This window comes from Streptomyces sp. NPDC051976, assembly GCF_040680795.1.
Classification (GTDB): domain Bacteria; phylum Actinomycetota; class Actinomycetes; order Streptomycetales; family Streptomycetaceae; genus Actinacidiphila.
Genome location: NZ_JBFAXL010000046.1, coordinates 1 through 57,671 on the forward strand (window position 1 = coordinate 1; position 57,671 = coordinate 57,671).

Here is a 57,671-nt window from a genome sequence, read left to right on the forward strand (position 1 = left end):
GACCGGCCGCCCCGACGACGAGGACGTGCTCTTCGGCCCGCTGAACAACGCCAACCAGCTCGCCCAGGTCACCGGCTTCATCGAGCGCCTGCCCGAGCACGCCAAGGTCGAGACCGGCGGCCACCGGGTCGGCGAGGAGGGCTACTTCTACGCCCCCACCGTCGTCTCCGGCCTGCGCCAGGACGACGAGATCATCCAGAACGAGGTCTTCGGCCCGGTCATCACCGTGCAGTCCTTCACCGACGAGGAGCAGGCGGTCACGTACGCCAACGGCGTCGACTACGCGCTGGCCTCCTCGGTGTGGACCAAGGACCACGGCCGCGCGATGCGGATGTCCAAGCGGCTCGACTTCGGCTGCGTGTGGATCAACACCCACATCCCGCTGGTCGCCGAGATGCCGCACGGCGGCTTCAAGCGCTCGGGCTACGGCAAGGACCTGTCGGGCTACGGCTTCGAGGACTACACGCGCATCAAGCACGTGATGACGTCCCTGGACGGCTGACGCTCCCGTACGCGCGAGGGCCCCGGACACGCCGCTGTGTCCGGGGCCCTCGCGCGGGTGCCGCATCGCGTGTGCGGTGCGCGCGGCTCAGCGGTCGATCAGCCGCCGCAGCACATCGAGCCGGTTGGTGGTCACCGAGTCGACGCCCAGGGCCAGCAGCCGGGACATCGAGCGCCGCCGGTCCGCGGTCCAGGCGGCCACCAGCAGGTCCTGCTCGCGGGCCCAGCGCACCAGCGCCGGGTCGATCAGGCCGAACCGCAGGTTGATCCAGCGCGGCCGGACGGCGGCCAGCAGCGCGGGGGCGGGCAGCGCCGAGGTCGTCCAGGTCAGCGCGATCTCGGCCGCCGGGTCCAGCGCCCGCACCGCGCGCATCGCGGTCGGCGCCCCGCAGTAGTACGCCCGCTCGCCGGTGCCGGCCGCGTGGACGGCGGCCACGGTCGCCGCCGCCTGCCCCGGCTCGGTCAGATCGAGCAGCAGCCGCCCGGCCCGGTGCGCGTCCAGCTCCTTCAGCGCGTCGGCCAGCGACGGCACCCCGCCGCGGGTCAGCGCCTCCAGCTCCGCCGCGGTCAGCTCGGCGACCGCCGCCTCATGACGCCACAGGCGCTCCAGCGTCGGGTCGTGCAGCAGCACCGGGACACCGTCCCGGGTCAGCCGCACGTCGACCTCGACGGCGTCCGCGCGCTTGTGCAGCGCGGAGCGCAGCGACGGCAGGGTGTTCTCCCGCTGCTCGTACGGGTCGCCGCGGTGGGCGACGGCCAGCGGGGCGCGGGCTACCGCCATGCGGCGGCGTACTGGTCGATCTCGGCGGCGAGCCGGGCCTTGCCCGGGGCGTCGAGGAAGGACGCCTCGACGGCGTTCTTCGCCAGCGCCGCGACCCCGGCGGTGTCCAGGCCGAGCAGCCGGGCGGCGACCGCGTACTCGGTGTTGAGGTCGGTGCCGAACATCGGCGGGTCATCGCTGTTGACGGTGACCAGCACGCCCGCGGCGACCATCTCCTTGATCGGGTGCTCGTCGAGTGTGGCGACCGCGCGGGTGGCGATGTTGGAGGTCGGGCAGACCTCCAGCGGGATGCGGTGCTCGGCCAGGTGCTCCAGCAGCCGCGGGTCCTGCACGGAGCTGGTGCCGTGGCCGATCCGCTCGGCGCCCAGGTCGTGCAGCGCGTCCCAGATGGTCTGCGGCCCGGTGGTCTCCCCGGCGTGCGGCACGCTGTGCAGCCCGGCGGCGCGGGCCCGGTCGAAGTACGGCTTGAACTGCGGCCGCGGCACACCGATCTCGGGACCGCCCAGGCCGAACGAGACCAGCCCGTCGGGCCGCAGGTCCAGCGCCAGGTGCGCGGTCTCCTCCGCGGAGGCCAGCCCCGCCTCGCCGGGGATGTCGAAGCACCAGCGCAGCGTCACGCCCAGCTCCGCCTCCGCCGCCTTGCGCGCGTCCTCGATGGCCTCCATGAACGCCTGCTCGTGGATACCGCGCCGGGTCGAGCTGTACGGGGTGACGGTCAGCTCGGCGTACCTGATGTTCTGCCGTGCCATGTCCCTGGCCACCTCGAAGGTGAGCAGCCGTACGTCCTCGTCGTCCCTGATCAGGTCGACCACCGACAGATAGACGTCGATGAAGTGCGCGAAGTCCCTGAAGGTGAAGAACTCGGCGAGCGCGGCAGGGTCGGCGGGCACCTTGGAGTCGGGGTGCCGGGCGGCCAGTTCCGCGACGATGCGCGGGGAGGCCGACCCCACGTGGTGGACATGCAGCTCGGCCTTCGGGAGACCGGCGATGAAGGTCTCAAGGCCGGAGCCGGGTGCGATGTCGGGCATGCGAGGGGTCCTCCCGGGACTGGACGGCGGCTGCCGACTCATCGTAGAACGGCGCCCCGCGCGGCCCTCAGCGGCGTACCGCCTCCAGGGCGAGCAGCGCCACGTGCAGCGACAGGCAGGACTCCACCTGGTCCAGGTCCACGCCGAGCACCCGCTCCACCCGGTGCAGCCGGTCGTAGAACGACGGCCGGGACAGATGGGCGGCGTCGGCCGCCGCGGACTTGTTGCGGCCGCTGGCGAGATAGACGCTGAGGATGCGCACCAGGTCGGTGCCGTGCTCGGCGTCGTGCGCGAGCAGCGGGCCCAGCTCCCGCTCCACGTACGTCTGCAGCCGCGCGTCGTCGCGCAGCAGGTGGAGCAGGCCGCGCAGCCGCACGTCGGGCAGTCGGTAGTAGCCCCGGCCGCGGGCGTGGCTCTCGCCGTGCAGCGCCGCGTCGGCGACCTGGGCGGCCTCCAGCAGGGTGCGGCGCGCGTCGCGCAGCGCCCCCACCGAGGAGCCCGCGGCCATCACGAACGCCGGGGCGTCCGCGGCCTGTTCCACCAGCCGCTCCAGGACCGCCGCGAAACCGTCGAGCGCGGACTGCTCCTCGTCGTGCGGGCCCAGCGAGACCAGCACGCCCACCGCGCCGTCGTCGAGGGTGCCGGTCAGCGCGGTCAGACCGCGTTCGCGTACGGCCAGGGCGGCGTGCTCGGTGAAGTCCCGCAGCCGGGCCTGGGCTTCGAGCGCGGCCGACGGCGGGCCGCCGCGCAGCCGCAGCATCACCCCGACCAGCCGCCGGCCCTCCAGTGGCACGCCCAGCGCCCGGGCGCGCAGCCCGACGTCGGAGACGGTGAGGGCGTGGGTGAGGATGCCGGACAGCAGGGTGCGGTGGGTCTGGCGTTCCAGCGACTCCCGGTCGCGCTCCAGCAGCCGGTTCAGGGCGAGGGTGGCGGCGCCGCGCTCCAGCAGCACGGTGTCCCGGTGCGGGGCGTCCGCCGGGGTGGCGGCGCCGGTCACCGAGCGCGGCGGCGGGCCGGGCTCGCCGACCAGCACCAGCCGCCCCCAGTCGCGGCCGCGCGCCCCCACCGCGGTCACCAGCCAGCCCGCCCTGCGGTCGTAGCCGGTGCGCCCGGGCGGCGAGACGTTGCGGGATCTGCGCTCCCAGCCGTCGAGCAGCGCCTCCGGCTCCCGGCCCGCCGCGTCGAACGCCAGCACCTGGTGGGAGAGGTTCTCCAGCACCACCGGCGCACTCGCCATCCGGGCCACCTCGCGGACCACGTCGTCGGCCTCCGCGCCCTCGACGGCCAGCTCGTTGAAGGTCTGGTGCACCGCCTCCGACGCCCGCAGCTCGGTGAGCTGGCCGTCCACCACGAGCGCGTGCACGGCCTCGGTGACGGCGACGAAGCGCACCTCGGTACGGAGCGCCACCAGCGGCAGATCACGCCGCTCGGCGGCCCGCACCAGCGGCTTGGGCAGGGCGTCGGCGTAACGCCGCCCCAGTTCGACGACCAGGCCGGCCGCCCCGACGTCGGCCAGCGCGTCGATGTAGCGGGCCAGCGCCTCGCGGTCCTCGGGCAGCATCACGCCGGTGGTGAGGACGAGTTCGCCGCCCTGGAGCATCCCGGCGATGTCGGTCAGCTCGCTGATGTGCACCCAGCGCACCCCGCGCCCCAGCTCCGCGGCGCCCGCCACCACCTCCGGCGCCGCTCTGCGCAGCACGTCCAGCTCCAGCACCTGGGTGATGGTCGGCAGCACGGGTGACCTCCGGTGGGAGTCGGTCCGGGGGTGCGGACCTGGGGCGGCGGCAGAGTGTAAAGCAGGAAGCGCCGGGGCTGGCGGTGTGGTGGTTGGCGCTCGCCGTGACGGTTCGGCATTGTGCGTCGGGACGCCGTGCCGCACAAGCGGCACTGCACAGATTTCGTCGCGTAATCAAAAGGCAACAACGGAATCCCTTGTTGAGGCAAGGCTACTCTGCCAGGATCAGCCACCAATCCAGACTTTGGCCACGCTGCCAAGCGGATGCGAGGAGAGCGTGATGGACCACGTCAAGGACAGGTTCGCCCGCGGCGCCCAGTACATCGCGGGAGAGTTTCGTCCCGGAACGTCCGGCGCCACGCATTCCGTCGTGGACCCCGCGACCGGGCGGGACGTATGGACCTACGAGACAGCGGGGGACGCGGACGTCGACGCCGCCGTCGGCGCCGCGAAGGCGGCTCTCCCGGGGTGGTCAGGGGCCACCCCGGGAGAGCGGTCCGGCGCGCTGCACCGGTTCGCCGAGGTGCTCGCCGAGCGGGCGGACGAGCTGGCCCGCGCCGAGTCCCTGCAGTGCGGCAAGCCGCTGCGGCTCAGCAGCGAGTTCGACGTGCCGGGCACCATCGACAACACCGCCTTCTTCGCGGGCGCCGCCCGCCATCTGCAGGGCTCGGCCGCGGGGGAGTACAGCGCCGACCACACCTCGTACGTACGGCGTGAACCGGTCGGCGTCATCGGGTCGATCGCTCCCTGGAACTACCCGCTGCAGATGGCCGCCTGGAAGATCCTCCCGGCGATCGCGGCGGGCAACACCATCGTGCTCAAGCCCGCCGAGCTGACCCCGCTCACCTCGCTGATGTTCGCCCAGGCCGCCACCGACGCGGGTGTCCCGGCCGGGGTGGTGAATGTCGTCAACGGCACCGGCAAGGGCGCGGGCGAGCGGCTGGTCGGCCACCCCGACGTGGCCATGACCTCCTTCACCGGCTCCACCGCCGTCGGCAAGCGGGTCGCCGAGATCGCCACCGGCACCGTCAAGCGGCTGCACCTCGAACTCGGCGGCAAGGCGCCCTTCGTGGTCTTCGACGACGCCGACCTGGCCGCCGCGGTGCGCGGCGCGGTGGCGGGCGCGCTGATCAACACCGGCCAGGACTGCACCGCCGCGACCCGCGCCTATGTGCAGCGCCCGCTGTACGACGCGTTCGTCTCCGGCGTCGCCGACCTGATGGCGGACGTCCGGCTCGGCGACCCCTTCGACCAGGACACCGACCTCGGCCCGCTGGTCTCCACCGCCCAGCGCGACCGGGTCGCCGCCATGGTCGACCGGGCCCGCGGCTACGCCACCGTCGTCACCGGCGGCGAGCGCGGCGCGGACAAGCTCGCGGCGGGCGCGTACTACCTGCCGACGCTGATCACCGGCGCCGCCCAGGACAGCGAGATCGTGCAGCACGAGATCTTCGGCCCGGTCCTGGTGGTGCTGCCCTTCGACAGCGACGACGAGGGCCTGGCCCTCGCCAACGACACCCCCTACGGCCTGGCCGCCTCCGCGTGGACCCGGGACGTCTTCCGGGCCGGCCGCGCCACCCGGGAGATCGCCGCGGGCTGCGTGTGGATCAACGACCACATCCCGATCATCAGCGAGATGCCGCACGGCGGCTACAAGTCCTCCGGCTACGGCAAGGACATGTCGAGCTACTCCTTCGAGGAGTACACGCAGGTCAAGCACGTGATGTACGACAACACCGCACGCGCCCGCAAGGACTGGCACCGTACCGTCCTCGGCGACCGCTGACCCCCGGGGAGCCCCCGCCCCGACCCTCACCCTCCCCCCCGACAACCTCCACCGGGCGTCCACCGGCCGGTCCCCTCGGAAGGGCACCACTCCATGGAGCAGTACGAGACCCTGTCACCGCATCAGCGCGCGGCGATACGCCGGAGCATGACCAGCGGCCGCGGCGCACTCGGCCGCCGGACGCTGCTGCGCGCCGCGGGGCTGGGCGCGGTCGCCACCGCGGGGCTGTCCGCGTGCGGCATCCCGGCCGCCGGACGCACGAACGACGACACCGCCTCCACCGACCACTCGGCGCAGGAGAAGGTCGTCAACTTCTCCAACTGGGACCAGTACATCGACGTCAGCTCGGACGGCAAGCACCGCCCGACGCTGGAAGCCTTCACCAAGAGCACCGGCATCAAGGTCAAGTACACCGAGGACATCAACGACAACGTCGAGTTCTTCGGCAAGGTCAAGCCGCAGCTCTCCGCGGGCCAGGACACCGGCCGCGACCTGATGGTGCTCACCGACTGGCTGGCCGGCCGGATGATCCGGCTCGGCTGGGTGCAGCGCCTCGACCCGGCCCATCTGCCGCACGCCTTCGCCAACCTGGAGCAGCGCTTCCGCAGCCCCGACTGGGACCCGGGACGCGCCTACTCGTACCCCTGGACCGGCATCCCGACCTGCATCGCGTACAACAAGAAGGTCACCAAGGGGCGCAAGATCACCTCGGTGTCGCAGCTGCTGGACGACCCCGCGCTCAAGGGCAAGGCGGCGATGCTCTCCGAGATGCGCGACACCGTCGGGATGACGCTGCTGGACATGGGCAAGAGGCCGGAGACCGTCACCGACGACGACTACGACGCGGCGCTCGCCCGGATCCAGGGCGCGGTGGATAAGGGCCAGATCCGCAAGTTCACCGGCGGCGAGTACACCGACGGCCTCAGCAAGGGCGACATCGCCGCCTGTGTCGCCTGGGCCGGGGACCTGGTGCAGCTGCGCCTGGACGACCCGAACATCGAGTACTACTTCCCCGAGGCCGGCTACATGACCTCGACCGACAACCTGCTCGTCCCGGCGAAGGCCCGCCACAAGACCAACGCCGAGCGGCTGATCGACTACTACTACCAGCCGCCGGTCGCCGCGCAGCTCGCCGCCTACATCACCTACGTGTCGCCCGTCATGGGCGTCCGCGAGGAACTGGCGAAGATCGACAAGACGCTGGCCGACAACCCGCTGATCATCCCGAACGCCGCGATGAACGCCACCTCCCACGCCTTCCGCTCCCTCAGCGAGGCCGAGGACGCGCGGTACGAGGAGAAGTTCTCCAAGCTCATCGGCGCCTGAGCGCGGGCCCCGCAACGCCCGTCAGCAGCCAGCCAAGTCCGCCCGCCCTCCCCGACGACACCGGGACACCCAGATGACGACCACAGAAGCATCCGGCGACGCCGTCCGCCTCACCGGGATCAGCAAGACCTACGGGTCCTTCACCGCCGTCCATCCGCTGGACCTGACCGTCCCCGCCGGCTCGTTCTTCGCGCTGCTCGGCGCGTCCGGCTGCGGCAAGACCACCACCCTGCGCATGATCGCCGGCCTGGAGGACCCCAGCGGTGGCTCGGTGCGGCTCGGCGGCCAGGACGTCACCGGCCTGCCGCCGTACAAGCGGCCGGTGAACACCGTCTTCCAGAGCTACGCGCTCTTCCCGCACCTCGACGTGTACGAGAACGTCGCCTTCGGGCTGCGCCGCCGGGGCATCAAGTCGGTGAAGTCGCAGGTCGGCGAGATGCTCGACCTCGTACAGCTCGGCCCGCTCGCCCGCCGCAAGCCGCAGCAGCTCTCCGGCGGCCAGCAGCAGCGCGTCGCCGTGGCCCGCGCCCTGATCAACCACCCGCAGGTGCTGCTGCTCGACGAGCCGCTGGGCGCGCTCGACCTCAAGCTGCGCCGCCAGATGCAGCTCGAACTCAAGCGCATCCAGACCGAGGTGGGCATCACCTTCATCCACGTCACCCACGACCAGGAGGAGGCCATGACCATGGCCGACACCGTCGCGGTGATGAACGCGGGGCGGGTGGAGCAGCTCGGCGCGCCCGCGGACCTCTACGAGAACCCCGCCTCCACCTTCGTCGCCAACTTCCTGGGCACGTCCAACCTGATCGAGGCCGAGGTCACCGCCGCTTCCGGCGGCGACCTCCAGCTCGTCGCCGCGGGCGTGAAGCTGACGCTGCCCGCCGCCAGGAGCAGCGCCGACGTCGCCACCGGCGGCAAGATCCTCGCCGGGGTCCGCCCGGAGAAGATCTCGCTGACCCACCGCGACGACGAGGCGGGCATACCCGCGGGCCGCAACCAGGTGCCGGGCCGGATCGTCGACTCCAGCTTCATCGGCGTCTCCACGCAGTACGTGGTCGACAGCCCGGTCTGCCCGGAGCTGGAGGTCTTCGTGCCCAACGTGGAGCGCGACGGCCGGCTGGTGCCGGGCGCCCCCGTGGTCCTGCACTGGAACCCGGCCCACACCTTCGGCCTCGGCGCCGACCAGGACATCGACGCGGGGATCGACGACATCGACGGCGAGAGCGCGGAGGCCGCCGCGTGAGCGCCGTGACCACGGCGGTCACCGACCCGCCGCCCACAGAACCGGACCCGGGCCCCACGGCCGTCCCGGCCACTCTGCGCAAGGCCGCCGCGCGCCGCCGCCGCGTGCCCTACCTGCTGCTGTTCGCGGGCGTCGCCTGGCTGCTGGTGTTCTTCGTGGCGCCGATGGTCTACCAGGCGTCCACGTCGGTGCAGACCGGCTCGCTGGACACCGGCTTCAAGGTGACCTGGCACTTCGCGACGTACTGGAACGCGCTCACCGAGTACTACCCGCAGTTCCTGCGCTCGCTGCTCTACTCGGGCATCGCCACCGTGCTGTGCCTGGGCATCGGCTACCCGCTGGCGTACATGATCGCCTTCCGGGCCGGGCGCTGGCGCAACGTGGTGCTGGTGCTGGTGATCGCGCCCTTCTTCACCAGCTTCCTGATCCGCACCCTGGCCTGGGAGACGATCCTCGCCGACCAGAGCCCGGTGGTGTCCTTCCTCAACCGCATCCACCTGCTGGACGTGACCTCCTGGATGGGCATCACCGAGGGCAACCGGGTGATGGCCACCCCGCTGGCGGTGGTCTGCGGCCTGACGTACAACTTCCTGCCGTTCATGATCCTGCCGCTCTACACCTCGCTGGAGCGCGTCGACGGCAGACTGCACGAGGCGGCCGGCGACCTGTACGCGACGCCCTTCACGACCTTCCGCAAGGTGACGTTCCCGCTGTCGCTGCCGGGCGTCGTCGCGGGCACCCTGCTGACCTTCATCCCGGCCTCCGGCGACTACATCAACGCCGAGTTGCTGGGGTCGACCAACCAGAAGATGATCGGCAACGTCATCCAGTCGCAGTTCCTGCGGGTCCTGGACTACCCGACGGCCGCCGCGCTGTCCTTCATCCTGATGGCGGTCATCCTCGCCATCGTCACCGTGTACATCCGCCGGGCCGGGACAGAGGAGCTGGTCTGATGCGACCCATACGCTGGCTGCGCAAGAACCTCGTGGTGGTGGCGGGGCTGCTCACGCTCGTCTACCTCATCCTGCCCAACATGGTGGTGCTGCTCTTCTCCTTCAACAAGCCGAAGGGCCGCTTCAACTACACCTGGAACCACTTCTCCACCGACGCCTGGCAGCACCCCTGCGGTGTCGCCGACATGTGCGGCTCGCTCACCCTGAGCCTCAAGCTCGCCGTGTACGCCACGATCGGCGCGACCGTGCTCGGCACGATGACCGCCTTCGCGCTGGCCCGCTACCGCTTCCGCGGCCGGGCCGCCACCAACATGCTGATCTTCCTGCCGATGGCGATGCCCGAGGTCGTGATGGGCGCCTCGCTGGGCACCCTGTTCCTCAACATGCGCATCCAGTTCGGCTTCTGGACCATCCTCATCGCGCACATCATGTTCTGCCTGAGCTTCGTGGTGGTCGCGGTCAAGGCCCGGATCATGAGCATGGACCCCCGGCTGGAACAGGCCGCCCAGGACCTCTACGCCTCTCCGGCGCAGACCTTCCTGCGGGTCACCCTGCCGCTGGCCGCTCCCGGTATCGCCGCGGGCGCGCTGCTGTCCTTCGCGCTCTCCTTCGACGACTACATCATCACCAGCTTCAACGCGGGTAGCACCGTCACCTTCCCGATGTTCGTCTGGGGCTCGGCGCAGCGCGGCACACCGGTGCAGGTCAACGTGATCGGTTCGGCGATGTTCGCCGTCGCGGTGATCCTGGTGCTCACCGGGCAACTGCTCGGCAATCGCAGGAGGACGCGGGCCTGACTCTGGCGTAACCGGGAAATGTACAGGTAAAGGCACGTCACGAAGGTGTGAGAACCCATGGACCCAGCCCGTTCGCTTGCCGATGTGCAGCCGACACCGTACTGGCTGGACGACCCCGGCAGGCCGCGGCCCGAGGCCGCGCTCGCCGGGGAGGAGAGCTGCGACCTGCTGGTGGTCGGCGGCGGATACAGCGGACTGTGGACCGCGCTGCTGGCCAAGGAGCGCGACCCCGGCCGGGACGTGGTGCTGCTGGAAGGAACGGAGACCGGCTGGGCCGCCTCCGGGCGCAACGGCGGCTTCTGCGCCGCCAGCCTCACCCACGGTGCCGCCAACGGCCTGGCCCGCTGGCCCGGTGAGTTCGACACCCTGCAGGAGCTGGGCGACCGCAACCTCGACGCGATCGAGGCGGCGGTCGACCGGTACGCGCTGGACTGCGAGTTCGAGCGCACCGGCGAGATCGACGTGGCCACCGCCGCCTACCAGTACGACGAACTGTGCGAGGCCGCCGAACAGGCCCGGGCGCACGGCCTCGACGTCGAACTCCTCGACCGCGACCGGATGCGCGCCGAGGTCGACTCGCCCACCTTCCACGGCGGCCTCCTCGACCGCCGCGGGGTGGCGCTGGTCAACCCGGCCAAGCTCGTCTGGGGCTTGAAGCGCGCCGCCACGGCCGCGGGCGTGCGGATCTACGAGCACACCCCGGCGACCGCGATGGTCAGGCACCGGGCCGCGATGGCGGTCCGCACCCCGTACGGCAGGGTCCTCGCCCACCAGGTGGCGCTGGGCACCAACGTCTTCCCGTCGCTGGTCCGCCGGGTGCGCCCGTACACCGTGCCGGTCTACGACTACGCGCTGACCACCGAGCCGCTCAGCGAGGCGCAGCTCGACGCCATCGGCTGGCGCGGGAGGCAGGGTCTCGGCGACAGCGCCAACCAGTTCCACTACTTCCGGCTCACCGCCGACAACCGCATCCTGTGGGGCGGTTACGACGCGATCTATCCGCGCGGCGGCCGGATGCGCGCCGAGTACGACCACCGGCCGGAGACGTATCTGAGGCTGGCCCGGCACTTCTTCACCTGCTTCCCGCAGCTGGAGGGCCTGCGCTTCAGCCATGCCTGGGGCGGGGCGATCGACACCTGCACGCGGTTCTCGGCGTTCTTCGGCACCGCGCACGGCGGGCGGGTGGCCTACGCGGCCGGGTACACCGGGCTGGGCGTCGGCGCGACCCGGTTCGGCGCCGAGGTGATGCTGGACCTGCTGCTGGGCGCGTCCACCGAGCGGACCGGGTTGGAGATGGTCCGCCGCAAGCCGCTGCCGTTCCCGCCCGAGCCGTTCACCACGGCCGGCATCGGCCTCACCAAGTGGTCGCTGGCCCGCGCCGACGAGTCCGAGGGCCGCCGCAATCTGTGGCTGCGCGCGATGGACCGCGCGGGACTCGGCTTCGACAGCTAGGGCCCGTCCGGCGGGCAGCGCGCGAACCCGACCCATGAGTACCGGAAACCCGCGTAATAGTTCGGTCCCCACCCGCTCTCCCCTCTGACAGCAATCGCGTCAGGCGGAAGAACGGAGGACCGGCATGGCGAGCGCCGGTGCGAAGAGCGCGGTCGAATGGCTGGTGTCGGTGGCGTCGGACCCCGAGGGCTGCCGCTGGGAGTGGGAGCGCAATCCGCTGGGGGTGGCCCTGCTGCCCGCCGGGCGGCTGTGGGACGTACTGATCCTGGGCGGGGAGCTGGGCTACCCCACGCTGGACGTGCTCACCCGGCTCGTCCCGCGGCCCGGCCCGGTGCTCGCGGACTTCGGTGACGCGCGGATGGGCTTCTTCGTGCCCCCCGGCACGTCGGCCCGCTGGCTCGCCACCGGAGTGCGCAGCGCCGGGCGCGGCACCTGGATCGTGGTGCCGTACCCGGGCCGGGCCACCGGCGGGGTGCGCTGGCTGGTGCCCCCCGACGGCAGCGGCAACCTCACCGACCCCGCCGTACTGGAGCTGGCCATGCACGAGGCGGCGGCCCAGCTCGCGGGCGGCGGCACCTGACGAGCTGTAAACCGGATCCGTCGTACGCCGACAGCGTGGTGCTTGTGAGCCGCCGCCCGCGCTGACGACACTGGAGTGAGACGACGACGGAAAGGTCTGCCCGTGACGACCAAGCACATCACCCACTGGATCGCCGGCCAGCAGTGGAACGGCACCGCCGAACGGCGCGGGGACGTGTACGACCCGGCCACCGGGGCGGTCACCGGTCAGGTGGACTTCGCCGCCAACCATGTGGTGGACCAGGCGGTCAGCGCGGCGCTCGAAGCGTTCCAGGAGTGGCGGCACGCGTCGGTGGCCAAGCGCACAGGCGTGCTCTTCGCCTTCCGGGAGCTGCTCAACAGCCGCCGCGAGGAACTCGCCGCGATCATCGTCTCCGAGCACGGCAAGGTGCACTCCGACGCCCTCGGCGAGATCGCCCGCGGCCTGGAGGTCGTGGAGTACGCCTGCGGCATCCCGCAGCTGAGCAAGGGCGGCTTCACCGAGCAGGCGTCCACCGGGATCGACGTCTACTCGATCCGCCAGCCGCTCGGCCCGGTCGCGATCATCTCGCCCTTCAACTTCCCGGCCATGGTGCCGATGTGGTTCTTCCCGCTGGCCATCGCCGCGGGCAACACCGTGGTGGTCAAGCCCTCCGAGAAGGACCCGTCCGCCGCGAACTTCCTGGCCGGGCTGTGGAAGGAGGCCGGACTGCCCGACGGCGTCTTCAACGTGGTGCACGGCGACAAGCCCACCGTCGACCGCCTGCTGGAGCACCCCGACATCAAGGCCGTCTCCTTCGTCGGCTCCACCCCCATCGCCCGGTACGTGTACGAGACGGGCACCCGCTACGGCAAGCGCGTCCAGGCCCTGGGCGGCGCGAAGAACCACATGCTGGTGCTGCCCGACGCCGACCTCGACCTCGCCGCGGACGCCGCCGTCAACGCCGGTTTCGGCGCCGCGGGCGAGCGCTGCATGGCGATCTCCGTCCTGGTCGCGGTCGACCCGGTCGGCGACGAGCTGGTGGAGCGGATCAAGGAGCGGATCGCCGGCCTCACCGTGGGCCCCGGCTGCGACCCCGGCTCCGCGATGGGTCCGCTGGTCACCGGCGTGCACCGCGACAAGGTCACCTCCTACCTGGACGCGGGCGTCGCCGACGGCGCCGAGCTGTCCGTCGACGGCCGCAAGCACCCCGTCACCGGTCCGGACAGCGAGGGCGGCTTCTGGCTCGGCCCGACCGTCTTCGACCACGTCAAGCCCGGGATGTCCGTCTACGACGACGAGATCTTCGGCCCCGTCCTGTCCGTGGTGCGCGTCACCTCCTACGACGAGGGCCTGGCGCTGATCAACGCCAACCCCTACGGCAACGGCACCGCGCTGTTCACCAACGACGGCGGCGCCGCCCGCCGCTTCCAGAACGAGGTCGAGGTCGGCATGGTCGGCATCAACGTGCCGATCCCGGTGCCCGTCGCCTACTACTCCTTCGGCGGCTGGAAGGCGTCGCTCTTCGGCGACACCCACGCCTACGGCGAGGACGGCGTGCGCTTCTTCACCCGCGGGAAGGCGGTCACCCAGCGGTGGCTCGACCCGAGCCACGGCGGCATCAACCTGGGCTTCCCGACGAACGACTGACGGGACCGACCGGAACGGGGCGGGACCCGCGCGGCCGCGGGTCCTGGCCCGAGAGCGCCTGCGCGACCGCCACCGCCGACAGCACGGTGGCGGTCAGGCACCAGCTCCCCAGGACGTCGAGCGGCCAGTGGTAGTCGCACCACACGAGTGCGGCGCCCACCGCCAGCAGCACGGCGCCCGTGACGGCGGCCAGCGACACGCGGGCCGCCGTCCGGCGTACCCAGGGCAGGACGATCAGCGTGGCCAGGCCGTAGGCGACCGCGGAGGTCGCGGTGTGGCCGGAGGGGAAGTAGCCGTAGCCGTCGGGGCCCGGGTGCAGCTTGCCGGGCGCGGGGCGCAGCACCGCCGCCTTCACCGCGCTGACCACCGCGGGGACCATGGCCATCGCCAGCGAGGCGGCCAGCGGCGGCAGCCACCAGCGCGGCAGCCGGGCCCGGCGGCCCAGGAAGCCGACGACTATCACGGCCGCCACCAGCACCGGCACCGCGACCTGGATGTTGCCGAGCTTGCAGAAGTAGTGCGCCGTGGTGTCACAGCGCGGATGCGCCGCGGCCGTCCGCTCGAACCAGTGCAGGACCGTGCGGTCGGGGCCCAGCAGTGGGCCGTTCGCCGCGACCTGCCAGGTGAGAAGACCGAAGAGGGCGGCTCCGAGGCCGCCGAACGCGTAGAGGAAAGTCAGCCGCCCCGGAACAGGGGGGGGAGTTCCGGGGCGGCCAGGGCGATCGCCGTGCCGCTCGTCCCGGGGGGTGTGGGACGAACGGCCAGCCGATCGGCGAGGAGTGCCGGAACCAGCGGTCCCGGCGGTGTCGTGCGCGAGGGCACTGCCGTTTCGGTGATGGGGATTCACCGATACGTTGTCACCTGTGGCTTCCTCCGGAGGAGCAGGCCACGGGCGGGGTGTTCTGAGAAGACCGTACGACACCGACAGGCCCCACGGGCGCCCGATCACCCGTCCGCCATGAGGCCCCCACAGCTTCTTCACGTCCCCCCATTTCTTACCCTCGGTCACACCCCCGCGAAGGCGTCCTCGATGATGTCGAGGCCCTCGTTGAGCAGATCCTCGCCGATGACCAGCGGCGGGAGGAAGCGCAACACGTTCCCGTACGTGCCACAGGTGAGCACCACCAGACCCGCGCTGTGGCAGGCGCGGGCGACTGCTCCGGTCAACGCGGCGTCGGGGTTCTTGGTTCCCGGCTCCACCAGCTCCACCGCGATCATCGCGCCGCGGCCGCGGACCTCGCCGATCACCGGGAACTTCTCCTGCAACGCGCGCAGCCGGGCGGTCATGATCTCGCCGATCCGCCGCGCCTTCGCGTTGAGGTCCAGCTCCTTCATGGTCTCGATGGCGCCGAGCGCCGCGGCGCACGCCACGGGGTTGCCGCCGTAGGTGCCGCCCAGGCCGCCCGCGTGCGCGGCGTCCATGATCTCCGCGCGCCCGGTGACGGCCGCCAGCGGCAGACCGCCCGCGATGCCCTTGGCCGTGGTGATCAGGTCCGGCACCACGCCCTCGTCCTCGCACGCGAACCACTGGCCGGTGCGGCAGAAGCCGGTCTGGATCTCGTCGGCGACGAAGACGATGCCGTTGTCCTTCGCGAACCGCGCGATCCGCGGCAGGAAGCCCTTGGCGGGCTCGATGAAGCCGCCCTCGCCCGCGATCGGCTCGATCACGATCGCGGCCACGTGCTCGGCGCCGATCTGCTTGGTGATCATGTCGATCGCCTGGTCGGCGGCCTCCTGCGCGGCGTTGTCCGCGCCGGTCAGCCAGCGGTAGCCGTACGCCAGCGGCACCCGGTAGACCTCGGGCGCGAACGGCCCGAAGCCCTCCTTGTACGGCATGTTCTTCGCGGTCAGCGCCATCGTGAGGTTGGTGCGGCCGTGGTAGCCGTGGTCGAAGACCACCACGGCGGTGCGCTTGGTGTACGCGCGGGCGATCTTCACCGCGTTCTCGACCGCCTCGGCGCCCGAGTTGAACAGCGCGGACTTCTTGGCGTGGTCGCCCGGCGTCAGCTCGTTGAGCTGCTCGGCGACCTCCACATAGCCCTCGTAGGGCGTGACCATGAAGCAGGTGTGGGTGAAGTCGGCGAGCTGCGCCCCGGCGCGGCGGACCACGGCCTCGGCGCTGTTGCCGACCGAGGTCACGGCGATGCCGGAACCGAAGTCGATGAGGCTGTTGCCGTCGACGTCCTGCACCACGCCGCCACCGGCACGGGTGATGAACACCGGCAGCGTGACGCCGACACCGTTGGCGACGGCCGCGCTCTTACGGGCCAGCAGCTCCTGCGACTTGGGGCCGGGGATCGCGGTGACGAGCCGGCGCTCCTGGGTCAGTTCGGTCATGGCGGGCGGGCTCCTCTGAAACGTCGGCGGACTGTACGCGCTCTCTTCTCGCAGGCTAGGCCGGTACCGGGCAGGCCCGCATACGCCGATAGGTAGCACTGAATCAGCCGTCTGTGCCGGATCGGACAGTCACCGGTGCGGCGGCGTGCGGCCAAGATCCTTCTTTGCCCGTAGCGGCTCGACTACATTGAGCGCATCGTCGTCGACGAGGGGCGAGGGGCAGACGCGCCATGGACGCCATGGATTTCGAGGGCACGCCACGATCCGGGCAGGGTCACGGCCCCGGCCACGCCGCGCACAAGGCACCCCCCGCGGGCGCTCCCGTGCCGCGGCCGTCCGCCCCGCCGCCGATGCCCGCCAAGGCGCCGCCCGCGTCCGCGCTGGAGACCTGGCTGCGCACCCCGCGCGCCCAGGACGCACCCGGCATCTACGCCTTCGGCCACACCCCGCGCCCGGCCCCCGACCCCGACCGGCTGCCCGGCCGGCGGCTGCTCGGCGGCGCGATCCTCGCCCTGCTCTCCGGGCTGCTGGTCTGGTCACTGTGCTGGAACGGCTATCTGCCCTTCTGGATCTGGCCGTTGATCTGGCTCACCCCCGACGACTGGCGCAGCGGCACCGGCGACGCGCACGCCTTCGCCATCGCCTCCGACACGTACTACGTGCTGTTCGCCGCGCTGCTCGCCTTTATCTTCGGCCGCCTCGGCAACTGGGGCGAGCTGTGGCGCCGCTACGCCAGGCCCGCCCTGGTCTCGCTCTGGGACCAGCCCGCCGAGCCCGGCCCCACCGAGGGGCAGCCGGACCTCGTCGCATGGCCGGAACTGCGCGCCGCCGGGCAGTTCGCCGCCGCCGACCGGCTGACCGCGGAGGTCCGCACCGGGCGGATGAACGACGTCGACTACACCCGCATCCGGCGCGCCTGGGCCGGTGTGGTGGCCGACCCGGCACGGCTCGACGCCTTCACCGACGCCGTCCTGCGTCAGGGCGCCGAGGCGTGCACCCACCCGTCGGGCGCCCGGGACCTCGCCTACCGCGGCGCGCGGCACGACCTGCTCGGCGGCCAGGTGCGGATCGGCCGCGGCCTGGACGACGAGCGCAACCCGTACCAGCACCGCGGCTCGGCCATCGCCCTGGACCCGGGGCTGCTGGGCACCGGGCTGCTCGCCGTCGGCCCGCCCGGCTCCGGCAAGACCCGGCAGCTCGTGCGCCCCGTCGTCGAGTCGCTCTGCCTCCAGGCGCTGACCGGGCAGGCCGCCGTGGTCGCGATCGGCGCGGCGGGCGCGGACCTCGGCCCGGCCGACGCCTTCGACGTGGTGATCTCCATCGCCGACCCCTCCTCCCGCTACGACCTCGACCTGTACGGCGGCGGCACCGACGCGGACACCGCGGCGGGCACCCTCGCCGAGGCGCTGCTCGACGGCCACAGCGGCGAGGACGGCGACCTGCGCCGCGCCAGCACCGCGCTCAGCCAGCTCATCGGCCCGTTCTTCGCCGCCCACGGCCGCTTCCCCGCCGTCACCGAACTGCGCGAACTCCTCGACGGCATCCCGCACGCCTACGCCGCGCTGCGCCAGGCGCTGGACGAGGCCGGCGCGCTCGCCATGGCCAGGGAACTCGACGCCCGTGAGCGGCAGACGGGCCGCCCCGGCGACATCGGCCCGCGGCTCGCCGACCGGGTCGCCCTCCTCGACCGGCCCGCCTTCGCCGGGTTCTTCGACGTCACCGGCCGCTCCCGCCCCTTCTCCATGCACGCGCTCGAACACCCGCTGCGGGTCAGGATCGACCTGCCGGAGCGCGGCCACGCCGAAGCCTCCCGGATACTGACCCGGCTGGTCCTCGCCCAGTTCACCGCCGCCGTCACCGCCCGCCGCGACCGCTCGCTCTTCGCCTGTCTGGTGCTCGACGACGCGGCGCACACCGTCACCGCCGAGGCCGTACGCGGCCTGCAGCGGCTGCGCTCCGCCAACGCGGGTGTGCTGCTCACCCTGCGCACCCTCGACGACGTGCCGGAGACGCTGCGCAGCGCCCTGCTCGGCGCGGTCGGCTGCCGGATGGCCATGTCGGGCGTCACCACCTGGGACGGCAAGCGGTTCGCCGAGGCGTGGGGTACCACCTGGGTCGAGGCCCGCGACATCACCCGCACCCCCGACCAGTCGGGCGGCGTGATGCGGCGGCTGTCGCGCGGCGTACGGCGGGTGTTCACCGGAGAGGCGGTCACCACCGAGTCCGTCACGGTCCGCAGCGTGGAGCGCGAGCGCTGGTCCGCCTCCGACCTCGCGCACTCGGTGCCGGCGGGGCACGCGGTCCTCTCGCTGACCACGACCGGCGGCGACCTCGCGCCGCCGATACTGCTCGACCTGCGCGCGTGACCGCGGACCGGGCCGGCCGGGCACGGCCGTGCCGGTAGGCCGCCCGCTGTACGGTGCGGCACAATCGGGGATGGCGACCACTCCCGGTCGGCCAAAACCCGCCGCCCACGGCTACCAGGTCACGATGCCCCTCACGCTCGCGTCGCTCGCCCACCACTCGACGCTCAAGCTCACCGTCCTCGCCGGAGACGACCGGCTCGGGGCCGAGGTGCGCTGGGTGCACACCAGCGAACTCGACGACCCGGGTCCGTATCTGGAGGGCGGCGAACTGCTGCTCACCACCGGCCTCAAGCTCGACATAGAGGACGCCGACGCGATGCGCGCCTATGTGGGCAGGCTGGCCACCGCGGGCGTGGTCGGGCTCGGCTTCGGCGTCGGTGTGGGGCATGACGCGGTGCCCGAGGCACTGGTGGCCGCCGCCACCGAGATGCGGCTGCCGCTGTTCGAAGTCCCGCGCAAGACGCCCTTCATCGCGATCAGCAAGGCCGTCTCCGCGGCGGTCGCCGCCGACCAGTACAAGGCCGTGACGGCGGGCTTCGAGGCCCAGCGCGAACTCACCAGGGCCGCGCTCGCCCCCGACGGCACCGCCGCCCTGCTGGCCCGGCTCGCCCAGCACCTGGACGGCTGGGCCGCCCTCTACGACGCCTCGGGCGCGGTGCTGGCCGCCGCCCCCGACTGGGCGGGCCGCCGGGCCGCCCGGCTGGCGGGCGAGATCGACCGGCTGCGCGACATGCCCGCCCCGGCCTCGGCGGCGGTCGCGGGCCCCGCGGGCACCGAGGACCGGGTCGAACTGCAGTCGCTGGGCAGCGGCCGCCGCCCGCGCGGTTTCCTCGCCGTCGGCACCGAGGAGCGGCTCGACACCGCGGCCCGGTACGTCGTCCACGCCGCCGTCGCCCTGCTCACCCTCTCCCTCGAACAGTCCCGCACCCTCCAGGACGGCCAGCAGCGCCTCGCCGCCGCGCTGCTGCGGATGCTGCTCGCCGGGGAGACCGACCACGCCCGCACCGTGGCGGGCACCCTCTACGGCACGCTGCTCGACCACCCGGTGCGGGTGCTGATCGCCGAACCCGCCGCCCCCGGCACCCCGGGCACCGACGCCGTCACCCTGCTCGGCGAGCGCGCCGAGGCCGCCGCCACCCGCTCGGGCGAACCGCTGCTCGCCGTACGCGACGGCGCCCGGCTGATCGTGCTGGCCGCCGAGGACGCCCACGCGCTGTCCACCGCCGCCGACCTCGCCGAGGGCGAGGACGCGCTCGCCGCCGGGCTCTCCGCGCCGGTCCCGCCGACCGGCGTCCCCGAGGCCCACCACCAGGCGGAACGCGCCCTCGCCGTCGCCCTGCGCCGCGGCCGCAACCTCGTCGAACACGGCGAGGTCGGCGCGGGCTCCGTCCTCCCCCTGCTCGCCGACGACGCCGTCCGCGCCTTCGCCGAGGGCCTGCTCCGCCCGCTGCGCGAGCACGACGCCACCTCCCGCGGCGACCTCGTCGCCTCCCTCCAGGCATGGCTCTCCCACCACGGCCAGTGGGACGCCGCCGCCGCCGACCTCGGCGTCCACCGCCACACCCTCCGCTACCGCATGCGCCGCGTCGAGGAGATCCTGGGCCGCTCCCTGGACGACCCGGATGTGCGGATGGAGCTGTGGCTGGCGCTGAAGACGGGGCAGTAGGGAGCCGCGGCCGTCACGGATTGCCCCGGATCGGGGTCAGGAGCGATGCGGCCATCGCGTCCGCCTCCCGCAGCGCTGCGTTGCGCTCCCTGCGGCCGTCCGTGACCTGCGAACGGGCGAGCAGCAGGGTGACCCGGTCCGGGTGGGACGTAGGGGTGAGGTGGGCCTCCGCCTCGGCCAGACACTCGGCCACGACGGTGGTTCTCGCCGTCGCGGGCGACTGGTTCTGCTGGTAGGCGAAGGCCTTCAGTAGTTGGAGCCGGGGGAGCAGAGGGCAATCCGGGCCGTAGAGATCCGCGAGGTACGTCTCGGCGGCGCGCACCGCGGCGACTCCCTGCGCGAAGCGCGCGTCCGCGATCAGCGCGCGGGCCTCCACGGCCTTGAACCGCGCGTACGCCTGCGGGCGGCTGCTGTGCAGCGGTTCCCGGTACGGCCGCAGCTCTTCCAGGAGCATCCTCGCCCGTGCGGGTGTGCTGCGCTGCGCCCCGGGCGGCCTCCCCCACAGCGCCCCGGCCTCCTCCAGGACGAGGGCCTCCACCAAGAGTTCGGTGAGCGACACATACAGCTCGAACCGCTCGTGGGACGCTGTTCTGGCCAAGTCCGCCAGTCGGCCGGAGTCATTGCCGAGGGTCAGTCGCTGACGGGCCGCGTGCAGGACGGTCAGGGTCACGGACGTGGCCGGAGGCTCGCTCAGCTTGCGTGCCGCATTCAACTCGTCGCGGACCAGGCCGAGTCCGGCGATCATCGAGGCGTGCCGGAGGCTCACCATCAGCTCCGCCGCGGTCTCGGCCACGCCGATTGGGCGGCTCGCGGTCAACTGGTCGATCGCGACGCTCTCCTGTCGCAGTGCCCGCTCCGCGCCCGGCAGGTCGCCGCGCAGCAGGCCGAGGCGGGTGCTCAGATACCGCGTCGCGCGACGCTCGATGTCGCCGTGACCGCTGATCTCCTCGGCGTTGTCCAGCGCGGACTTCGCGGCGACGAAGTCTCCCTCGCACATGGTGAGTTCGGCCCGGGTCAGAAGTGCCGCCAGACGCGTGGGAGTGTCGGTCTCCTCGGCCAGGAGGTGGCGGGCACGGGCGTGAGCCTCATGGACCTGCCCCCTGGCCATCCGGGCCCGCATCGAGACCACGGCCAGTCGGTCCCGCTCCCGCGGCGGCCTGGGGAACCACGGATGGCGGCTGCCGGTGCCCTGCGCCCATTCCTCGCCCAGGAGGGCCAGCCGCTCCGCCTCTTCGGCGTCGCCGCGGAGCAGGTGGTACTCCGCCCAGCGGGAGATGTGCTCCATGACGAGGCGACTGTCGGCCGGATCCCCGCCGTACAGCGCCGAGGGGGAGGCGAGACCGTTCTCCAGGCCCCGTAGGACACCCCCCAGGGCGGTGTACGGGCGCCAGGTGTCCGGGGACTCCGTCGGTTGCGGGCAGGCACCGTCCAGGATCTTCAGCAGCCGCGACTCGCACGCGCGCCGGACTGGCGTGGTGACCGTCAGCAGTTCGGTCTGCCACTCGGGTGCGACCACCAGTTGGCCGGGGCCTTCCTGGACAAGCAGCCCGTGCTCCAGCATGCGGGTGATCGCCGGGGCGAGGTCGGCGGGCAGCAGCAGGTCGAGCGCGTCGCGGAAGCGGGGATGGGCGCCCAGCTCCGCCACCAGCCAGGCGGCGAAGAAGAGGCCGGGGAACTCGGCGTGCAAGAGCGTCACCGGGCTCCCCGAACGGTCCGGAGCCGGGAGCAGCGCGTCGATGTCCCACACCTGGGCGGTTCCGTCGGCTGCCGCCGTCGCGAGGAGCGCGGCGCCGTCGGGTCCTTCGAAGGCGGTGACCGCCACCAGGCGACCGGAGGCGCCGGTGTCCAGTGTGTGGGCGAGTTCGCCGGTCGCGGTGTCCCACAACTCGACCACGCGGTCACGGCCGATGGCGGCCACGAGGTCGTATCGGGTCCGCAGCCGGACGGTGGCCAGTGACGCGGCGGACTCCAGCCGCCAGGTCAGCGGATGCTCCACGTCCGCGCCGGTGGAGGCGTCCCTGACGTGGACCGACCGGTCGTCGTCGACGACCACGGCGAGCTGACGGCCGCGCACCCCGGCGTCGGCATGCGGGTCGACGAAGAAGGCCAGTGCCCGCACCCGGCCCGCCTGGGCGGTGAAGCCCCGTTCGAGGCGGTCCCCGGTGACCGGATCCCAGAATCTCACCTCGCCGTTCACCGTCACCAGGACGCGCCGTCCGTCCTCCTCCACGAAGCTCGTCATGGCGCTCAGATGGGCGTTCTCGCTGACCACGAGCGACAGTTGCCGCATCCGAGTCGTCAGGTCCCACAGACCGACCGCACCGCCGACCCCCGCGACGGCGGCTCTCGGCATACCGTCCTGGCCGGGGAGGACGGCCAGGGTCCTGGCCGGGATGGGTCCTCCGGGCAGCGGTGCGCCCTCGGCGGGCCCCCCGACGGAGTCCCACAGCCGCACGGGCTGCCCGTATCCGGCCGCCGCCAGCCACACCCTGCCGTCGGACACATAACCGGCGAGGCCGCGGTCGCCCTTGGCCTGCCTCCAGGTGAACAGCGGCGAGGGCCGCGTTTCGGGCGACTGCGCCGTGGGCGGCTCTTCCGGTGCGTCCCGGGGGATGAGCGCGGCGATGTCGTTGGTGGCGACGACATGTGCCAACTCGGCCGGGGTGGCGGGCAGTTGGTCCGCGACCAGGGCGAGCTGGTCGTCCGTCGCCGACAGGTCCGGCAGGACCGCCCGCAGATGGGCCACGACCTCGTCGCGGCGTAGCGCGTGGAGGCGGACGATCACGGCGTCGGCGTCCACCTCGCGGTCGTCCCTGATCCGGTCGGTGAGCACGATGACGCTGCCCCAGCCGTCGCTCGCCCAGGGCAGGTAGGGCGCGGCGAGCGGGGACGTCTCGTAGGTGGGCACGTCGGCGCAGACGACCAGCCAGCCGCTGTGCCTGCTCAGCATCCCCCAGGGGTGGAGCGAGGGGGGATCCTCCTCGCGCGCGAGGGCGGCGCGCAGCGCCTCCAGGCCCAGGCGGTACGACTCCGAGGTGCCGCAGTCGATCCGGTGGACGAAGGTGTGGCGGTCGCCGTTCTGGCGCAGGTACTCCTGGAGGAGCCGGTTGCGTCCCATGCCAGGGATGGCCTGGACGATGACGACGGACGGCTTGGCATGGGGGGCGCGCGGCGGGCGCAACGCCTCCTCCAGCAGGTCGAGTTCCCACGTGCGGCCGATCATGCGCTCGGGGTCGGGCGGGCTGGTCACCGGGCGGACCGGGAAGAGCAGGTCCAGGCGGGGCGGGGACGGCCGGGGCGCCGCCGGGGCGGCGGGCTTGGTGTCCGGGCGCCACACGCGGCCCTCGGCGGCGGCCGCCAGCCGCCGGGCAAGCGACCGGTGCTGGCCGCCCGCGCCGCTCAGCACGGCCACCGCGACCTCCGCGAACGGCAGGCTCGCCGCGGGCAGCAGCCGTCCGGGCGTGCCGTCCTCGGTGGGCAGCGCCTCGGCCGCGTCCGCGAGCGCGGCCAGGGCGCGGAAGTCCAGCGTGCCCCCGAAAGTGGCCGCCACCCGCCCGGAGACCTTCGCGAGGACGTCGTCCAGGATGTGCAGCGACTCGGTACGGGTCAGCTCGTCGAGGAGGTGCTCGCGCACGCCGGGAACGAAGTCGTACACGACGTCGTCGGGGTCGACCGAGGGGCCGGGGCCCGGCGCGGAACCGGGTTCGGGCGGCAGCGAGCCGCGGCGCTCGATGACGCCGGACAGGAAGAGTTCGGCCAGGTCGGTCTGGCCCGACCAGGGCATCGTGGCCTGCTGCACCAGCCGCATGACCGGCAGGCTGAGCGGCGCCGCCGCGAGGTGGCAGGCCAGCCGGAAGGCGTCGGGGGAGACGCCGGAGCGCAGCCGGGCGACCCGCCCGACCGCGTCCGGCGGCTCGGTCCGCCCGGCGCTGCCCGCAGCGCTCCGGCGTGGTCTCGGCACGCCGCGTACCGGCGTGGCCAGCATCGGCGACCAGCCCGGCACCCGCCCCGCGACCAGCCCGGCCCACGGCGCCAGCCACGCGCCCTCGACCTCCATCACCGGCAGCCAGCGCACCCCCGCGGGCCGCTCACCGCGCGGCTGACCCGGCACCGCCGCCTGCGTGCGCACCTCGGCGACCGGCCGCGCCGGGTCCGGCACCCGCAGCTCCACCGGGGCGGTCCGCAGGGCGGTGCGGTGCCACATCCGGCGGGGCAGCACCTGGAGTACAGCGGCGGGCCGCTCCCCGGCGACCCGGCCCAGGAAGTCGGGCAGCGACGTGCCGTACCAGGCGGGACCGACCCCGTCGGTCAGGACCAGCAGCACCGCCCGCCCGGTCGGGTCCTCCAACGGCCTCGACCAGCGCGTGCCCCGGGCTCGTACCGGCCGCTGCGCGCCGCCGTGCCTGCGGCGGAAGGGCGCCAGCAGTGGCACCTCGCCGTCGGTGCCGAGCGACCAGCAGCGGACGTCGGCGAAGGCGCCGTGCCGTTCGAGTACGGTGCACAGCTCGGCCGCCAGCCGGTGCCAGACCGCCATCGTGGCGCCGGTGTCCACCAGCAGGTCGACGGAGAAGCGGCGTTCACTCGCCGGGCGCCAGACCGGGATCAGCCGTCCGGCCTCGCCGGTGGTCTGGGCGGTGGCCTCCTCGTCCAGCAGCGCGGGGCCCGGCGAGTCCACGGACTGCCGTAGCGGCCGCAGCGCGCGGGCCAGCGCGAGGGCGCCCGCCAGCGCAGCGGGCTGCGTCACCTGGACGACGTGCGCCGCCGCGCCGGACGGGCCGCTCGCGCCGAACGGATGCAGGGTGGCTCGCGCCGCGGTCGGGTCCGGCGCGTCGCCCTGCGCCGGGCCGGCCGCCGCGGGCGCGGGCCCCGGGCCGTCGTCCGGCGGCACCGGCTCCTCGGCGCCCTCCCGCGTGGGCCGTTCCCGGGCATCGGCCGCAGCCCGCGGCGGCGGTACCCCCCGCTCCTCCGCCCGCCCGTCCCGCGCCGGCTCCCCGTCCTCGCCGACCCCGCCCCCCAGCCCGGCCAGCCCCGCCACCCACAGCACATCGGCGACATCGTCGGCCGACGGGCCGCCCGTTCCCGCGTCCTTCCCGCCTCCGAGCAATCCGCCCAGCGCCTCCCGCAGCACCCCCTCCCACCCGGCGCCGACCCTCTCCGGGCCGTCACCGACCCGGGGCTCGGCGATACGCCCCGGACCGCCGTCCGGTCCCGGGGTGCCCCCCGCGGGGGAGTGGTTGTCGGCCATCCGGGTGCGCCTCAGGACTCGTTGAGGGGGCGCAGGAGGACGTTCTCGATGATTTCCCGGTCCTCCGGGCGGGACCAGAGGCCGCGGGTGGCCATCAGGAGGGCGTTCAGGAGCTGGTCGTTGGCGAGTTCGGCGTTGTCCTCGCGCTGGCGGCGCAGGAACTCGGCGATGAGGGCGGTGCGGGTGGCGGCGGTGGCGGGGTCGCCACCGAGGTGGGCGGAGACCATCGCGGCGAGGCGGTCGGCGTCGGGCGGCTGGATCTCCAGCCGGACGCAGCGCCGCAGGAAGGCCGCGGGGAACTCGCGCTCCGCGTTGCTGGTCAGGACGGTGAACGGGAACTGGGCGCAGCGCACCGTGCCGCCGGAGACGACGGCGGTGCGGGCACCGTCCGCGGTCATCACCTCTTGGTCGCCCTCGCCGAGACGGCTCAGCTCCGGGATGGTGTACTCGCCCTCCTCGAAGACGTTCAGCAGGTCGTTCGGCAGGTCGAGGTCGCTCTTGTCGATCTCGTCGATGAGCAGCACCCGCGGGTGCCGCCACGGCAGCAGCGCCGTACCGAGCGGGCCGAGCCGCAGATAGCGGCCGATGCCGGGGGCCTGCCCGCCGCCGGAACCGCCCGCGATGCCCGCGTCGTGCAGGCGGCCGACGGCGTCGTACGCGTAGAGGCCGTCGCGCAGGGTGGCCCTGCTGGTGATCGGCCAGCGAAGCACCGGGCCGAGGCCCAGCTCATGGGCGACCGCGTAGGCGAGGGTCGACTTGCCGACACCGGGCTTGCCGGTGATCAGCAGCGGGCGGCGCAGGTGCAGGGCGAGGTTGACGAGCTGGATCTCGCGCGCGTCGGCCTGGTAGGCGGCGGCCTGCCGGTCGCGGCCGAGGCGGCGGGCGACGGCGCCGTCCGCGGCGGCCGCGGGCGCGGCCGGGAGCCGTTCGGGGTCCACGTCGCCGAAGGCCCGCCAGGACGGGGCGTCGGGCAGCCCGTCGATGCCGTCGTGCGGAAGGCCCGTGCCGCGGTAGACCCACCAGTTCTCGCCGTTCGCCGTCACCGCTGTGCTCCTCGGGTCATCGGTCGTGTCGTCATCCGCGCGCCCCGCTCACGCCATGCCCGCGAAGGGCGCGTCCTGGTCGGCGTCCACGCAGTCGGGGTCGTCGTAGAGCAGGGTCATGTTGTTGCGTACGTCCGCCTCCCCGGCGAACCTGCCGAGCTTGCGGCAGAGGTGGACGGTCTCCGGCAGGTCCCGCAGGCGGGCGGGCCGGTGCTTGCGCAGCGCGGTGACGACCTCCCGGGCGTCGCCGGGGTCGCGCCGCCACACCATCACGGGCAGGCCCTCGGTGAACAGCGCGTCGAGCAGCCGGGTCCTGATCTCCGCGGCGAGCCTGTCGTACGGCACCGTCAGGCCCAGGCAGGCGAGTTCGGGCCGCTGGGTGAGCAGTTCGGTGAGCGCGGAGGCGGGCCGCTGGTCGAGCGGCGGCCAGGCGATGCGGTCCAGCACGTCGTCACCGGGCACGCCGTCGCCTGGCACCCCGTCGTCGCACGCCGGATCGCGCCGCGACGGTTCGTCGGCGCACAGGTGGTCCCACCGCTGGCGCCAGGGCGCCGGGTCGATCCAGGGATCGGTGTACCGCTCCAACGACCGTACGACGACGGGGTGGTGGTGGCCCAGCGGCGTCCGGGAGGCACCGGCCGACCAGACCTCCGCGCTGTGCCCCAGCAGGGTGGTCGGCAGCAGGAACTCCAGCCGTACCCCGCCGCCCGCGTTGCGCACCTCACGGGCCAGCTCGGCCCAGGCCGAGATCCGGGCGCTGCCCGCGCCGGTCAGCTCGCTGCGGCGGAAGGGCTCGCTGGGCGGCAGCGAGCCGAGCCTGCGCAGCGGGGCGCCGTCCGCGGGCTGCCGGTAGTACGCGCCGCGCAGCTCGTAGCGGCCGTCCTCGACGTGTTCGGGGTCCACCGCCTCGACCCTGATCTGCACGATCAGCCTGCCAGGGGCGGCCGTCGGCTCCGGGCCGGGCCCGGAACGCAGCTCGCCGAGCAGGTTGCGCAGGGCGGACAGGCGGTGGTGCGCGGCCAGTTCGGGGTCGGCCGCGAAGGCGGTGAGGAAGCGGAGCAGCGGCGCGGGGCCGCCGCCGTCGCGCAGATCGGCCAGCCGCAGCACGATCTCCGGCAGCGTCTCGCGGCCGGTGAGGAGCGCGGTGCCGCGCGCTCCGTGCGGCACGTGCCGGGCGAGCTGCGCCGCCGTCGGCTGGTCCCGTACCGGCAGCTCGCCGATCGGCAGCAGTTCGCGTACGACGCGCAGGGCGGGGGCGGTGGGCAGCGGCGACTCGCCGGTCAGCGCCAGAACCGTCACCTGCAGCCAGGGCAGCGCCCCGTCGTGCGGCCACAGCGCCCGTGCCGCGGTGCGCAGGGCCGCCAGCGCCGCGTCCGGATCGGTCCGGCTCTGCACCGCCCGTACGATCGCCCGCAGATGCGTGCGGGCCACGTAGTGCTCGGCCACGTCCAGCCGGAACCCGCCGTGGCCGTCGGCGCCGGCTTCCCCGCCCGCGTCGGGACCGGCCGCCGCGTCCATCTGCGCGAGCAGGTCCACGCGGTGGGCGAGCTGCGGGGCCTTCTCGAACCGGCCCAGTACCCGTACCAGCAGCTCCGCCCCGCCGTCCGGCCACGGTGAGTCCGCGGCGGGGGTCCGGTGGGTGTCCCAGGTGCCTCCCATCGGCTACGGCACCTCCCCGTCGTCGCCGAGCGCGCGGCGGATCTCCTCCCACAGCCGGTCCAGCGCGCGGTCGTGCGGGACCATCTCCTCCAGCGCGGTGTGGAGCGCGGTCAGCGCGGCGCGGGAGTCGCGGTGGTGGCGGCAGCTCAGGACGAGCTGGAAGAGGTGGTCGCGGCGCGCGGACCGCTCGGCCGCCTCGAAGGAGTACGGCAGGCCGAGGTGGTCGCCCATCCGCGCGAGGAGGTCCTGGCGGCGCTCGGCGGCGGCCAGCGCGGGGAAGGCCATCAGGGCGTCGACCAGGTCGGCGTCGGTCGGCGGACCGGCCCGCCGCGGCGCGAGGCGATCCGGCGGTGGGGCCGGTGCCGGGACCGGGGCCGTGCCCAGGAAGGCGTGCAGCGCCGAGACCGGGGTGAACCACCCGCCCTGGATCTCCTTGTAGGAGCGGCTGCCCTTCAGCACTCCGACGACCCGGCCGTCCGGCCCGGCCAGCATGCTGCCGCTGAGGCCCTGCCACACGCCGTCGCCGGTCAGCCGCACGAAGTCGCCCGAGCGGCCCGCGACCCGTAACGCCAGGCTGTCCGGCTGGACGCCGGGGGTCGGTGTGCGGGTGGAGTAGCCGAGCGCGGCCACCTCCGTGCCGGGCTCGGCGTCGCGCGCCGCGAGATCCGCCACCGGGTGCTGCTGCCACTCCCGTACGGTCACCACCGCCAGGTCGGGGTACGGGAAGAACAGTCCGCCGTCCCCGGCCGCGGGCCTGGCCCGCACCGCATCCGCACCGACCTCGCTCACCCCGATCCGGCCCGCCACGCGCACCCGCGCGGCCCCGGCGACCACATGCGCGGCCGTCACCACCAGCCCCCGCCCCACCAGGAACCCACTCCCGCGGAACTCCCCGTCCACGCCGATCCACACAGCGGCCCGCCGCAACCCCTCAGCCCCCGCCGCCCCGAGCACGCCCCTCACCCCGCGAACCCCACCCCACCACCCGCGGCCTGGCGGCCCGCCCCGGCCACAGGGCCGTCGGCCGTCGTGGTGGCGGCCAGGGCGCTGTCGCCGTCCGCCGCCCCGCCGTCGCGGCCCGTCTCGCCGCCGCTGGGTGCCCCGGCGGCGGCGGCCGCGGCGCCGCCTGCCGTCCCGGCACCGTCGCCGCGCGCGGGCCCGGCGGCCGGGCCCGCCGCTGCGGCCGCGCCGCCCGTGCCGCTGACCGGGGGCGCCGGTGCACGGCCCGCACCGTCGTGATCCGGAGCCCCGGGCGCAGCCGTGCGGCGGCGGGCGAGGTCCCAGGAGAGCCGGACGGTGAGGCCCGCTTCACTGCCGGCTTCGGCGATGACGCCGAGGAGCTGGCCGGACTTGACCGCGAGTTTGAGGCCGAACTCGACCTCGAAGGCGTCGGGGGCACCCGCGGCGCCGCCCTCGGTGATGGTCTCGGCGGCCCACTGGCCGATGCCGCGGACGGTGGAGCGGACCTGGTCGAGGGTGAGGGCGACGGCGGAGCCGAGCTGGGCGGCGCGGCGGCCGACGCCGACGTCGCCGTAGCCGTCGGACTCCTCGGTGTGCTGGAAGGGGAGGTCGCCGATGATCTCGGCCTCCACCGTCGAGCCGTCGCCCAGCTCGATCGTCACGGTCTGTGTCATCGCGGTCGCCTCCCCCTGCCCGCAGCAGGATAGAGGGGGTCGCGCCGCCCCGGGGCGGGTCCGGCCATTCCGGGTCTGGCCATTCCGTAGCGCCCGGCCCGGCCGGTACTCCGCCGTGGACAACGTGACGGCGAGGCGGCCGCGCCTACCGTGAAGGCAGCGACATCGACTTCCGGAAGGCGGAACCACCGTGACAACCACAGGCGCAGCCCCGCACGCGTTCTGGCTGGCCGGCCGCCAGGCCACCGGTACGGACGCCTTCGACGTCACCAGCCCCTGGGACGGCGCCCTGGTGGGCCGGGTGAGCGTCCCCACCGACGCGCAGGTCGAGGAGGCCGTGGCCGCGGCCCACGCCGTACGCGACGCCTTCGCGGCGACGCCCGCCCATGTGCGCGCGGCGGCGCTCGACCACGTCTCGCGGCGGCTCGCGGAGCGCGCCGAGGAGATCGCCCGGCTGATCACGGCCGAGAACGGCAAGCCGGTGAAGTGGGCGCGCGGCGAGGTCGGCCGCGCGGTCTCCGTCTTCCGCTGGGCCGCCGAGGAGGCCCGCCGCTTCAACAGCGGCGACGCGCAGCGGCTGGACACCGACGCCGGCGGCGTCGGCCGGCTCGCGCTGACCCGCCGCTTCGGCCGCGGCGCGGTCCTCGGCATCGCCCCCTTCAACTTCCCGCTCAACCTGGTCGCCCACAAGGTCGCCCCGGCGATCGCGGTCGGCGTGCCGATCATCCTCAAGCCCGCCCCCGCGACCCCGCTGTCCGCCCTCGTGCTCGGCGAGATCCTCGCCGAGACCAGTGGCCTGCCCGAGGGCGCCTGGAGCGTGCTGCCTGTGCCCAACGACCGGATGCCGGCGCTGGTCCAGGACCCGCGGCTGCCGGTGATCTCCTTCACCGGCTCCGACACCGTCGGCTACCAGATCATGGACTCGGTGCCCCGCAAGCACGTCACCCTGGAGCTCGGCGGCAACGCGGCGGCCGTGGTCCTGGCCGACTGGTCCTCCGAGGCCGACCTGGAGTGGGCGGCGAGCCGGATCGCCACCTTCGCCAACTACCAGGGCGGCCAGTCCTGCATCTCGGTGCAGCGCGTCATCGCCGACGACTCCGTCTACGACGCGCTCGTGGAGAAGGTCGTCGCCAAGGTGCGCACGCAGGGCGTCGGCGACCCCGGCGACGACGCCACCGACGTCGGCCCGCTGGTCAACGAGGCGGCCGCGCTGCGCGTCGAGCAGTGGGTGGACGACGCGGTGTCCAAGGGCGCGAAGCTGCTGGCGGGCGGCGAGCGGGAGGGCGCGACCTACGCCCCGACCGTGCTGGCCGACCTGCCCGCCGACGCGATCCTCGCGGGCGCCGAGGCGTTCGGCCCGGTGCTGTCACTGCACCGGGTGAACGGCGCCGACGAAGCCTTCGCCGCCGTCAACGACTCCCGGTTCGGCCTGCAGAGCGGGGTGTTCACCCACGACCTGCAGCTCGCCTTCCGCGCCCACCGCGAGCTGGAGGTCGGTGGTGTGATCATCGGCGACGCGCCGTCGTACCGCGCCGACCAGATGCCGTACGGCGGGGTGAAGGACTCCGGCAACGGCCGCGAGGGCGTCAAGTACGCGATGGACGACTACACCTACGAGCGGGTGATGGTGCTCACCGGGCTCGACCTCTGAGCCCGGGGGCCGTCCCCACGGCGCCGGTTGTCTGGTGGGAACGGCGGAATTCGGGTAGTACGGACAGGTAGCACCGGTCGGTAACCGGCTACCCGGAGGTGACGCAACCGTGTCCGCACCCGCCGCACGCAAGGTCTCCGAACGCGAAGCACGCCAGGTGGCGGAAGCCGCCAGGGAACAGGACTGGCGCAAGCCCAGCTTCGCCAAGGAACTCTTCCTCGGCCGCTTCCGCCTCGACCTGATCCACCCCCACCCGCTGCCCGCGCCGGAAGCCGTGGAGCAGGGCGAGGAGTTCCTCGCCCGGCTCCGCGACTTCTGCGAGGCCAAGGTGGACGGCGCCCTCATCGAACGCGAGTCGCGCATCCCCGACGAGACGATCCAGGGCCTGAAGGACCTCGGCGCGCTCGGCATGAAGATCGACCCCAAGTACGGCGGCCTCGGTCTCACCCAGGTGTACTACAACAAGGCGCTGGCGCTCGTCGGCTCCGCGAGCCCCGCGCTGGGCGCGCTGCTCTCCGCCCATCAGTCGATCGGCGTACCGCAGCCGCTGAAGATGTTCGGCACCCAGGAGCAGAAGGACGCCTTCCTGCCGCGCTGCGCCCGTACCGACATCAGCGCCTTCCTGCTCACCGAGCCGGACGTCGGCTCCGACCCGGCGCGGCTGGCCACCACCGCGGTGCCCGACGGCGACGACTACGTGCTCGACGGTGTGAAGCTGTGGACCACCAACGGCGTCGTCGCCGACCTGCTGGTGGTGATGGCCCGGGTGCCGAAGAGCGAGCGGAGCAAGGGCGGCATCACCGCCTTCGTCGTCGAGGCCGCGTCCCCCGGCATCACCGTGGAGAACCGCAACGCGTTCATGGGCCTGCGCGGCATCGAGAACGGCGTCACCCGCTTCCACCAGGTCCGGGTGCCCGCCGCGAACCGCATCGGCGCCGAGGGCGCCGGGCTGAAGATCGCCCTCACCACCCTCAACACCGGCCGGCTGTCGCTGCCCGCGGTGTGCGTCGGCGCGGGCAAGTGGTGCCTGAAGATCGCCCGTGAGTGGTCGGCCGCCCGCGAGCAGTGGGGCAAGCCGATCGCCGAGCACGAGGCCGTCGGCGCCAAGATCGCCTACATCGCCGCCACCACCTTCGCCCTGGAGGCCGTCCTCGACCTGTCGTCCCAGATGGCCGACGAGGACCGCAACGACATCCGGATCGAGGCCGCCCTCGCCAAGCTCTTCGGCTCCGAGACCGCCTGGCTGATGGCCGACGAGCTGGTGCAGATCCGCGGCGGCCGCGGCTTCGAGACCGCCGACTCGCTGGCCGCCCGCGGCGAGCGGGCCGTCCCCGCCGAACAGGTGCTGCGCGACCTGCGGATCAACCGGATCTTCGAGGGCTCCACCGAGATCATGCACCTGCTGATCGCCCGGGAGGCCGTCGACGCCCATCTGTCGGTGGCGGGCGACCTCATCGACCCCGACACCTCGCTGTCCGACAAGGCCAGGGCGGGCGCGAAGGCGGGTTCCTTCTACGCCCGCTGGCTGCCCAAGCTCGTCGCGGGCCCCGGCCAGCTGCCCAGCTCCTACGGCGAGTTCGGCGCCCTGGCCACCCATCTGCGCTACGTCGAGCGCAGCGCGCGCAAGCTCGCCCGCTGCACCTTCTACGCCATGTCGCGCTGGCAGGGCCGGATGGAGACCAAGCAGAACTTCCTCGCCCGGATCGTCGACATCGGCGCGGAGCTCTTCGCCATGAGCGCGGCATGCGTACGCGCCCAGCACCTGGCCGCGACCACCGACCACGGGCCCGAGGCGGGCCGGCTCGCCGACGCCTTCTGCCGGCAGTCGCGGATCCGTACCGAGGAGCTCTTCGGCCGGCTGTGGAGCAACACCGACTCCACCGACCGGGCCCTGACCCGGGCCGTGCTCAGCGGCTCGTGCGGCTGGCTGGAGGCGGGCATCGTCGACCCCAGCCGGGAGGGCCCGTGGATCGCCGACGCCACCCCGGGGCCGACGCAGGCCCAGAACGTCCACCGGCCGGTGCACTGAGCACGGCCCCGGCAGGACAGAATGGCGGTATGACGGACGCACTCGCAGACCCGCACTACCGCCCGTACTCCTCCGCCGGCGCGGGGGGAGGGCGACGGGACATCGTGGTGCTCGGCTCGACCGGCTCGGTCGGCACGCAGGCGATCGACGTGGTGCTGCGCAACCCCGACCGGTTCCGGGTGGTCGCGGTCTCCGCGGCCGGCGGGCGGGTCGAGCTGCTGGCCGAGCAGGCCCACCGGCTCGGGGTGCACACGGTCGCCGTCGCGGACGAGGCGGCGGCCGAGCCGCTGCGGCAGGCCCTCACCCGGCTCTTCGGGGCCGGGAAGGAGCCCGCGCTGCTGGTCGGGCCGCAGGCCGCCACCGAGGCCGCGGCCCTGGAGTGCCACTCCGTGCTCAACGGGATCACCGGCTCGATCGGGCTGCGGCCGACGCTGGCCGCGCTGGAGGCCGGGCGGGTGCTGATCCTGGCCAACAAGGAGTCGCTGATCGTCGGCGGCCCCCTGGTCAAGGCGCTCGCCAAGCCCGGGCAGATCGTGCCGGTCGACTCCGAGCACTCGGCGCTCTTCCAGGCCATGCTCGGCGGCAGCCGCGCCGAGGTGCGCAAGCTGATCGTGACGGCCTCCGGCGGCCCGTTCCGCGGCCGGACCCGGGCGGAGCTGGCCGGTGTCCGGCCCGAGGACGCCCTGGCCCACCCCACCTGGGACATGGGCCCGGTCATCACCGTCAACTCCGCGACGCTCGTCAACAAGGGCCTCGAGGTGATCGAGGCGCACCTGCTGTACGACATCCCGTTCGACCGGATCGAGGTCGTCGTCCACCCGCAGTCGTACATTCACTCGATGGTGGAGTTCACCGACGGCTCCACGCTCGCGCAGGCCAGCCCGCCCGACATGCGGATGCCGATCGCGCTGGGCCTGGGCTGGCCGGACCGGGTCCCGGACGCCGCACCCGCGTTCGACTGGTCGAAGGCGTCCACCTGGGAGTTCTTTCCGCTCGACGACGACGCGTTCCCGTCCGTGGCTTTGGCGCGACATGTGGGTAGCCTCGGAGGCACCGCGCCCGCGGTGTTCAACGCGGCCAACGAGGAGTGCGTCGACGCCTTCCTCGCCGGCCGGCTGCCGTTCACCGGGATCGTGGACACCGTCGCGAAGGTCGTACAGGAACACGGCGTACCGTCGTCGGGAACTCGGCTGACCGTCGAGGACGTCCTCGAAGCGGAGGCATGGGCCAGGGCCCGTGCCAGGGAACTCGCGAACGCGTCGACATCGGAGGCAGCAGGCGTATGACCGCTCTCATGACGGTCCTCGGCATAGTCGTCTTCGCCGTGGGCCTGATGGTCTCGATCGCCTGGCACGAGCTGGGTCACCTCTCCACGGCCAAGCTCTTCAAGATCCGTGTGCCCCAGTACATGGTCGGCTTCGGCCCGACCATCTGGTCCCGGCACAAGGGCGAGACGGAGTACGGCCTCAAGGCGGTCCCGCTCGGCGGGTACATCCGCATGATCGGCATGTTCCCGCCGGGGGAGGACGGCAGGATCAGCGCCCGTTCCACCTCGCCGTGGCGCGGCATGATCGAGGACGCCCGCTCGGCCGCGTACGAGGAGCTGCAGCCCGGCGACGAGACGCGGATGTTCTACACGCGTAAGCCGTGGAAGCGCGTCATCGTGATGTTCGCCGGTCCCTTCATGAACCTGATCCTGGCCGTGGCGCTCTTCCTCGGCGTCTTCATGGGCTTCGGCATCACCATGCGCACCACCACCGTCGGCCAGGTCAGCGACTGCGTGATCTCGCAGGCCGACACCTCCAAGCGGGACGCGAAGAACCCCTGCCTCCCCACCGACGCCGTCGCCCCCGCGAAGACCGCGGGACTGCGCGCCGGGGACAAGATCGTCTCCTTCAACGGCCACGCGGTGAACGACTGGGCGACGCTGTCGCGGGACATCCGCAACGGCGCGGGCCCCGCGGTCCTGGTGGTCGAGCGGGCCGGCAAGCAGGTCACCCTGCACCCGAAGATCACCACCAACGTCGTCGCCAAGACCGACAGCGACGGCAACTACGTGGACGGCACCGTCACCGCGGGCTTCCTCGGCTTCAGCCCCGCCACCCACATCCAGCCGCTGGGCTTCACCGACTCGTTCAGCCACATGGGCGACATGGCACGGCAGGGCATCGACTCCCTGGTCAGCCTGCCCAAGCGGGTCCCCGACCTGTGGAACGCGGCCTTCAACGGCGCCGAGCGCAAGCCGGACTCCCCGATGGGCGTCGTCGGCGCGGCCAGGGTCGGCGGCGAGGTCTTCGCGCTCCAGGAGCCCGCCATCAACCGCGTGATGACCATGGTCATGCTCGTCGGCGGCTTCAACCTCTCGCTCTTCCTGTTCAACATGCTGCCGCTGCTGCCGCTGGACGGCGGCCACATCGCGGGAGCGGTGTGGGAGTCGATCCGCCGCAACCTGGCCCGCGTCTTCCGCAAGCCCGACCCGGGCCCGTTCGACGTCGCCAAGCTGATGCCGATCGCGTATGTCGTGGCCGGAATCTTTGTGTCCTTCACACTGCTGGTACTGATCGCGGACGTGGTCAACCCGGTCAAACTGAGTTCGTAACCGAGCGAGCGCAGTGAGAGCCGAGGGCCGGGTGCCGTAACCTCGATAGCCGGAGCCCGCCCACGCCGGGACCTCGTTCCACACCTTGGGGATGCCACGCAATGACCGCCATTTCGCTCGGGATGCCGGATGTTCCGATCAAGCTCGCCGAACGCCGCCGAAGCCGTCAGATCCAGGTCGGGTCGGTGGCCGTCGGTGGGGACGCCCCGGTATCCGTGCAGTCGATGACGACGACCCGGACGTCGGACGTGGGCGCGACCCTGCAGCAGATCGCCGAACTGACGGCGTCCGGCTGCCAGATCGTCCGCGTGGCCTGCCCGACCCAGGACGACGCCGACGCGCTGGCGACCATCGCGCGCAAGTCGCAGATCCCGGTGATCGCCGACATCCATTTCCAGCCGAAGTACGTGTTCGCGGCGATCGACGCCGGGTGCGCGGCGGTGCGGGTGAACCCGGGCAACATCAAGCAGTTCGACGACAAGGTCAAGGAGATCGCGCGGGCGGCCCAGGACGCCGGGGTGCCGATCCGGATCGGGGTGAACGCGGGGTCGCTGGACGCGCGTCTGCTGCGCAAGTACGGCAAGGCCACCCCGGAGGCCCTGGTGGAGTCGGCGCTGTGGGAGGCGTCGCTCTTCGAGGAGCACGGCTTCCGCGACATCAAGATCTCCGTCAAGCACAACGACCCGGTCGTCATGGTCAACGCCTACCGGCTGCTCGCCGCGCAGTCCGACTACCCGCTGCACCTGGGCGTGACCGAGGCGGGCCCCGCCTTCCAGGGCACCATCAAGTCCGCGGTGGCCTTCGGCGCCCTGCTCAGCGAGGGGATCGGCGACACGATCCGGGTGTCGCTGTCGGCGCCCCCCGCCGAGGAGGTGAAGGTGGGTATCCAGATCCTGGAGTCGCTCAACCTCCGCCAGCGGCGGCTGGAGATCGTCTCGTGCCCGTCGTGCGGACGCGCCCAGGTCGATGTGTACAAGCTGGCCGACGAGGTGTCGGCCGGGCTCGACGGCATGGAGGTGCCGCTGCGGGTCGCGGTCATGGGCTGCGTGGTGAACGGCCCCGGCGAGGCGCGTGAGGCCGACCTGGGCGTGGCGTCCGGCAACGGCAAGGGCCAGATCTTCGTGAAGGGCGAGGTCATCAAGACCGTGCCCGAGTCGAAGATCGTGGAGACCCTGATCGAGGAGGCGATGAAGCTCGCCGAGGCGATGGAGGCCGACGGCGTCTCCTCCGGCGAACCGCAGGTGAGCGTCTCCTGACCGCGACGCACCCGCCCGGCCCCGCGTATCCCGTCCGGGACGCGGGGCATGGCATGCCTGTGCGAGGTAAAGTGCGCAGACCGTCCTCCGCCCGCTGCGGCCCGTACAGTGAGGCGCTCACGTGCTGACCACATCGACTGCCAAGGTCCTCGATCCCGGCGATCTCGACGCCGCCCTGGCCGTGCTCAACCGCGACCCGGTGGCCAACGCCTTCGTCACCTCCCGGGTCAATGTCGCCGGGCTCGACCCGTGGCGGCTCGGCGGCGAGATGTGGGGCTGGTACGCGGGCGGCAGACTCACCTCGCTCTGCTACGCGGGCGCCAACCTCGTACCGATCTGCGCGACCCCCGAAGCGGTCCGCGCCTTCGCCGACCGCGCCCGCCGGTCGGGACGCCGCTGCTCCTCCATCGTCGGCCCCGCCGAACCCACCGCCGACCTGTGGGCCCAGCTCGAACCGAGCTGGGGCCCGGCCCGCGAGATCCGCACCCACCAGCCGCTGATGACCACCCGCGCGCTGCCCGCCGACATCGCCCCCGACCCCGAGGTGCGGCGGGTCCGCCGCGACGAGATGGACGTGATCATGCCCGCGTGCGTGGCCATGTTCACCGAGGAGGTCGGCGTCTCGCCGCTGGCCGGCGACGGCGGACTGCTCTACCAGGCCCGGGTCGCCGAACTGGTCTCCAACGGACGCGCCTTCGCCCGGATCGAGGACGGCGAGGTCGTCTTCAAGGCCGAGATCGGCGCCGTCACCCGGCACACCTGCCAGATCCAGGGCGTCTGGGTCGCCCCCAGCCACCGCGGCCGCCGCCTGTCGGAGACCGGCATGGCCGCGGTGCTGCACTACGCCCTTCGCGACGTCGCCCCGGTCGTCAGCCTCTACGTCAACGACTTCAACGCCCCGGCCCGCGCCGCCTACCGCCGCGTCGGCTTCACCGAAGTCGGCGCCTTCATGAGCGTCCTCTTCTAGGCGACGGGTAGTGTCGCGGGCCATGGAGAACGTGGTGGTCGGCCCGGTCGACCTCGCCTCGCGGATCGACGAGGCGCTCGCCGTCCAGGCCCTCGCCTTCGGGCTCGGACCCGACGAGGTCGCCATCCGGCGGCCGATCGTGCTGCGGCACCTCGCCTATCCGGGAGCGCGGGCGCTCGGCGCGACCACCACCGACGGGCGGCTCGCCGGGTTCGTCTACGGACTGCCCAACGACCGCGCGCACTGGTGGTCCAGCGTCGTGGAGCCGTATCTGCGCCAGCGCGGCAACGACGACTGGCTCGACGACGCGTTCGTCATCACCGAACTGCACGTACTCCCCGGCCACCAGGGGCACGGCGTCGGCCGCGAACTGATCACCGCGATCACCGACAGCGCCACGGAACCCCGCAGCATCCTGTCCGCGATCGACGGCGACAGCCCCGCCCGCCACCTCTACCGGGCGCTCGGCTACCGCGACCTGGCCCGCCCGGTGCACTTCCCCAGCGCCGCCCGCCCCTACGCGGTGATGGGCGCGCCGCTGCCCCTGCTGCGGCGATAACCGGTTCGGCCACCCGTCCGGCGCTCGGTATCCTCGGCCCCCAGCCCTCAGGCAACCGGCAACCAACGGAGATCCCCATGGTCCTGCGCATGTCCCGTCTGCTGCTCAAGACGCTGCGCGACGACCCGGCCGACGCCGAGACCACCAGCCACAAGCTGCTGGTCCGCGCCGGATACGTGCGTCGCGCCTCGGCGGGCGTGTGGTCCTGGCTGCCGCTGGGCAAGCGGGTGCTCGACAACGTCAGCCGCGTGGTGCGCGAGGAGATGGACGCGATCGGCGGCCAGGAGGTGCTGCTGCCCGCGCTGCTGCCCCGCGAGCACTACGAGACGACCGGGCGCGCCGCCGAGTACGGCGACCTGCTCTTCCAGCTCACCGACCGCAAGGGCGCCGCGTACGTCCTCGGCCCCACCCACGAGGAGATCTTCACGCAGGTCGTCAAGGACCAGTGCACGTCCTACAAGGACCTGCCGGTGATCCTCTACCAGATCCAGACCAAGTACCGGGACGAGGCCAGGCCCCGCTCCGGCGTGCTGCGCGGCCGCGAGTTCCAGATGAAGGACTCCTACTCCTTCGACACCACCGACGAGGGACTCGCCGAGTCCTACCGGCTGCACCGGCAGGCGTACATCCGGATCTTCGAGCGGCTCGGCCTGGACTACCGGATCGTGTCGGCCGTCTCCGGCGCGATGGGCGGCTCGGCGTCCGAGGAGTTCCTGGCTCCCGCGGCGGCCGGTGAGGACACCTTCGTGGACTGCCCGTCCTGCGACTACGCGGCCAACACCGAGGCCGTCACCTTCACCGCCAAAGAGGGGGAGCACATCCCCCACCCCGGCCCCGTCGAGCTGGACACCCCCGACACCCCGACCATCGAGTCGCTCGCCGCGCACCTGGGCGTGCCCGCCTCCGCCACGCTGAAGAACCTGCTGGTCAAGGTGGACGGTGAGATCATCGCCGTCGGTGTGCCCGGCGACCGCGAGGTCGACCTCGGCAAGCTGGCCGAGCACCTGGCGCCCGCCGAGGTCGAGCTGGTCACCGCGGAGGATTTCGCGGACCGCCCCGACCTGGTACGCGGCTACGTCGGCCCGCAGGGCCTCGGCATCCGCTACCTCGCCGACCCCCGGATCGCCCCCGGCACCGGATGGATCACCGGCGCCAACAAGCCCGGCAAGCACGCGGCGAACATCGTCTGCGGGCGGGACTTCGAGGTCGACCAGTACCTCGACGTGGTGACCGTCGAACCCGGCGACCCCTGCCCCCGCTGCGGCGCCGGGCTGACCCTCGGCCGGGCCATCGAGATCGGCCACATCTTCCAGCTGGGCCGCAAGTACGCCGACGCCTTCCAGCTCGACGTGCTCGGTCAGGAGGGCAAGCCGGTCCGCGTCACCATGGGCTCGTACGGCATCGGGGTCTCCCGGGCCGTCGCCGCGCTCGCCGAGCAGACCGCCGACGGGCAGGGCCTGTGCTGGCCCCGCGAGATCGCCCCCGCCGACGTGCACATCATCGCCGCGGGCAAGGCCGCCCAGACGGCCCTGGCCACCGAGGCGGCCGACGCCCTCGACGCGCTCGGCGTCCGCGTCCTCCTCGACGACCGCGCCGGCGTCTCGCCCGGCGTGAAGTTCACCGACGCCGAACTCATCGGCGTCCCCACCCACCTCATCGCGGGCCGCCGCGCCGCGGAGGGCGTCGTCGAACTCAAGGACCGCCGCACGGGCGACCGCGAGGAGCTGCCCCTGGCGGAGGCACTGACCCGGCTGACGAGCGGAGCGGCGGGCGCCGCGCAGCGGGACTGACGGGCTCAGCCGCCCACCGGGCCGCCCGCGTGCCGGGCGACTCGGCGGGGCGGCCCGCCGGGCCGGGCGAACGGCCCGGACGGTCCGGTGCGCCGCGCAGCGGGGCTGACGGGCTCAGCCACCCGCCGGGCCGCCCGCGTGCCGGGCGACTCGGCGGAGCGGCCCGCCGGGCCGGGCGAACGGCCCGGACGGTCCGGTGCGCCGCGTCGGTGGGCCAGAGCGCTGCCCGCGCGCCGGGCGCCCGCCGGGTCCGGCCACCGGCCGGGGCGCCGCGGCACGCCTGACGCCGGGGACGTTCGACCGGGCCGGAGGCCTTAGAGCCAGCTCGCGAACTCCAGGAGCAGTTCGCCGTCCTCCTGGTCGCCCACCGACAGGGACCACAGGCCCGCCTCGACCGCGCGGAAGAGGGACCAGGCGCGCAGGCGGTCCGGGTCCACGTCGAGCGAGGAGGCGAGGGCGGCCAGGCGGCGGCGGGCGGCGGCGCGGGAGCCGGGCTGGGCGGCAAGGGTGGAGAGCCGGTCGCGGGCCAGCCAGGCGAGGTCGTAGGCGCGGTCGCCGACCAGTGGCTTGGGGTCGATCGCCAGCCACGACATCCGCTCGCCCGCGAGCACGTTGCCGTGGTGGTAGTCGCCGTGCAGCAGTACGGCGTCGGCGCCGTCGGCGAGCAGCCCGGCGTGCAGCGCCAGCGCCTCGTCGGCGAGCGGGCGGGCGTCGGCCGCCCACGGCTGCCCGGCCCGCTCCCGCAGCAGCGGCACCAGCGCGCCGGTGTAGTCGGCGACCGAGGTGAACGGGTGGCCGTCGGCGGGCGGCACCCACAGCCGCTGCAGCACCGCCGACGCCTCCAGCATCGCCTTCGGCTCGGCCAGCGAGCGCAGCGAGACATCCGCCTGGAGGCGTTCCAGCAGCAGCGCGCCCGCCTCGGGGTCCGCGTCCAGCAGCCGTACGGCGCCGCGGCCGTCCCAGTGCGCCAGGGCCGCGGCCTCGTGCCGCGTCTCCTCGTTGACCATGCCGATCTTGAGCACGGCAGGAGTGCCGTCAGCCGTCCGTACCAGCACGATCATGCTGATCTGGCCGCCCGCGGCGAAGACCCGCTCCGGCGTCAGCCCCCACCGCTCCAGGAACTCCGCCACCCGCCCGGGCAGCTCCGCCAGCCACATCCGCCCCGCCTCACCCTCCCAGGCCGCGACCGTGCGAACCAGCCGTTCGGGCGGTTCGAGCCGATCGTTCCCGGGCCCCCCGTGGTGTGCTGCTGAACCCATGTCCTGTGCGATCCCTCCGTGGTGCGTATGTGCGGCGGCGGCCGTCGCCGCGCCGGACCGACCGTGCCCCCGTGGCACGGGTGACCGGCCTCCGTCCCTGCGGGAGGCCGGGTGAGCACGGGGCGCCGCCGGGCACGCGGGTCTCCGGGAAGTGTTCCCCGGCGCGGCTCGAACTCTCCGCGATCCGCCGGACGGGTGTCGGGACCCGTCCGCCGGACGGGTGCTAGCCCCGTTCCGCCAACCCCGGGAAGGCTACGCTGCCGCCGCGCCAGCGGACCGCGCGCACCGCCGCCTCGCGCAGGGCGGCGGCCGCGTCCTTGCGGATCTCCCCGATCCCGGCGCGCACCAGGTCGCCGTAGGCGCCCGCCACGTGTTCCTCCAGGTAGGCGGCGAGCCGCAGTGCGGACGCCGGGTCCGTCACCGGGAACGGCAGCGCGTAACCGCCGTCCGCGGAGACCGGGACCGCGCCCAGATCGCGGGCCGTCCTGCCGAGCCCGTCCCGCCGCGCGCGGTGCGCGTCGTACGCCTGCCGCGCCTCGGCCTCACGCCCCGCCCCGATCTGCCCGCCGACGACGCCGTACCCGTAGACCGCGGCGTGCTCCGCGGCGAGCGCCGCCTGCAACGCGTCGATGACCGTGCTCACCGCCGGACCCCCGTCCCGTTCCCCGCGGCGCGGAACGACCGCGGCGCGCCGCCGCCCGCCGTGGTCCGCGCGCCGTGGACCGCCCGCTGTGCGGCGGTGCCCATGCGTGTGGCGCCGCTGCCCGTCGCCGTCCGCGTGCCGCGGACCGCCCGCTGTGCGGGGGTGCCCATGCGTGTGGCGCCGCTGCCCGTCGCCGTCCGCGCGTCGCGGACCGCCCGCTGTGCGGCGGTGCCCATGCGTGTCGCGCCGCTCCCCGTCGCCGTCCGCGCGGCGGTGGCCGGGTTCATCGCCCCGCCCCCGTCCCGGTCTTCGCGCCCAGCAGCGCGACATGTCCGGCGCCGGCCGCGGCGACCGAGGCCAACAGCCGGGCCAGTTCGCCCGGCACGTTCAGCAGGACCGCCGCGCGGCGGTCCGCGAGGCGCTGCTCGGCGGCGGCGAGGGAGGCGAGCGCGGCGGCCGCGGTGGTCGGTGTGCTCGCGGTCGGCGTGGGCGTCGGCGTCAGCGCGGGGGTCGCGGTCGCGGTGGCCGTCGGCGTGGGCGCCGCCTTGCCGCCGAAGGCGGCCACGTGCAGCGCCACTTCCGCGCGCAGCGGCCGCAGCCGGGCCGCGAGCGCAGGGTGGGCCGCGGCCGTGGCGTCGTACTGCGCCAGCAGCGCCGCGCTGTCACCCGCAGCCTGCCGCCGGGCCACCACCCCTGGCTCGGGGGGCGTGGCAGAGCGCCCGGCGCCGTCCGTCCGCTGTCCGGTCCCACCGGAACAGCCCGCGGTGACGACGACCGCCGCCACCGCCACCACACTCCGCCTCCCGAGACGAGGCACATCCGCGATCATTCCGGGAGTGTACGGCCTCGCCACGGCGCTGCTCGGCGCCCTCCGCCCGGCGCCCGCGGCCCGCCGCCGCTGGCGAAGTGGGTGACCGAAACTCGGGTAATCTTTCGTCTACACGCGACCTTCCATCACAACAGCACACGCGGCCGAGGAGTCACCCGGATGAGCACCACCCAGAGTGAGAGGCTGCGGGCGCTGCTCGAGCCGCTCGTTGTGACGACGGGACTGGATCTGGAAGAGATCAAGGTGACGGCCGCCGGGAAGCGGCGGCAGCTCCTCGTCGTGGTGGACTCCGACGAGGGCGTGCAGCTCGACGCGGTGGCGTCGCTCTCCCGGGAGATCTCGCAGGCGCTGGACGCCGCGGAGGCCATGGGGGACGCGGAGTACGTCCTGGAGGTCACCTCGCCCGGCACCGACCGCCCGCTGACCGAGCCGCGCCACTTCCGCCGCAACGCGGGCCGGCTGGTGAAGCTCCAGCTCAAGGAGCGCGGCGAGCTGATCGCACGGATCATGAATGTGGACGACTCGGGCCTCGACCTGGAGGTCCCGGGCGTCAAGGGCCGCAAGCCCAAGCCCGCCCGCGCGGACTTCGGGGAGATCGAGCGGGCCCGGGTGGAGGTCGAGTTCAACCGCAAGGGCGCCGACCTCCCGGAGGACGACGCCGACGACGTGGCGGACATCGACACGTACGACGAGAACGAAGAGCACGACGAGACCGACGAGCACGAGCACGACGAGAACGACGAGGAGGCGTAGCCGTGGACATCGACATGAAGGCCCTACGAGGTCTGGTGCAGGAGAGGCAGATCTCGTTCGACCTGCTGGTCGAGGCGATCGAGTCGGCGCTCCTCATCGCGTACCACCGCGAGCCCGGCAGCCACCGGCGGGCCCGTGTGGAGCTGGACCGGCACACCGGGCATGTGACCGTGTGGGCCAAGGAGGAGCCCGAGGAGGCGGGGGAGGGCGAGCCGCGCGAGTTCGACGACACCCCCAGCGGCTTCGGGCGGATCGCCGCCTCGACCGCCAAACAGGTGATCCTGCAGCGGCTGCGCGACGCCGAGGACGACATCACGTTCGGTGAGTACGCCGGCCGCGAGGGCGACATCGTCACCGGAGTGGTCCAGCAGGGCAAGGACCCCAAGAACGTCCTGGTCGACATCGGCAAGCTGGAGGCCATCCTGCCGGTGCAGGAGCAGGTGCCCGGCGAGGACTACAAGCACGGCATCCGGCTGCGCACCTATGTCGTACGCGTCGCCAAGGGCATGCGCGGCCCCTCCGTGACGCTGTCGCGGACCCACCCCAACCTGGTGAAGAAGCTCTTCGCGCTGGAGGTCCCGGAGATCGCGGACGGCTCGGTGCTGATCGAGGCCATCGCCCGCGAGGCCGGGCACCGTACGAAGATCGCGGTCCGCTCCACCCGCTCCGGGCTGAACGCCAAGGGTGCCTGCATCGGCCCGATGGGCGCCCGGGTGCGGGCGGTCATGGCCGAGCTGAACGGTGAGAAGATCGACATCGTGGACTGGTCGGACGACCCGGCGGAGATGGTCGCCAACGCGCTCTCCCCGGCCAGGGTCTCCAAGGTCGAGGTCGTCGACTTCGGCGCCAGGTCCGCCCGGGTGACCGTGCCCGACTACCAGCTGTCACTGGCGATCGGCAAGGAGGGGCAGAACGCCCGCCTGGCCGCCCGGCTCACCGGCTGGCGTATCGACATCCGCCCGGACACCGAGCAGCCGCAAGGCTGAAACTCGCCACGAACAACCGTGCGCCGGATAACTCGAAGGAGTGAGGTCGGCGCGGGGAGGTAGACTGAGGAGTGTCTGGTCGGACGCACGAACCAGCATGCCCGGAGCGAAGCTGCATCGGCTGCCGGGAGCGTGCGGCCAAGAGCGAGCTGCTGCGTGTGGCGGTGGACGGTGACACCTGTGTTCCCGATCATCGCGGTACGCTGCCCGGTCGGGGTGCGTATCTGCATCCCGCCCTTGCCTGCCTTGACCTGGCGGTCCGCCGCCGGGCGTTCGCACGGGCCTTCAAAGGCCCCGTGACGCCCGATACCGCGGAGTTGCGCCGGTTCGTCGAGCAGGCAGCCCCGTAAGAGAGAAGAAGTACGGCACGGGTCACCGTGCGGTCAGGTACCTCGCGAGATGGAAGTAGGTCGAGATTGCGATGAGCACTCGATGAGTACGCGATGAGTACGCCCATGAAGTAGCGACGGTCCGGCGGACGATCACCCCGGACCTAAAAGGAGCGAAGTGGCTAAGGTCCGGGTATACGAACTCGCCAAGGAGATGGGAGTCGAGAGCAAGGTCGTCATGGCCAAGCTCCAAGAACTCGGCGAATTCGTCCGTTCGGCGTCCTCGACCATCGAGGCGCCGGTTGTACGCAAGTTGACTGACGCTTTCCAGGGGCCCGGCGGCGGTAACGCCGGCAAGCCCGCTGCGAAGCCCGCGGCACCGCGCAAGAGCGTCGCCGCCAAGCCGGGCGCGCCCACTCCGGGTGCTCCGGCCCGTCCCGCTGCCCCGGCGCCCAAGCCGGCCGGCGGCCCCGTGAGCCCCGTTGCCCCGCCGCCGGCCCCGGCCGCGCCCGGCGCCGGTTCCGGTGGCTCCAGCACCCCCGCGCCCGGCGCGGGCCCGCGTCCGGGCCCGAAGCCGGCGCCCGCCGCGCCCGCGCCCAAGCCCGCTCCGGCGGCTCCGGTGCCCGCGGCCGAGTTCCAGGCGCCGCCGTCGGCCCCGCAGGCCCCGGCCGCGCCGCGTTCCGGCGGTGCCACCCCCGGTCCCCGTCCGGCCCGTCCGGCTCCCGCACAGGGTTCCGGCTCCGGCCAGCAGCGTGACGGCGGCGCCCGCCCCGGCGCGCGTCCGGCCGGTCCCGGCCAGGGTGGTGCCCGTCCCGGTGCCGCGCGCCCCGCGGGCCCGCGTCCCGGCAACAACCCGTTCACGTCCGGCGGCTCCACCGGTATGCAGCGCCCCGGCGGCGCCCCGCGTCCCGGCGGCGAGCGCCGTGACGAGCGTCCGCCGCGTCCCGGCGGCCAGGGCGGCGCCCCGGGCAGCATGCCCCGTCCCGGTGGCGCGCCGCGCCCGGCCGGTCAGGGCGGTCCCGGCGGCTCGCGTCCGAGCCCCGGCGGCATGCCCCGTCCGCAGTCCTCGGGCCCGCGCCCGAACCCGGGCATGATGCCGCAGCGTCCCGCCCCGTCCCCGGGCGGTCGTCCCGGTGGCGGTCCCGGCGGCCGCAGCGGTGGTCCCGGCGCGCGTCCGGGCGGCCCCGGTGGTCGTCCCGGTGGTGGCGGCGGCTTCGCCGGCCGTCCGGCCGGTCCCGGCGGCGGCGGTCGTCCCGGTGGTGGCGGTGGCGGCTTCGGCGGCCCGCGTCCCGGTGGCGGCGCTCCCGGCGGTGGCGGCGGCTTCGGTCCCCGTCCCGGCGGCTTCGGCGGACGTCCCGGTGGTCCGGGCGGCCGTGGTGGCACGCAGGGCGCGTTCGGTCGCGGCCCCGGCGGCCGTCCGGCGCGTGGCCGTAAGAGCAAGCGCCAGCGGCGCCAGGAGTACGAGGCCATGCAGGCCCCGTCCGTGGGCGGCGTGCTGCTGCCCCGCGGCAACGGCCAGACCGTGCGCCTGTCGCGCGGTGCCTCGCTCACCGACTTCGCCGAGAAGATCAACGCCAACCCGGCGTCGCTCGTCCAGGTGATGCTCAACCTCGGTGAGATGGTCACGGCGACCCAGTCGGTGTCCGACTCCACCCTGGAGCTGCTCGCCGGCGAGATGAACTACGTGCTGGAGATCGTCAGCCCGGAGGAGGAGGACCGCGAGCTGCTCGAGTCCTTCGACATCGAGTTCGGCGAGGACGAGGGCGGCGAGGAAGCACTCGTCGCGCGTCCGCCGGTCGTGACCGTCATGGGTCACGTCGACCACGGTAAGACCCGGCTCCTCGACGCGATCCGCAAGACCAACGTGGTCGCGGGCGAGGCCGGTGGCATCACCCAGCACATCGGTGCCTACCAGGTCGCGACCGAGGTCAACGGTGAGGACCGCAAGATCACCTTCATCGACACCCCGGGTCACGAGGCGTTCACCGCCATGCGTGCCCGTGGTGCGAAGTCCACCGACATCGCGATCCTGGTGGTCGCGGCCAACGACGGTGTGATGCCCCAGACGATCGAGGCGCTGAACCACGCCAAGGCGGCCGACGTGCCGATCGTGGTCGCGGTCAACAAGATCGACGTCGAGGGCGCCGACCCGACCAAGGTGCGCGGCCAGCTCACCGAGTTCGGTCTGGTGGCCGAGGAGTACGGCGGCGACACCATGTTCGTCGACATCTCCGCCAAGCAGGGCCTCAACATCGAGTCCCTCCTGGAGGCCGTCGTCCTCACCGCCGACGCCTCGCTCGACCTGCGGGCCAACCCGGAGCAGGACGCGCAGGGCATCGCGATCGAGTCCCACCTCGACCGCGGCCGCGGCGCCGTGGCGACCGTCCTGGTCCAGCGCGGCACCCTGCGGGTCGGCGACACCATGGTGGTCGGCGACGCGTACGGCCGTGTCCGCGCGATGCTCGACGACAAGGGCGAGAACGTGGAAGAGGCGGGTCCCTCGACCCCGGTCCTCGTCCTCGGTCTCACCAACGTCCCGGGTGCCGGCGACAACTTCCTGGTCGTCGACGAGGACCGCACCGCCCGGCAGATCGCCGAGAAGCGTGCCGCCCGCGAGCGCAACGTCCGCTTCGCCCGCAAGGGTGTGCGGTTCTCCCTGGAGAACCTGGACGAGGCCCTCAAGGCCGGTCTGGTGCAGGAACTCAACCTCATCATCAAGGGCGACGCGTCCGGTTCGGTGGAGGCTCTCGAGTCCTCGCTGCTCCAGCTCGACGTCGGCGACGAGGTCGACATCCGCGTGCTGCACCGCGGCGTGGGTGCGGTCACCGAGTCGGACATCGACCTGGCGACCGGCTCCGACGCGATCGTGATCGGCTTCAACGTCCGTGCGGCCGGCCGTGCCGCGCAGATGGCCGAGCGCGAGGGTGTGGACGTCCGGTACTACTCGGTCATCTACCAGGCGATCGAGGAGATCGAGGCGGCCCTGAAGGGCATGCTGAAGCCCGAGTACGAAGAGGTCGAGCTGGGCACCGCGGAGATCCGCGAGGTCTTCCGCTCCTCCAAGCTCGGCAACATCGCCGGTGTGCTGGTCCGCTCCGGCGAGGTCAAGCGCAACACCAAGGCCCGCCTGCTCCGCGACGGCAAGGTCATCGCGGAGAGCCTCAACATCGAGGGCCTGCGCCGCTTCAAGGACGACGTCACCGAGATTCGTGAGGGTTACGAGGGCGGTATCAACCTCGGCAACTACAACGACATCAAGATCGACGACGTCATCGCGACGTACGAGATGCGGGAGAAGCCGCGCGGCTGATCCAGCGCCTCAGCGAGGTGTGACAACCGGTCCGGGGCCGGTCGGCGGATGGATAATCCGTCGATCGGCCCCGGCCGTCGCGTGTACCGTTCATGCTCATGTATGTAGGCACGCTGTGCTTTGACCTGCTGCTCGGTGACGTACGGTCGCTGAAGGAGAAGAGGTCGGTCGTCCGTCCGATCGTCGCCGAGATCCACCGCAAGTTCGCGGTGAGTGTGGCGGAGACCGGCGACCAGGACCTGTACCGCAGGGCCGAGATAGGAATCGCGGTGGTGTCCGGGGACCTCGCGCACATCAAGGACGTCCTCGACCGGTGCGAGCGCTGGATGATCGCCCGCCCCGAGGTGGAGCTGCTGTCGGTCCGGCAGCGCATCCACGGTGGCGATGACTGATTCGAACACACGTAGGCAGCCAGAACAGAGAGAAGAAGACGATGACGGACACCGCGCGGGCGCGCAAGCTGGCCGACCGCATCCGGGTCGTGGTCGCGGAGACCCTGCAGCGGCGGATCAAGGACCCGCGGCTCGGTTACGTGACGATCACCGACACCCGGGTCACCGGTGATCTGCGGGAGGCGACCGTCTTCTACACGGTCTACGGGGACGACGAGGAGCGCGCGGCCTCCGCCGCCGCCCTGGAGAGCGCCAAGGGTGTGCTGCGCTCCGAGGTCGGACGGCAGACCGGGGTGCGCTTCACGCCCACCCTGGCCTTCGTCGCCGACGCCCTGCCGGACAACGCCCGCACCATCGACGACCTGCTCGCCAAGGCCCGTGCGGCCGACGAGGAGGTCCGCAAGGCGGCCACGGACGCGCAGTACGCGGGCGAGGCCGACCCGTACCGCAAGCCCGCGGAGGACGACGACGAGGCGGCCGAGGCCGCCGACGACACCGCTGCCGGCCCGAAGGGCGCGGCGGGCGACGAGGACGGTTCCCCGAACGCATGACGCGCAAGAGCGAAGCCCCGTCCGGGCTTGTCATCGTGGACAAGCCCGGCGGGCTCACCTCGCACGGGGTGGTGGCGCGGACGCGGCGGCTGGCCGGTACCCGGCGGGTCGGGCACGCGGGCACCCTGGACCCGATGGCGACCGGCGTGCTGATCCTCGGTGTGGAGAAGGCCACCAGGCTGCTCGGCCATCTCGCGCTCACCGAGAAGGAGTACGTCGCCACCATCAGGCTCGGCCAGACGACCGTGACCGATGACGCGGAGGGCGAGGTCACGGCCACGGTCTCGGCCGCCGGGGTGACCCGGGAGGCGGTCGACGCCGGGATCGCGGCGCTGACCGGGCCGATCGAGCAGGTCCCGTCCAAGGTCAGCGCGATCAAGGTGAACGGGGTGCGGTCGTACACCCGGGTGCGGGAGGGCGAGGAGTTCGAGCTCGCGGCCCGGCCGGTGACGGTCTCCTCCTTCACGGTGCAGGACATGCGCCGGGTGGCGGACGTCGCGGACACCCCGGAAGCGGTGGAAGCCGTCGACCTCGATGTCACCGTGGTGTGCTCCTCCGGCACGTACATCCGGGCGCTGGCCCGCGACCTGGGCGCCGGGCTCGGCGTCGGCGGCCATCTGACGGCGCTGCGGCGTACCCGGGTCGGCCCCTACGGACTGGCCGACGCGCGCACCCTGGAGGAGCTGGAGGAGTCCTTCGAGGTCATGCCGATCGAGCGGGCGGCCGACGCCGCCTTCCCGCGCTGGGACGCCGACGCCGACCAGGCCCGGCTGCTCGCCAACGGCGTGCGCATCAAGGTGCCCGCGCTGGCCGACGGCCCGACCGCGGTCTTCGGCCCCGACGGCCGGTTCCTGGCGCTCATCGAGGAGCATCAGGGTCAGGCCAGGATCGTCGCCGTCTTCGGCCAGTAGGGGCGTTCCTCCGGGCGGTGACCGCCGGTTTCCGGCCGTCACCGCGCCCGTGAGCGGGCATACCGTGGAGCGGGGCCGATGAGCTGCCCTGAGCGGTCCCGCTCCACGATCCCCCTCCGACCCCCCTGAGCACTCCCTATCCACCCCGAGGCCGGAAATCACCCCAACGGGTGGGCGCTCGGAGTGATGGGAGGGGCGCAAGGGGGCGCTTTTCCTTCGCGATCTAGGCGGGAGATCATCAGGCACCTACCGTCGAAGTGGGACGAATCGGGGCGTGGTGGCGGGGGAGGTGCCCGATGGCGGTACGGGCGGCCGAGGTGGACGACGCGCTGGTGCGCGTCTGTGACCTGGCAGGACGGCCCCGCGGTACGGGCTTCCTCGCCGACGGCGGCGGCACCATGATCACCAGCCATGAGGCGGTCGACGGACTCGCCCGGCTGGTGCTGCACGCGGCGGGCGACCAGGTCTGCCTGGTCGAGGCGGAGGCGATCACCGCGCTGCCCGAGGCCGGGCTCGCGCTGGTGGCCACCGAGGGGCTGAACGTACCGCTGCTGCCGATCGCGTCCCGCGGCCCGGCCCACCCCGACGGGCGGATACGGCTGCGGCTGCCGCAGTGGACCGAGGGCGCGATCGTGGGCACCACCGCGGTCACCTACACCGCCACCGACCGCTTCCACCTGCTGGAGGAGGTCTACGAACTCGATCTCGGCGGCGGCGTGGACATGAGCCGGGTCGCGCCGCAGGCGTCCGGCACGCCGCTGATCGACGCGGCGACCGGCGCGGTGCTCGCCGTCGTCGCCACCGCCCTGCACGCCGGGCACCGGGCGGCCGGGTTCGCCGTACCGCTGCGGGCGCGCGGCGGCGAACCGGGCCCGCTGGCCGAGCTGCTGGCCAGGAACGCGGCGACGGTGCCCGCGTACGGGCCGCACCTCAATCTCGCCGGAGCGCTCCAGCTCACCGCCACCTCGGTGGGCTCCGCGGCCGGGCCCGGGGAGTGGCGCGAGCCGATCAGCAGGACCGAGGTCGCCGACGCGCTGCGGGAGTTCCTGGCGCTGCGCGGCGACACGGCGCCGCTGGTGCTCGGCCTGGTCGGCGACCCCGGCACGGGGCGCAGTACGGAACTGGCGGAACTCGCCGCGCGCCGCGCCCGCGGCCCGCTGCCCGCGCCCACGGTGTGGCTGCGCGGCGCCGAACTGCGGCCGGGCGACGGCGGTATCAAGGACGCCGTGGAACGCGAGCTGCGCACCGCCGCCCGGATCGTCGGCGCGGCGGCCGGACGCGGCGGCGCGCCGTCCGGCGAACCGCCCTACGCCTCGCCCGACGCCGTGGCGGAACTGGCCCGCGCCGCGGGACGGCCGCTGCTGGTGCTGCTCGACGCACCCGAGGAGATGCCCCCGGTGCTGGCGCACTCGCTGGCCGACTGGACGGCGGGGACGGCGAGTTGGCTGCGCGCGGGCGAGGTGCGGCTGGTCGTCGCGTGCCGCGCCGAGTACTGGGAGCAGGCGGGCGCACTGCTGCCCGCGCGGCTGCTGCACGCGCCCGATGCGCCCCCCGAGCCCCCACCGGGTGCCCCCGCGCGCGCCCTTCCGCCCTGTCTGCGCCTGGGCGCGCTCCCCGCCGCGCAGGCCGCCCGCGCCCGCACCCGCTACGCGCTCCCGCTGTCCGCGCTCGCCCCCGACGACGCCGCGCACCCGCTGGCGCTGCGCCTGCTGTCGGAGATCCACGCCTCGCTGCCCGAGGGCACCGCGCCGGACGGCGGGCCGCCGTCCAGGACCGAGATCTTCGCCGCCCACCTCGACCTGGTGTGCCTGCGGATCGCGGTCCGGCTGGCGGCGGCGGCCGAGCGGCCGGTACGCGGCGGTGGGGTGCGCCGCCTGGCCGCCCGGGTGGCCGGACAGGTGCACGAGGCGGCGCGGCGCTGCCTGGGACCGGGCCAGGGCGAACTGGAACGGGAGGCGTTCGAGGACCTGTTCCCGTGGCGTACGGGCTGGGCGTCCGCGGTGCTCACCGAGGGCCTGCTGGTGCCCGCCGGGGCGGGCTACCGCTTCGCGCACGAGGAACTGGCCGACTGGCTGCAGGGCCTCCACCTCGACCTGGACGCGGCACTCCAGGCACTGGTCCACCGCTGGTTCGCCGCCCCCACCGGCGCGGCGGAAGCAACCGTACGGCTGCCCTCCCGCCCCGCCACCCGCGCCCACCAGCCCCCGCCCGTCCCCCCGGCGCCCCCGGTGGCGCCGCTGTCCGCGCCGCGCTCCCTGCCCGTACCCCGCCACCGGGTGGGCCCCGTCGTCCAGTCCATGCTGCTCACCGCCCGGCAGGCCGGTCCCGGCGCACTGGTCCACCATCTGGAGATGCTGGTCCACGCCCTGGACCACCCGCCCGCCGCCGTCCCCGAGCCGCCGGCGGCCGGGTCGGCCCTCATGGGGTCCGCCGAGGCCGCCGAACCCGCCGAGCGCGTGGTGCCCGCCGGGGTCAGGGGCCACGCCGTCGGCGAGGACGAGTGGGACGTCGACACCGTGCCCAATCCGCGGGCGGTCCGCAGAGGCGGCGCGGCGGTCGCCGTCACCGGCTTCGGGGTGGCCGGGCGGCGCGGCGAGGCCGTCTGGTGGGCGGCGCGGCTGCTGGGCGAGGTGCTGCTGAGGGTGCCGGACGCGGCGCCGTACCGCGGGGTGCTGCGGCTGCTCGCCGAGCGGATCACCGTACGCGCGGTGGAGCGCGGCGGGTTCACCCCGCAGGGGATGGGCGGGCTGGGCGAGTTCGGGCCCTGGTTCTGGCGCCGGGTGCCGCTGCCGCTGGACGAGCGGCTCGACCTGCTGCGGCTGCTGCTGCCCGCCGACCCGCCGCCCGCGCCGGGCGAGCCCGCCGACCCCGAGCACCGCTTCCTCGCCACCGTCGCCGACACGGTGTGCCGGTCGCCGCACGAGGCGCTGCCCGCGGTGTGCGGCTGGTTCGCCGACGACCGGCCGCTGCAGTCCGCGCCGGGCACCGACACCCCGCGGCTGACCGTCGCCTCCGCCGCCCAGGCGCTGCTGCACACCCACCGGCGGCGAGCGGTCGACGACCTCACCGAGGCACTGGTGGCGGCGGGCCACCCGGGCGCCGACGAAGTGCTCGCCGCCCTCGCCGAGGACGAGCCCTCGGCGGTCTGCCGCGCCGTCGACCGCTGGGCCCACGACGCGCGCCCCGACCGCCATGTCGCGGCGGCCTCGTACGGCTGCCGCGCCGCGCCCTTCGTACGGTCCGAGGCCGACCGCGAACTGCTGCGGTACGCGGCGCTCGCCATCCTCGCCCGGCCGGGCGACTGCAGCCTGCACGGCGCCGCGCTCGGCCTGCTGGTCCGCGACCCGGCGACCCGCGCCCGCCATCTGCCCGCCGCGCTCGGCCACTTCGCCGCCGGGGACCCGCAACTGCCCGTGGCCGCGCTGGCCGCCGCCCTCGGCACCCATCCGGAACCGGTGCTCGCCGCCTTCCAGGCCCGGCTGCGCGAACCGGGCGAGGGCGCCGCGGAGGTGCTGGCGGAACTGGCGGAGGTCACCAGCCCCGCCCTCGCCCGCCGCGCCGCCGCCCTGGTCCAGGACCATCTGCTGCACCGGCCGGAAGGCGCCGTCCATGTCGCCCGCTACCTCGACCTGCGGCTGGAACAGGGCCCCGGGGTGCGCGCCGTCCTGCTGCCGCTGACCGCCGCGCTGCTGCGCGACCACACGCCCGAGGTCCGGCGCACCCTCGTGCCCGTGCTCGCCGCGCCCGGCAGCCATGTGTCCCGGCCGCTGCGCCAGGAACTCCTGGACATGGCGCTGGCCGCCGAGCGTGACGCGAGCGTGCTGGACGCGCTGCTCACCGCCGCCTGCGAGGGCTGCCACCGCAGACCGTCGCTGCTCACCCGCGACCTGGTGCACCGCCTCGGGCTGCTGCTCGGCCGCACCCCCGAGGGCGCCGCCCAGTTCGACCGCCGGATCGTCGAACTCGCCCACGGCTGCCCCGACTTCTCCGGTCTGCTGCACGCATGGCTCGCCGCGGACAGCGCCGCCGCCGAGGACGCGGAAGCCGGGGCGCGGGGCGGCGCGGCCGCCGGATCGGGCGCCGGCTGGGACACACTGATCGGCCCGAGCGCCAGGCGCCGGCTGGACGCCAAGGCGTAAAATCACCCCCGTACGGGGGGCGGCGGGTCCGCACGGACTCGCGGCCGACATCACATTCGCGTGGGCGCCGCAGGTGGGAACGGCCACCGCCGGTCGCGCGGACCGTGCCGATGGGCACCGCCGCGCACCGGCATGGGAGGCTTGGACCCGCAGGACGGCAAGGTCAGTGATTCGGCGAAGAAGCGGAGCGTCAAGGTGCAGCGCTGGCGGGGCTTGGACGACGTGCCCGGTGACTGGGGTCGCAGCGTCGTCACCATCGGCTCGTATGACGGCGTCCACCGGGGCCACCAGCTCATCATGGGACGCGCGGTGGAGCGCGCCCGCGAGCTGGGACTGCCCTCGGTCGTGGTGACGTTCGACCCGCACCCGAGCGAGGTCGTCCGGCCGGGCAGCCACCCGCCGCTGCTCTCCGCCCACCACCGGCGGGCCGAGCTGGTCGCGGACCTCGGCGTGGACGCGCTGCTGATCATCCCGTTCACCAGCGAGTTCTCCAAGCTGTCGCCCAGCGACTTCGTGCGCACCGTGCTGGTCGACGGGCTGCACGCCAAGCACGTCGTGGAGGGCCCGAACTTCCGCTTCGGGCACAAGGCCGCGGGCGACGTCGAGTTCCTGTCGGCGCTCGGCCTGAAGTACGACTACGAGCTGGAGGTCGTCGACCTCTTCGTGCGCGGTGAGGCCGGCGGCGGCGAACCCTTCTCCTCCACCCTCACCCGGCGGCTGGTCGGCGAGGGCGACGTGGAGGGCGCCGCCGAGATCCTCGGCCGCCCGCACCGCGTCGAGGGCGTGGTGGTCCGCGGCGCCCAGCGCGGCCGCGAGCTGGGCTACCCGACGGCCAACGTCGAGACCCTCCCGCACACCGCCATCCCCGCCGACGGCGTCTACGCGGGCTGGCTGCACGTCGACGGCGAGGCCATGCCCGCCGCGATCTCCGTCGGCACCAACCCCACCTTCGACGGCACCGCCAGGACCGTCGAGGCGTACGCGATCGACCGCGTCGGCCTCGACCTGTACGGGCTGCACGTGGCCGTGGACTTCCTGGCGTATCTGCGCGGCATGGAGAAGTTCGACTCGATCGACGCGCTGCTGGAGCGGATGGCCGACGACGTGAAGCGGTCCAGGGAACTGGTGGACGCCGCCGAACAGCGGCGCTGAGGTCCGGGGCGCCGGGGCGGCGCCGCGGGCCGCGGGTGGGCGGAGTCCCCGGTCCGCGCTCAGTTGGGGCGGATCAGCCGGGTCTCGTAGGCGAACACCACGGCCTGCACGCGGTCGCGCAGCTCCAGCTTGACCAGGATCCGGCTGAGGTGGGTCTTCACCGTCGCCTCGGCGAGATGGAGCACCGCGGCGATCTCGGTGTTGGACAGCCCGCGGCCGACCTCGACCAGCACCTCGCGCTCCCGGGCGGTCAGCCGGGTGAGGCGCTCGTCGCCCTCCGCGCCGCCGGAGGAGGGCAGTTGGTGGGCGAAGTTCTCCAGCAGCCTGCGGGTGATCCGCGGCGCCACCACCGCGTCGCCCGCCGCCACCGCCCGGATCGCGGCCAGCAGCTCCTCGGGCAGCGCGTTCTTCAGCAGGAAGCCGGACGCGCCCGCCTTGAGCCCGGCGAAGGCGTACTCGTCGAGGTCGAAGGTGGTGAGGATCAGCACCCGGGACTCGGGGCAGCTCTCGATGATGCGGGCGGTGGCCTCGATCCCGTCGGTGCCCGGCATCCGCACGTCCATCAGCACGACGTCCGGCCGCAGCGCCCGGGTCAGCCGGACCGCCTCCGCGCCGTCGCCCGCCTCGCCGACCGGCTGCATGTCGGCCTGCGCGTCGAGCACCATCGTGAACGCCATCCGCAGCAGCGGCTCGTCGTCCACCAGCAGCACCCGGATGGCGGTCACGGGCGGCACGTCGGCCGGGGGAGCGGCCGCGGAGGTCGCGGGGGCGGTACGGGTGTTACGGGCGGTGGTCACGGCACCTCGGGAGTGGTGAGGGCGAGGACGGCGGTGACCTGCCATCCGCCGCCGGGGAGTGGGCCCGCGGTCAGCGAGCCGTCGTAGGCCGCGGCGCGCTCGCGCATGCCGGCGAGGCCGTGCCCGGGGGAGGACGCGGGCTTGCCGCCGCCCCGGCGCGGGCCGTGCGAGGGTGCCGGGTCCGGCTGGCGGTCGCCGCCGCCGTCGTCGGTGACCACGAGCGTCACCGTCTCCGGGGCGCACACCACCCGGACATCGGAGTGCGCCCCGGCGGGCGCGTGCTTGAGGGTGTTGGTCAGCGCCTCCTGCGCCAGCCGGTAGACGGTGAGCTGGGCCGCGGCGGGCACCGCGGCCGGTTCGCCCGCCACCGACAGCCGGGTCGGCAGCCCGGCCGCCCGCACCTGGTCGGCCAGCGACTCGAGCTGCGCGATGCCCGGCATCGGATGCCGCAGCGCGTCCGGCTCGTCGGCCCGCAGCACCCCGAGGAACCGCCGCATGTCGGTGATCGCCTGCCGGCCGGTCGCCGACACCTGGCGCATCGCCGTCGTCGCCCGCTCGGGACTGCGCGGCTGGGCGAAGACCGCCCCGTCGGCCAGCGCCACCATCACCGACAGGTTGTGCGTGACGATGTCGTGCATCTCGCGGGCGATCCTGGCCCGCTCACCGGCCACCGCGAGCAGGGCCTGCTGGTCGCGCTCGCGCTCCAGCCGGACCGCCCGGTCCTCCAGGAAGGCCATCTGGTCCCGGCGGCTGCGCATGTTCACCCCGATGACCGTCGACGCCACCGCCATCGCCGACAGCGACACGAAGGTGGCCGGCGCGCGCTCGTGGATCGACCAGCTCAGCGTGGCGAGCAGCACGCCGCCCTCCACCACCAGGAACGCCAGCAGGGTGTGCCGCCGCGAGCGGTAGGCGGCCACCGAGTACAGCGCCACCAGCAGCGCGAGGTCGGCGGGCGTCCGGTAGTCGACCAGCCACTGCACGAAGGCCGTGCCCGCCACGCAGCCGAACACCACCAGCGGCGCGCGC

Annotated in this window: 44 protein-coding genes (1 of these 44 running past the window's edge); 28 read left to right on the plus strand and 16 right to left on the minus strand. The window is 73.6% G+C overall.

Annotated features, from left to right (window positions below; genetic code table 11):
- On the plus strand, nucleotides 1-502 hold a 502-nt coding region (locus tag AB0M29_RS33230), incomplete at its 5' end, for an aldehyde dehydrogenase family protein (protein ID WP_365389559.1).
- 87 nt (nucleotides 503-589) lie between these two features.
- Here the strand turns inward: AB0M29_RS33230 and AB0M29_RS33235 are convergent.
- The 3 genes from AB0M29_RS33235 to AB0M29_RS33245 form a co-directional block, all read right to left on the minus strand.
- Nucleotides 590-1,282, minus strand: a complete 693-nt coding sequence (locus tag AB0M29_RS33235; RefSeq protein WP_365389560.1) for a glycerophosphodiester phosphodiesterase — start codon at nucleotides 1,280-1,282, stop codon at nucleotides 590-592.
- The gene (locus tag AB0M29_RS33240) at nucleotides 1,273-2,310 is read right to left on the minus strand and encodes an adenosine deaminase (protein WP_365389562.1); all 1,038 of its coding nucleotides are present in this window, start codon (nucleotides 2,308-2,310) and stop codon (nucleotides 1,273-1,275) included. Before AB0M29_RS33240 ends, AB0M29_RS33235 begins: the two co-directional genes overlap by 10 nt.
- A gap of 67 nt (nucleotides 2,311-2,377) precedes the next feature.
- Complete coding sequence (locus tag AB0M29_RS33245) at nucleotides 2,378-4,045, minus strand: PucR family transcriptional regulator ligand-binding domain-containing protein (RefSeq protein WP_365389565.1); 1,668 nt, start codon at nucleotides 4,043-4,045, stop codon at nucleotides 2,378-2,380.
- Between the two features lie 280 nt (nucleotides 4,046-4,325).
- Here AB0M29_RS33245 and AB0M29_RS33250 point away from each other — a divergent pair, with 280 nt between their 5' ends.
- From AB0M29_RS33250 to AB0M29_RS33285, 8 genes are all read left to right on the plus strand, one after another.
- The gene (locus tag AB0M29_RS33250) at nucleotides 4,326-5,831 is read left to right on the plus strand and encodes a gamma-aminobutyraldehyde dehydrogenase (RefSeq protein ID WP_365389567.1); all 1,506 of its coding nucleotides are present in this window, start codon (nucleotides 4,326-4,328) and stop codon (nucleotides 5,829-5,831) included.
- Nucleotides 5,832-5,924: 93 nt separating this feature from the next.
- Entirely contained in the window at nucleotides 5,925-7,157 is a 1,233-nt protein-coding gene (locus AB0M29_RS33255; protein ID WP_365389569.1) for a spermidine/putrescine ABC transporter substrate-binding protein, read from the plus strand.
- A gap of 73 nt (nucleotides 7,158-7,230) precedes the next feature.
- Nucleotides 7,231-8,400, plus strand: coding sequence for an ABC transporter ATP-binding protein (locus tag AB0M29_RS33260; RefSeq protein ID WP_365389570.1), 1,170 nt, complete (start codon nucleotides 7,231-7,233; stop codon nucleotides 8,398-8,400).
- 74 nt (nucleotides 8,401-8,474) lie between these two features.
- The gene (locus AB0M29_RS33265; protein ID WP_365389690.1) at nucleotides 8,475-9,353 is read left to right on the plus strand and encodes an ABC transporter permease; all 879 of its coding nucleotides are present in this window, start codon (nucleotides 8,475-8,477) and stop codon (nucleotides 9,351-9,353) included.
- A complete protein-coding gene (locus tag AB0M29_RS33270; protein ID WP_365389572.1) occupies nucleotides 9,353-10,150 on the plus strand; it encodes an ABC transporter permease in 798 nt (265 codons plus the stop codon). The genes AB0M29_RS33265 and AB0M29_RS33270 overlap by 1 nt, the downstream gene beginning before the upstream one ends.
- 57 nt (nucleotides 10,151-10,207) lie before the next feature.
- The gene (locus tag AB0M29_RS33275) at nucleotides 10,208-11,602 is read left to right on the plus strand and encodes an FAD-dependent oxidoreductase (protein WP_365389575.1); all 1,395 of its coding nucleotides are present in this window, start codon (nucleotides 10,208-10,210) and stop codon (nucleotides 11,600-11,602) included.
- 124 nt (nucleotides 11,603-11,726) lie between these two features.
- On the plus strand, nucleotides 11,727-12,182 hold the full coding sequence (locus tag AB0M29_RS33280; protein ID WP_365389577.1) for a hypothetical protein: 456 nt from the start codon (nucleotides 11,727-11,729) through the stop codon (nucleotides 12,180-12,182).
- Between the two features lie 102 nt (nucleotides 12,183-12,284).
- On the plus strand, nucleotides 12,285-13,790 hold the full coding sequence (locus AB0M29_RS33285) for a CoA-acylating methylmalonate-semialdehyde dehydrogenase (RefSeq protein WP_365389579.1): 1,506 nt from the start codon (nucleotides 12,285-12,287) through the stop codon (nucleotides 13,788-13,790).
- On the opposite strand, the gene AB0M29_RS33290 is transcribed toward AB0M29_RS33285, so the two are convergent.
- Both AB0M29_RS33290 and gabT read right to left on the minus strand, forming a co-directional pair.
- On the minus strand, nucleotides 13,762-14,637 hold the full coding sequence (locus AB0M29_RS33290; RefSeq protein WP_365389581.1) for a phosphatase PAP2 family protein: 876 nt from the start codon (nucleotides 14,635-14,637) through the stop codon (nucleotides 13,762-13,764). The genes AB0M29_RS33285 and AB0M29_RS33290 overlap by 29 nt on opposite strands.
- Nucleotides 14,638-14,795: 158 nt before the next feature.
- Nucleotides 14,796-16,127, minus strand: coding sequence for a 4-aminobutyrate--2-oxoglutarate transaminase (gene gabT / locus AB0M29_RS33295; RefSeq protein WP_365389584.1), 1,332 nt, complete (start codon nucleotides 16,125-16,127; stop codon nucleotides 14,796-14,798).
- Nucleotides 16,128-16,366: 239 nt separating this feature from the next.
- On the opposite strand from gabT, the gene AB0M29_RS33300 reads away from it, so the two are divergent.
- A complete protein-coding gene (locus AB0M29_RS33300; RefSeq protein WP_365389693.1) occupies nucleotides 16,367-18,493 on the plus strand; it encodes an ATP-binding protein in 2,127 nt (708 codons plus the stop codon).
- A 124-nt stretch (nucleotides 18,494-18,617) separates the two neighbouring features.
- Nucleotides 18,618-20,159, plus strand: coding sequence for a PucR family transcriptional regulator ligand-binding domain-containing protein (locus tag AB0M29_RS33305; RefSeq protein WP_365389587.1), 1,542 nt, complete (start codon nucleotides 18,618-18,620; stop codon nucleotides 20,157-20,159).
- 13 nt (nucleotides 20,160-20,172) lie between these two features.
- On the opposite strand, the gene AB0M29_RS33310 is transcribed toward AB0M29_RS33305, so the two are convergent.
- Genes AB0M29_RS33310 through AB0M29_RS33330 form a run of 5 tightly spaced genes read right to left on the minus strand, consistent with a single transcriptional unit; the run spans nucleotide 20,173 to nucleotide 29,740 of the window.
- Nucleotides 20,173-25,404 (minus strand): SAV_2336 N-terminal domain-related protein, encoded by a 5,232-nt coding sequence (locus AB0M29_RS33310; protein WP_365389588.1) that lies wholly within the window; start codon nucleotides 25,402-25,404, stop codon nucleotides 20,173-20,175.
- A gap of 11 nt (nucleotides 25,405-25,415) precedes the next feature.
- Nucleotides 25,416-26,447 (minus strand): MoxR family ATPase, encoded by a 1,032-nt coding sequence (locus AB0M29_RS33315; RefSeq protein ID WP_365389591.1) that lies wholly within the window; start codon nucleotides 26,445-26,447, stop codon nucleotides 25,416-25,418.
- Nucleotides 26,448-26,495: 48 nt separating this feature from the next.
- Nucleotides 26,496-28,106, minus strand: a complete 1,611-nt coding sequence (locus AB0M29_RS33320) for a hypothetical protein (RefSeq protein WP_365389594.1) — start codon at nucleotides 28,104-28,106, stop codon at nucleotides 26,496-26,498.
- Nucleotides 28,107-28,109: 3 nt separating this feature from the next.
- A complete protein-coding gene (locus AB0M29_RS33325; RefSeq protein WP_365389596.1) occupies nucleotides 28,110-29,006 on the minus strand; it encodes a trypsin-like peptidase domain-containing protein in 897 nt (298 codons plus the stop codon).
- 59 nt (nucleotides 29,007-29,065) lie between these two features.
- Nucleotides 29,066-29,740: a CU044_2847 family protein gene (locus tag AB0M29_RS33330; RefSeq protein ID WP_365389599.1), complete on the minus strand. Its 675-nt coding sequence runs from the start codon at nucleotides 29,738-29,740 to the stop codon at nucleotides 29,066-29,068.
- Nucleotides 29,741-29,930: 190 nt separating this feature from the next.
- Here AB0M29_RS33330 and AB0M29_RS33335 point away from each other — a divergent pair, with 190 nt between their 5' ends.
- The 8 genes from AB0M29_RS33335 to AB0M29_RS33370 all read left to right on the plus strand — a co-directional run bounded on the left by AB0M29_RS33335 (nucleotide 29,931) and on the right by AB0M29_RS33370 (nucleotide 40,591).
- Nucleotides 29,931-31,391 carry an aldehyde dehydrogenase family protein gene (locus AB0M29_RS33335; RefSeq protein WP_365389601.1) on the plus strand — a complete coding sequence of 487 codons (1,461 nt, stop codon included), beginning with the start codon at nucleotides 29,931-29,933 and terminating at the stop codon, nucleotides 31,389-31,391.
- A 109-nt stretch (nucleotides 31,392-31,500) separates the two neighbouring features.
- Nucleotides 31,501-33,420: an acyl-CoA dehydrogenase family protein gene (locus AB0M29_RS33340; protein ID WP_365389604.1), complete on the plus strand. Its 1,920-nt coding sequence runs from the start codon at nucleotides 31,501-31,503 to the stop codon at nucleotides 33,418-33,420.
- A 29-nt stretch (nucleotides 33,421-33,449) separates the two neighbouring features.
- Nucleotides 33,450-34,706, plus strand: coding sequence for a 1-deoxy-D-xylulose-5-phosphate reductoisomerase (gene dxr / locus AB0M29_RS33345; RefSeq protein ID WP_365389607.1), 1,257 nt, complete (start codon nucleotides 33,450-33,452; stop codon nucleotides 34,704-34,706).
- Nucleotides 34,703-36,019, plus strand: a complete 1,317-nt coding sequence (locus AB0M29_RS33350) for a site-2 protease family protein (RefSeq protein ID WP_365389609.1) — start codon at nucleotides 34,703-34,705, stop codon at nucleotides 36,017-36,019. The genes dxr and AB0M29_RS33350 overlap by 4 nt, the downstream gene beginning before the upstream one ends.
- 101 nt (nucleotides 36,020-36,120) lie before the next feature.
- Nucleotides 36,121-37,275 carry a flavodoxin-dependent (E)-4-hydroxy-3-methylbut-2-enyl-diphosphate synthase gene (gene ispG / locus AB0M29_RS33355; protein WP_365389612.1) on the plus strand — a complete coding sequence of 385 codons (1,155 nt, stop codon included), beginning with the start codon at nucleotides 36,121-36,123 and terminating at the stop codon, nucleotides 37,273-37,275.
- 121 nt (nucleotides 37,276-37,396) lie between these two features.
- The gene (locus AB0M29_RS33360) at nucleotides 37,397-38,242 is read left to right on the plus strand and encodes a GNAT family N-acetyltransferase (RefSeq protein ID WP_365389615.1); all 846 of its coding nucleotides are present in this window, start codon (nucleotides 37,397-37,399) and stop codon (nucleotides 38,240-38,242) included.
- A gap of 22 nt (nucleotides 38,243-38,264) precedes the next feature.
- On the plus strand, nucleotides 38,265-38,801 hold the full coding sequence (locus tag AB0M29_RS33365; RefSeq protein WP_365389618.1) for a GNAT family N-acetyltransferase: 537 nt from the start codon (nucleotides 38,265-38,267) through the stop codon (nucleotides 38,799-38,801).
- Between the two features lie 77 nt (nucleotides 38,802-38,878).
- Nucleotides 38,879-40,591, plus strand: a complete 1,713-nt coding sequence (locus AB0M29_RS33370) for a proline--tRNA ligase (protein ID WP_365389620.1) — start codon at nucleotides 38,879-38,881, stop codon at nucleotides 40,589-40,591.
- A 314-nt stretch (nucleotides 40,592-40,905) separates the two neighbouring features.
- On the opposite strand, the gene AB0M29_RS33375 is transcribed toward AB0M29_RS33370, so the two are convergent.
- The 4 genes from AB0M29_RS33375 to AB0M29_RS33390 form a co-directional block, all read right to left on the minus strand.
- Nucleotides 40,906-41,850 carry an aminoglycoside phosphotransferase family protein gene (locus AB0M29_RS33375; protein WP_365389623.1) on the minus strand — a complete coding sequence of 315 codons (945 nt, stop codon included), beginning with the start codon at nucleotides 41,848-41,850 and terminating at the stop codon, nucleotides 40,906-40,908.
- Nucleotides 41,851-42,073: 223 nt separating this feature from the next.
- On the minus strand, nucleotides 42,074-42,493 hold the full coding sequence (locus AB0M29_RS33380; RefSeq protein WP_365389625.1) for a ferritin-like domain-containing protein: 420 nt from the start codon (nucleotides 42,491-42,493) through the stop codon (nucleotides 42,074-42,076).
- Complete coding sequence (locus tag AB0M29_RS33385; RefSeq protein ID WP_365389626.1) at nucleotides 42,490-42,729, minus strand: hypothetical protein; 240 nt, start codon at nucleotides 42,727-42,729, stop codon at nucleotides 42,490-42,492. Before AB0M29_RS33385 ends, AB0M29_RS33380 begins: the two co-directional genes overlap by 4 nt.
- Before the next feature lie 47 nt (nucleotides 42,730-42,776).
- Entirely contained in the window at nucleotides 42,777-43,322 is a 546-nt protein-coding gene (locus AB0M29_RS33390) for a hypothetical protein (RefSeq protein ID WP_365389630.1), read from the minus strand.
- Nucleotides 43,323-43,481: 159 nt separating this feature from the next.
- Here AB0M29_RS33390 and rimP point away from each other — a divergent pair, with 159 nt between their 5' ends.
- From rimP to AB0M29_RS33435, 9 genes are all read left to right on the plus strand, one after another.
- The gene (rimP, locus tag AB0M29_RS33395) at nucleotides 43,482-44,075 is read left to right on the plus strand and encodes a ribosome maturation factor RimP (protein ID WP_365389633.1); all 594 of its coding nucleotides are present in this window, start codon (nucleotides 43,482-43,484) and stop codon (nucleotides 44,073-44,075) included.
- A gap of 2 nt (nucleotides 44,076-44,077) precedes the next feature.
- Nucleotides 44,078-45,061 carry a transcription termination factor NusA gene (nusA, locus tag AB0M29_RS33400; RefSeq protein WP_365389636.1) on the plus strand — a complete coding sequence of 328 codons (984 nt, stop codon included), beginning with the start codon at nucleotides 44,078-44,080 and terminating at the stop codon, nucleotides 45,059-45,061.
- Between the two features lie 71 nt (nucleotides 45,062-45,132).
- The gene (locus AB0M29_RS33405; protein WP_365389637.1) at nucleotides 45,133-45,411 is read left to right on the plus strand and encodes a YlxR family protein; all 279 of its coding nucleotides are present in this window, start codon (nucleotides 45,133-45,135) and stop codon (nucleotides 45,409-45,411) included.
- A 157-nt stretch (nucleotides 45,412-45,568) separates the two neighbouring features.
- Complete coding sequence (gene infB / locus AB0M29_RS33410) at nucleotides 45,569-48,700, plus strand: translation initiation factor IF-2 (protein ID WP_365389639.1); 3,132 nt, start codon at nucleotides 45,569-45,571, stop codon at nucleotides 48,698-48,700.
- Nucleotides 48,701-48,798: 98 nt separating this feature from the next.
- Nucleotides 48,799-49,092 carry a DUF503 domain-containing protein gene (locus tag AB0M29_RS33415; RefSeq protein WP_365389642.1) on the plus strand — a complete coding sequence of 98 codons (294 nt, stop codon included), beginning with the start codon at nucleotides 48,799-48,801 and terminating at the stop codon, nucleotides 49,090-49,092.
- Nucleotides 49,093-49,133: 41 nt separating this feature from the next.
- Nucleotides 49,134-49,643 (plus strand): 30S ribosome-binding factor RbfA, encoded by a 510-nt coding sequence (rbfA, locus tag AB0M29_RS33420; RefSeq protein WP_365389645.1) that lies wholly within the window; start codon nucleotides 49,134-49,136, stop codon nucleotides 49,641-49,643.
- Nucleotides 49,640-50,554 (plus strand): tRNA pseudouridine(55) synthase TruB, encoded by a 915-nt coding sequence (gene truB, locus AB0M29_RS33425; protein ID WP_365389648.1) that lies wholly within the window; start codon nucleotides 49,640-49,642, stop codon nucleotides 50,552-50,554. Before rbfA ends, truB begins: the two co-directional genes overlap by 4 nt.
- Nucleotides 50,555-50,850: 296 nt before the next feature.
- The gene (locus AB0M29_RS33430; RefSeq protein ID WP_365389651.1) at nucleotides 50,851-54,693 is read left to right on the plus strand and encodes a serine protease; all 3,843 of its coding nucleotides are present in this window, start codon (nucleotides 50,851-50,853) and stop codon (nucleotides 54,691-54,693) included.
- 195 nt (nucleotides 54,694-54,888) lie between these two features.
- Complete coding sequence (locus AB0M29_RS33435; RefSeq protein ID WP_365389695.1) at nucleotides 54,889-55,845, plus strand: bifunctional riboflavin kinase/FAD synthetase; 957 nt, start codon at nucleotides 54,889-54,891, stop codon at nucleotides 55,843-55,845.
- A 59-nt stretch (nucleotides 55,846-55,904) separates the two neighbouring features.
- Here the strand turns inward: AB0M29_RS33435 and AB0M29_RS33440 are convergent, their stop codons facing one another.
- Complete coding sequence (locus tag AB0M29_RS33440) at nucleotides 55,905-56,570, minus strand: response regulator transcription factor (protein WP_365389698.1); 666 nt, start codon at nucleotides 56,568-56,570, stop codon at nucleotides 55,905-55,907.
- Nucleotides 56,571-56,638: 68 nt separating this feature from the next.
- Nucleotides 56,639-57,671 carry the 3' portion of a histidine kinase gene (locus AB0M29_RS33445; protein WP_365389654.1) on the minus strand. The gene runs 239 nt beyond the window's last position, so only the last 1,033 of its 1,272 coding nucleotides appear in the window; the start codon falls outside the window, past its right edge; the stop codon is at nucleotides 56,639-56,641.

Coding starts and splice junctions, on each gene's coding strand:
- rbfA (WP_365389645.1), top strand. CDS start 49,134: ATGACGGACACCGCGCGGGCGCGCAAGCTGGCCGACCGCATCCGGGTC.
- AB0M29_RS33305 (WP_365389587.1), top strand. CDS start 18,618: ATGCCCCTCACGCTCGCGTCGCTCGCCCACCACTCGACGCTCAAGCTC.
- AB0M29_RS33310 (WP_365389588.1), bottom strand. CDS start 25,404: ATGGCCGACAACCACTCCCCCGCGGGGGGCACCCCGGGACCGGACGGC.
- AB0M29_RS33300 (WP_365389693.1), top strand. CDS start 16,367: ATGGATTTCGAGGGCACGCCACGATCCGGGCAGGGTCACGGCCCCGGC.
- AB0M29_RS33275 (WP_365389575.1), top strand. CDS start 10,208: ATGGACCCAGCCCGTTCGCTTGCCGATGTGCAGCCGACACCGTACTGG.
- AB0M29_RS33320 (WP_365389594.1), bottom strand. CDS start 28,106: ATGGGAGGCACCTGGGACACCCACCGGACCCCCGCCGCGGACTCACCG.
- AB0M29_RS33365 (WP_365389618.1), top strand. CDS start 38,265: ATGGAGAACGTGGTGGTCGGCCCGGTCGACCTCGCCTCGCGGATCGAC.
- gabT (WP_365389584.1), bottom strand. CDS start 16,127: ATGACCGAACTGACCCAGGAGCGCCGGCTCGTCACCGCGATCCCCGGC.
- AB0M29_RS33250 (WP_365389567.1), top strand. CDS start 4,326: ATGGACCACGTCAAGGACAGGTTCGCCCGCGGCGCCCAGTACATCGCG.
- AB0M29_RS33375 (WP_365389623.1), bottom strand. CDS start 41,850: ATGGGTTCAGCAGCACACCACGGGGGGCCCGGGAACGATCGGCTCGAA.
- ispG (WP_365389612.1), top strand. CDS start 36,121: ATGACCGCCATTTCGCTCGGGATGCCGGATGTTCCGATCAAGCTCGCC.
- rimP (WP_365389633.1), top strand. CDS start 43,482: ATGAGCACCACCCAGAGTGAGAGGCTGCGGGCGCTGCTCGAGCCGCTC.
- dxr (WP_365389607.1), top strand. CDS start 33,450: ATGACGGACGCACTCGCAGACCCGCACTACCGCCCGTACTCCTCCGCC.
- truB (WP_365389648.1), top strand. CDS start 49,640: ATGACGCGCAAGAGCGAAGCCCCGTCCGGGCTTGTCATCGTGGACAAG.
- AB0M29_RS33255 (WP_365389569.1), top strand. CDS start 5,925: ATGGAGCAGTACGAGACCCTGTCACCGCATCAGCGCGCGGCGATACGC.
- AB0M29_RS33235 (WP_365389560.1), bottom strand. CDS start 1,282: ATGGCGGTAGCCCGCGCCCCGCTGGCCGTCGCCCACCGCGGCGACCCG.
- AB0M29_RS33415 (WP_365389642.1), top strand. CDS start 48,799: ATGTATGTAGGCACGCTGTGCTTTGACCTGCTGCTCGGTGACGTACGG.
- AB0M29_RS33330 (WP_365389599.1), bottom strand. CDS start 29,740: ATGACACAGACCGTGACGATCGAGCTGGGCGACGGCTCGACGGTGGAG.
- AB0M29_RS33370 (WP_365389620.1), top strand. CDS start 38,879: ATGGTCCTGCGCATGTCCCGTCTGCTGCTCAAGACGCTGCGCGACGAC.
- AB0M29_RS33390 (WP_365389630.1), bottom strand. CDS start 43,322: ATGATCGCGGATGTGCCTCGTCTCGGGAGGCGGAGTGTGGTGGCGGTG.
- AB0M29_RS33270 (WP_365389572.1), top strand. CDS start 9,353: ATGCGACCCATACGCTGGCTGCGCAAGAACCTCGTGGTGGTGGCGGGG.
- AB0M29_RS33385 (WP_365389626.1), bottom strand. CDS start 42,729: ATGGGCACCGCCGCACAGCGGGCGGTCCGCGACGCGCGGACGGCGACG.
- AB0M29_RS33260 (WP_365389570.1), top strand. CDS start 7,231: ATGACGACCACAGAAGCATCCGGCGACGCCGTCCGCCTCACCGGGATC.
- AB0M29_RS33280 (WP_365389577.1), top strand. CDS start 11,727: ATGGCGAGCGCCGGTGCGAAGAGCGCGGTCGAATGGCTGGTGTCGGTG.
- AB0M29_RS33350 (WP_365389609.1), top strand. CDS start 34,703: ATGACCGCTCTCATGACGGTCCTCGGCATAGTCGTCTTCGCCGTGGGC.
- AB0M29_RS33240 (WP_365389562.1), bottom strand. CDS start 2,310: ATGCCCGACATCGCACCCGGCTCCGGCCTTGAGACCTTCATCGCCGGT.
- AB0M29_RS33430 (WP_365389651.1), top strand. CDS start 50,851: ATGGCGGTACGGGCGGCCGAGGTGGACGACGCGCTGGTGCGCGTCTGT.